The organism is Stutzerimonas sp. LR2 (assembly GCF_055755175.1).
On sequence record NZ_JBVTRR010000002.1, the window covers coordinates 273,491 to 329,598 of the forward strand.

General features: G+C 64.5%; 50 protein-coding genes, 1 tRNA gene and 1 pseudogene (2 of these 52 running past the window's edge). 31 read left to right on the forward strand and 21 right to left on the reverse strand.

Annotated features, from left to right (window positions below; all coding sequences use genetic code 11):
• On the reverse strand, positions 1–253 hold the 5' portion of the coding sequence (egtB, locus tag ACVRRC_RS07735; protein ID WP_014596233.1) for an ergothioneine biosynthesis protein EgtB. It extends 1,043 nt beyond the left edge of the window; 253 of the gene's 1,296 nt are visible here — the first part of the coding sequence; it begins with the start codon at positions 251–253; the stop codon falls past the left edge of the window.
• 140 nt (positions 254–393) lie between these two features.
• Between egtB and ACVRRC_RS07740 the strand changes: the two genes are divergently transcribed.
• Positions 394–1,209, forward strand: a complete 816-nt coding sequence (locus tag ACVRRC_RS07740; RefSeq protein ID WP_053527649.1) for an OBAP family protein — start codon at positions 394–396, stop codon at positions 1,207–1,209.
• 9 nt (positions 1,210–1,218) lie between these two features.
• On the opposite strand, the gene ACVRRC_RS07745 is transcribed toward ACVRRC_RS07740, so the two are convergent.
• Both ACVRRC_RS07745 and ACVRRC_RS07750 read right to left on the reverse strand, forming a co-directional pair.
• Positions 1,219–1,914 (reverse strand): SDR family oxidoreductase, encoded by a 696-nt coding sequence (locus tag ACVRRC_RS07745; protein ID WP_013982270.1) that lies wholly within the window; start codon positions 1,912–1,914, stop codon positions 1,219–1,221.
• Between the two features lie 9 nt (positions 1,915–1,923).
• Entirely contained in the window at positions 1,924–2,229 is a 306-nt protein-coding gene (locus ACVRRC_RS07750) for a hypothetical protein (RefSeq protein ID WP_017244633.1), read from the reverse strand.
• A gap of 117 nt (positions 2,230–2,346) precedes the next feature.
• Here ACVRRC_RS07750 and ACVRRC_RS07755 point away from each other — a divergent pair, with 117 nt between their 5' ends.
• Positions 2,347–6,663 (forward strand): DEAD/DEAH box helicase, encoded by a 4,317-nt coding sequence (locus ACVRRC_RS07755; protein ID WP_061373140.1) that lies wholly within the window; start codon positions 2,347–2,349, stop codon positions 6,661–6,663.
• A 10-nt stretch (positions 6,664–6,673) separates the two neighbouring features.
• On the opposite strand, the gene ACVRRC_RS07760 is transcribed toward ACVRRC_RS07755, so the two are convergent.
• Positions 6,674–7,537: a DUF6279 family lipoprotein gene (locus tag ACVRRC_RS07760; protein ID WP_011912621.1), complete on the reverse strand. Its 864-nt coding sequence runs from the start codon at positions 7,535–7,537 to the stop codon at positions 6,674–6,676.
• Positions 7,538–7,715: 178 nt separating this feature from the next.
• Here ACVRRC_RS07760 and ACVRRC_RS07765 point away from each other — a divergent pair, with 178 nt between their 5' ends.
• Positions 7,716–7,904, forward strand: coding sequence for a hypothetical protein (locus ACVRRC_RS07765; RefSeq protein ID WP_013982273.1), 189 nt, complete (start codon positions 7,716–7,718; stop codon positions 7,902–7,904).
• A 23-nt stretch (positions 7,905–7,927) separates the two neighbouring features.
• On the opposite strand, the gene ACVRRC_RS07770 is transcribed toward ACVRRC_RS07765, so the two are convergent.
• The 5 genes from ACVRRC_RS07770 to ACVRRC_RS07790 form a co-directional block, all read right to left on the reverse strand.
• A complete protein-coding gene (locus ACVRRC_RS07770) occupies positions 7,928–8,479 on the reverse strand; it encodes a hypothetical protein (RefSeq protein WP_011912622.1) in 552 nt (183 codons plus the stop codon).
• Between the two features lie 78 nt (positions 8,480–8,557).
• A complete protein-coding gene (locus ACVRRC_RS07775; protein WP_011912623.1) occupies positions 8,558–9,328 on the reverse strand; it encodes a hypothetical protein in 771 nt (256 codons plus the stop codon).
• A gap of 118 nt (positions 9,329–9,446) precedes the next feature.
• Entirely contained in the window at positions 9,447–10,172 is a 726-nt protein-coding gene (locus ACVRRC_RS07780; RefSeq protein WP_125872440.1) for an RNA pseudouridine synthase, read from the reverse strand.
• An 84-nt stretch (positions 10,173–10,256) separates the two neighbouring features.
• Positions 10,257–10,436 (reverse strand): hypothetical protein, encoded by a 180-nt coding sequence (locus ACVRRC_RS07785; RefSeq protein ID WP_013982276.1) that lies wholly within the window; start codon positions 10,434–10,436, stop codon positions 10,257–10,259.
• A 48-nt stretch (positions 10,437–10,484) separates the two neighbouring features.
• On the reverse strand, positions 10,485–10,625 hold the full coding sequence (locus tag ACVRRC_RS07790; RefSeq protein WP_155416511.1) for a hypothetical protein: 141 nt from the start codon (positions 10,623–10,625) through the stop codon (positions 10,485–10,487).
• On the opposite strand from ACVRRC_RS07790, the gene ACVRRC_RS07795 reads away from it, so the two are divergent.
• From ACVRRC_RS07795 to ACVRRC_RS07805, 3 genes are all read left to right on the forward strand, one after another.
• The gene (locus tag ACVRRC_RS07795) at positions 10,614–11,762 is read left to right on the forward strand and encodes a PQQ-dependent sugar dehydrogenase (protein ID WP_061373141.1); all 1,149 of its coding nucleotides are present in this window, start codon (positions 10,614–10,616) and stop codon (positions 11,760–11,762) included. The two genes, ACVRRC_RS07790 and ACVRRC_RS07795, sit on opposite strands and share 12 nt — an antisense overlap.
• A 155-nt stretch (positions 11,763–11,917) precedes the next feature.
• Positions 11,918–14,251, forward strand: coding sequence for a glucose/quinate/shikimate family membrane-bound PQQ-dependent dehydrogenase (locus tag ACVRRC_RS07800; RefSeq protein ID WP_472996830.1), 2,334 nt, complete (start codon positions 11,918–11,920; stop codon positions 14,249–14,251).
• Between the two features lie 31 nt (positions 14,252–14,282).
• Positions 14,283–15,119: a CvfB family protein gene (locus ACVRRC_RS07805; protein ID WP_061373142.1), complete on the forward strand. Its 837-nt coding sequence runs from the start codon at positions 14,283–14,285 to the stop codon at positions 15,117–15,119.
• Between the two features lie 13 nt (positions 15,120–15,132).
• On the opposite strand, the gene ACVRRC_RS07810 is transcribed toward ACVRRC_RS07805, so the two are convergent.
• Together ACVRRC_RS07810 and ACVRRC_RS07815 are read right to left on the reverse strand one after the other, a co-directional pair.
• The gene (locus tag ACVRRC_RS07810) at positions 15,133–15,711 is read right to left on the reverse strand and encodes a DUF488 domain-containing protein (protein WP_061373143.1); all 579 of its coding nucleotides are present in this window, start codon (positions 15,709–15,711) and stop codon (positions 15,133–15,135) included.
• A 4-nt stretch (positions 15,712–15,715) separates the two neighbouring features.
• Positions 15,716–15,928: a hypervirulence associated TUDOR domain-containing protein gene (locus ACVRRC_RS07815; protein ID WP_013982283.1), complete on the reverse strand. Its 213-nt coding sequence runs from the start codon at positions 15,926–15,928 to the stop codon at positions 15,716–15,718.
• Between the two features lie 533 nt (positions 15,929–16,461).
• On the opposite strand from ACVRRC_RS07815, the gene ACVRRC_RS07820 reads away from it, so the two are divergent.
• The 5 genes from ACVRRC_RS07820 (at position 16,462) to ACVRRC_RS07840 (ending at position 21,096) form a co-directional block, all read left to right on the forward strand.
• Positions 16,462–18,540: a glycoside hydrolase family 5 protein gene (locus ACVRRC_RS07820; protein WP_061373144.1), complete on the forward strand. Its 2,079-nt coding sequence runs from the start codon at positions 16,462–16,464 to the stop codon at positions 18,538–18,540.
• 446 nt (positions 18,541–18,986) lie between these two features.
• Complete coding sequence (locus ACVRRC_RS07825; RefSeq protein WP_472996994.1) at positions 18,987–19,757, forward strand: hypothetical protein; 771 nt, start codon at positions 18,987–18,989, stop codon at positions 19,755–19,757.
• Entirely contained in the window at positions 19,754–20,182 is a 429-nt protein-coding gene (locus ACVRRC_RS07830; protein WP_049324968.1) for a phage holin family protein, read from the forward strand. Before ACVRRC_RS07825 ends, ACVRRC_RS07830 begins: the two co-directional genes overlap by 4 nt.
• The gene (locus tag ACVRRC_RS07835) at positions 20,179–20,937 is read left to right on the forward strand and encodes a DUF3618 domain-containing protein (RefSeq protein WP_011912634.1); all 759 of its coding nucleotides are present in this window, start codon (positions 20,179–20,181) and stop codon (positions 20,935–20,937) included. Before ACVRRC_RS07830 ends, ACVRRC_RS07835 begins: the two co-directional genes overlap by 4 nt.
• 83 nt (positions 20,938–21,020) lie before the next feature.
• Positions 21,021–21,096, forward strand: a tRNA-Thr gene (locus ACVRRC_RS07840).
• A gap of 66 nt (positions 21,097–21,162) precedes the next feature.
• On the opposite strand, the gene ACVRRC_RS07845 is transcribed toward ACVRRC_RS07840, so the two are convergent.
• Positions 21,163–22,707, reverse strand: a complete 1,545-nt coding sequence (locus ACVRRC_RS07845) for an MFS transporter (protein ID WP_472996995.1) — start codon at positions 22,705–22,707, stop codon at positions 21,163–21,165.
• A 33-nt stretch (positions 22,708–22,740) separates the two neighbouring features.
• Here ACVRRC_RS07845 and ACVRRC_RS07850 point away from each other — a divergent pair, with 33 nt between their 5' ends.
• Positions 22,741–23,286 (forward strand): TetR/AcrR family transcriptional regulator, encoded by a 546-nt coding sequence (locus ACVRRC_RS07850; RefSeq protein ID WP_013982287.1) that lies wholly within the window; start codon positions 22,741–22,743, stop codon positions 23,284–23,286.
• A 3-nt stretch (positions 23,287–23,289) separates the two neighbouring features.
• Here the strand turns inward: ACVRRC_RS07850 and ACVRRC_RS07855 are convergent.
• Positions 23,290–24,167: pseudogene (locus ACVRRC_RS07855) on the reverse strand (helix-turn-helix domain-containing protein).
• Positions 24,168–24,329: 162 nt separating this feature from the next.
• On the opposite strand from ACVRRC_RS07855, the gene pobA reads away from it, so the two are divergent.
• Positions 24,330–25,514 carry a 4-hydroxybenzoate 3-monooxygenase gene (gene pobA / locus ACVRRC_RS07860; RefSeq protein ID WP_472996831.1) on the forward strand — a complete coding sequence of 395 codons (1,185 nt, stop codon included), beginning with the start codon at positions 24,330–24,332 and terminating at the stop codon, positions 25,512–25,514.
• A gap of 42 nt (positions 25,515–25,556) precedes the next feature.
• Here the strand turns inward: pobA and ACVRRC_RS07865 are convergent, their stop codons facing one another.
• From ACVRRC_RS07865 to ACVRRC_RS07890, 6 genes are all read right to left on the reverse strand, one after another.
• Positions 25,557–27,692 (reverse strand): TonB-dependent siderophore receptor, encoded by a 2,136-nt coding sequence (locus ACVRRC_RS07865; protein WP_407042793.1) that lies wholly within the window; start codon positions 27,690–27,692, stop codon positions 25,557–25,559.
• 189 nt (positions 27,693–27,881) lie between these two features.
• Positions 27,882–29,432, reverse strand: a complete 1,551-nt coding sequence (locus tag ACVRRC_RS07870) for a diguanylate cyclase domain-containing protein (protein WP_472996832.1) — start codon at positions 29,430–29,432, stop codon at positions 27,882–27,884.
• 377 nt (positions 29,433–29,809) lie between these two features.
• Positions 29,810–30,790 carry a lipid A deacylase LpxR family protein gene (locus tag ACVRRC_RS07875; protein ID WP_230484537.1) on the reverse strand — a complete coding sequence of 327 codons (981 nt, stop codon included), beginning with the start codon at positions 30,788–30,790 and terminating at the stop codon, positions 29,810–29,812.
• Positions 30,791–31,052: 262 nt separating this feature from the next.
• A complete protein-coding gene (locus tag ACVRRC_RS07880) occupies positions 31,053–31,286 on the reverse strand; it encodes a hypothetical protein (protein WP_013982293.1) in 234 nt (77 codons plus the stop codon).
• Between the two features lie 141 nt (positions 31,287–31,427).
• Positions 31,428–32,096 carry a response regulator gene (locus ACVRRC_RS07885; RefSeq protein ID WP_014596264.1) on the reverse strand — a complete coding sequence of 223 codons (669 nt, stop codon included), beginning with the start codon at positions 32,094–32,096 and terminating at the stop codon, positions 31,428–31,430.
• Positions 32,083–35,490 carry a hybrid sensor histidine kinase/response regulator gene (locus tag ACVRRC_RS07890; protein WP_221293123.1) on the reverse strand — a complete coding sequence of 1,136 codons (3,408 nt, stop codon included), beginning with the start codon at positions 35,488–35,490 and terminating at the stop codon, positions 32,083–32,085. The genes ACVRRC_RS07885 and ACVRRC_RS07890 overlap by 14 nt, the downstream gene beginning before the upstream one ends.
• 395 nt (positions 35,491–35,885) lie before the next feature.
• On the opposite strand from ACVRRC_RS07890, the gene urtA reads away from it, so the two are divergent.
• The 14 genes from urtA (at position 35,886) to ACVRRC_RS07960 (ending at position 49,245) form a co-directional block, all read left to right on the forward strand.
• Positions 35,886–37,055 (forward strand): urea ABC transporter substrate-binding protein, encoded by a 1,170-nt coding sequence (gene urtA, locus ACVRRC_RS07895; protein ID WP_014596266.1) that lies wholly within the window; start codon positions 35,886–35,888, stop codon positions 37,053–37,055.
• Between the two features lie 63 nt (positions 37,056–37,118).
• Entirely contained in the window at positions 37,119–38,036 is a 918-nt protein-coding gene (gene urtB, locus ACVRRC_RS07900; protein ID WP_014596267.1) for an urea ABC transporter permease subunit UrtB, read from the forward strand.
• Positions 38,037–38,047: 11 nt separating this feature from the next.
• Positions 38,048–39,238, forward strand: a complete 1,191-nt coding sequence (gene urtC / locus ACVRRC_RS07905) for an urea ABC transporter permease subunit UrtC (RefSeq protein WP_340064946.1) — start codon at positions 38,048–38,050, stop codon at positions 39,236–39,238.
• Positions 39,235–39,993 carry an urea ABC transporter ATP-binding protein UrtD gene (urtD, locus tag ACVRRC_RS07910; RefSeq protein ID WP_472996834.1) on the forward strand — a complete coding sequence of 253 codons (759 nt, stop codon included), beginning with the start codon at positions 39,235–39,237 and terminating at the stop codon, positions 39,991–39,993. Before urtC ends, urtD begins: the two co-directional genes overlap by 4 nt.
• Before the next feature lie 106 nt (positions 39,994–40,099).
• Positions 40,100–40,789: an urea ABC transporter ATP-binding subunit UrtE gene (gene urtE / locus ACVRRC_RS07915; protein ID WP_236450708.1), complete on the forward strand. Its 690-nt coding sequence runs from the start codon at positions 40,100–40,102 to the stop codon at positions 40,787–40,789.
• A 288-nt stretch (positions 40,790–41,077) separates the two neighbouring features.
• Complete coding sequence (gene fmdA, locus ACVRRC_RS07920) at positions 41,078–42,307, forward strand: formamidase (protein WP_017244611.1); 1,230 nt, start codon at positions 41,078–41,080, stop codon at positions 42,305–42,307.
• Between the two features lie 77 nt (positions 42,308–42,384).
• Complete coding sequence (locus ACVRRC_RS07925) at positions 42,385–42,732, forward strand: FmdB family zinc ribbon protein (RefSeq protein ID WP_279643177.1); 348 nt, start codon at positions 42,385–42,387, stop codon at positions 42,730–42,732.
• 118 nt (positions 42,733–42,850) lie between these two features.
• Positions 42,851–43,891 (forward strand): aliphatic amidase, encoded by a 1,041-nt coding sequence (locus ACVRRC_RS07930; RefSeq protein WP_472996835.1) that lies wholly within the window; start codon positions 42,851–42,853, stop codon positions 43,889–43,891.
• Between the two features lie 79 nt (positions 43,892–43,970).
• Complete coding sequence (locus tag ACVRRC_RS07935) at positions 43,971–45,005, forward strand: AAA family ATPase (RefSeq protein WP_472996836.1); 1,035 nt, start codon at positions 43,971–43,973, stop codon at positions 45,003–45,005.
• A 70-nt stretch (positions 45,006–45,075) separates the two neighbouring features.
• Positions 45,076–45,951: a YihY/virulence factor BrkB family protein gene (locus tag ACVRRC_RS07940; RefSeq protein WP_013982294.1), complete on the forward strand. Its 876-nt coding sequence runs from the start codon at positions 45,076–45,078 to the stop codon at positions 45,949–45,951.
• Between the two features lie 156 nt (positions 45,952–46,107).
• Entirely contained in the window at positions 46,108–47,223 is a 1,116-nt protein-coding gene (locus tag ACVRRC_RS07945) for a glycosyltransferase family 4 protein (RefSeq protein ID WP_013982295.1), read from the forward strand.
• Positions 47,216–47,977 carry a DUF2334 domain-containing protein gene (locus tag ACVRRC_RS07950; protein ID WP_019407209.1) on the forward strand — a complete coding sequence of 254 codons (762 nt, stop codon included), beginning with the start codon at positions 47,216–47,218 and terminating at the stop codon, positions 47,975–47,977. Before ACVRRC_RS07945 ends, ACVRRC_RS07950 begins: the two co-directional genes overlap by 8 nt.
• Entirely contained in the window at positions 47,974–48,966 is a 993-nt protein-coding gene (locus ACVRRC_RS07955) for a lysylphosphatidylglycerol synthase transmembrane domain-containing protein (RefSeq protein ID WP_011912666.1), read from the forward strand. The genes ACVRRC_RS07950 and ACVRRC_RS07955 overlap by 4 nt, the downstream gene beginning before the upstream one ends.
• Positions 48,967–49,053: 87 nt before the next feature.
• Positions 49,054–49,245 carry a CsbD family protein gene (locus tag ACVRRC_RS07960; RefSeq protein ID WP_013982298.1) on the forward strand — a complete coding sequence of 64 codons (192 nt, stop codon included), beginning with the start codon at positions 49,054–49,056 and terminating at the stop codon, positions 49,243–49,245.
• 65 nt (positions 49,246–49,310) lie between these two features.
• On the opposite strand, the gene fdxA is transcribed toward ACVRRC_RS07960, so the two are convergent.
• Together fdxA and mutS are read right to left on the reverse strand one after the other, a co-directional pair.
• Positions 49,311–49,634, reverse strand: coding sequence for a ferredoxin FdxA (gene fdxA / locus ACVRRC_RS07965; protein WP_003285709.1), 324 nt, complete (start codon positions 49,632–49,634; stop codon positions 49,311–49,313).
• Between the two features lie 121 nt (positions 49,635–49,755).
• Complete coding sequence (mutS, locus tag ACVRRC_RS07970; protein ID WP_014596278.1) at positions 49,756–52,335, reverse strand: DNA mismatch repair protein MutS; 2,580 nt, start codon at positions 52,333–52,335, stop codon at positions 49,756–49,758.
• Positions 52,336–52,803: 468 nt separating this feature from the next.
• Between mutS and ACVRRC_RS07975 the strand changes: the two genes are divergently transcribed.
• The 4 genes from ACVRRC_RS07975 to recX all read left to right on the forward strand — a co-directional run.
• Positions 52,804–53,916 carry an acyltransferase family protein gene (locus ACVRRC_RS07975; RefSeq protein WP_020699865.1) on the forward strand — a complete coding sequence of 371 codons (1,113 nt, stop codon included), beginning with the start codon at positions 52,804–52,806 and terminating at the stop codon, positions 53,914–53,916.
• A 107-nt stretch (positions 53,917–54,023) separates the two neighbouring features.
• Positions 54,024–54,521: a CinA family protein gene (locus ACVRRC_RS07980; RefSeq protein ID WP_049339820.1), complete on the forward strand. Its 498-nt coding sequence runs from the start codon at positions 54,024–54,026 to the stop codon at positions 54,519–54,521.
• 83 nt (positions 54,522–54,604) lie between these two features.
• Positions 54,605–55,651: a recombinase RecA gene (gene recA, locus ACVRRC_RS07985; RefSeq protein ID WP_014596281.1), complete on the forward strand. Its 1,047-nt coding sequence runs from the start codon at positions 54,605–54,607 to the stop codon at positions 55,649–55,651.
• A 5-nt stretch (positions 55,652–55,656) separates the two neighbouring features.
• Positions 55,657–56,108, forward strand: the 5' portion of a protein-coding gene (gene recX / locus ACVRRC_RS07990) for a recombination regulator RecX (protein ID WP_013982303.1). The gene runs 16 nt beyond the window's last position; the window shows 452 of its 468 coding nt (coding positions 1–452); the start codon lies at positions 55,657–55,659; its stop codon lies beyond the right edge, outside the window.

Sequence of the window (56,108 nt, forward strand, 5' to 3'; positions counted from 1 at the left end):
CGTAGGCCTCGTTCAGGCGCCGGTAGCCAGGCAGGTAGGGCAGCAGCACGAAGGTCTCGAAGAACCAGGTAACGTGTGCCAGATGCCATTTCGGCGGGCTCACCTCCGGTGTGCTCTGGATGACATAGTCCTCCACCTGCAGCGGCGTGCAGATCGCCTCGCTGGCGGCGCGCACCAGGCGGTAGCGCTGCAACAGCTGATCGAGTTCGGCGAGTGCCGGGTGCGGATGTGGCTGCTCTGCCAGGTTGCCCATGGCGTTCCCCCCTGCGGTGTCTGCACGACCGAAACGGCCTCCCATAGCGACCCGACGGGCCGGGCAAAAGTTTCTGCTCGGTCCTGAACTCGCCTGACGCCTGGCCACTCCCTGTAGGAAGCCAAGCAGGAGTTCGATCCATGCGACAGTTTCTGATGCTGTGCTCGGCGCTCGGGCTCGCCGCCTGCGCCCAGCACGACACCGCGTCCTACACCGAGGCCGCGGGCAAGCCGAAAAGCGTCGAGACCCATGCCCTGGAGGCGGGGGCAAGGTTGTTGCAGGGGCAGGCCCCGCTGAATGCGGTGAGCGCCTATCTCAACGGCTTTCATTTCTACAACGGCGACATGAACGGACAGATGGAGGCGCACCACTACGTCACCCGTCTCAACGAGGACGTGATGCAGGCGCTGATCTACGACGGCAACGGCCGCGACGCCAAGCTGATGGGGGTGGAGTACATCATCAGCGCGCGCCTGTTCGAGACCCTGCCGGAAGAGGAGAAGAAGCTCTGGCATAGCCACGACTACGAGGTGAAATCCGGCAGCCTGGTTGCGCCGGGTCTACCGCAGGCAGCGGAAAGGCGGCTGATGGAACAGGTGGTCAGCACCTACGGCAAGACCTGGCATACCTGGCATACCGATCGAGACAAGGAGCTGCCCTACGGCATTCCGGCGCTGATGATGGGCTTTACCGCCGACGGCCAGCTCGACCCGGCGCTGGAAAAGGCCCGTGACGAGCGCCTGGGTGTGGATACCCAGGCCAGGCGCCGTGACCGCGAATCGATCGTGCAACCTGAGGTCGACCCGGCTGCCAATGCCTGGGAGAAGGGCGAGGTCATCCAGTTGCAGCGGGTGCGTGGCGCGGGTGAACACCGGCATGGCGATACGGCCGGACCGGCGGAGATCAACGAGTCGGGCCGCCTGCGGCAACAGCAGCAGCGCAGCGACCCGCACTGAACGCCGCGCCTATTGCTTGTCCTGCAGCGGCGGTGTCGGGCGGATCAGGATTTCGTTGACATCCACATGGGCCGGTTGCGACAGCGCGTAGACCACCGCACGGCTGATGTCCTCCGGTTGCAGGGCATAGGCCGGCGGCTCGTCGAACAGCGGCGTATCGACCATGCCCGGCTCGATCAGCGTGACCCGTACACCGCTGCCGCGCAGCTCCTCGCGCACGCTCAGGCCCATGCCGGTCACCGCCCATTTGCTGGCGCTGTACATCGAACCGGGAATGACGAAGCGCCCTGCCGCCGAGCCGGTGAGCAGCAGATGGCCGCGGCTGGCCTTCAGCGCGGCGAGCGTGCAGCGCAGCGTCAGCCCGACGCCGTAGACGTTGGTCAGCAGCATCTCCTTCCATACCGCCGGGTCGGCCGCGCTGAAGCCGCCTTCGCTGCCCGGTATGCCGGCGTTGGCGTAGACCGCATCGAGCTGGCCGAAGCGCTCCAGCACCTGCTGCACCATTGCCTGCTGTTCGGCGTAGTCGGTGACGTCGCAGCGGATGGCAATGGCGCGCTGCGGGCCGATTTCATCAACCAGCCGCTGCAGCTTGTCCGCCGAACGCGCGGCCAGAGCCAGGCGATAGCCGGCCTTGGCGGCCTGTCGTGCGGTGGCCGCACCGATCCCGGACGAGGCGCCGGTGATCAACAGAACGGGATCGCTCATGCCGCCTCCTCAGTAGTTCGGAGTGGTTTCCGGAATGGCGCTGGCGTCGGTGATGAAGGGCATCGTCCAGGGCTCCAGGGTGCAGCCCTTGTCGATCAGCTCCTGGCGGGTCTGCTCGATGACCTGGGCCATGCGCAGCGGGTCGGCGTAGTCGCGCACCTGCGCCACCCGGACGAGTTCTTCGCCGCTGCCGTTCATCACGGTGAAACCGAAGCTGTCGTCTTCGGGGTTGGCGCTGGTCACGCAGCCACAGGGCAAAAAGGCTTCCGAGGCCAGTTGCATCGCGTTGTCCAGGCTCAGGGGCGTTGTGGTCATGATCGTCTCCGTTGCGTTGCCGTTGTCTGGAGTTGACCGCCATATGCCGGTGCCGTTTCCCCACAGCCGACCGGCTGTCGCTTGTGCAATGGCAGGCGCGGCACCATATTCATCCGCATGAGCATGCCTGCCCCCGATCCGCTGTGCCGCTTCCATCCCGCCGTGGCGGGCTGGTTTTCCCGCAGCTTTCCCGCCCCGACACCGGCTCAGGCAGCAGCCTGGCCGTTGGTACGCGCCGGTCGCTCGACCCTGGTCGCCGCGCCGACCGGTTCGGGCAAGACGCTGACCGCCTTTCTCGCTGCCATCGACGCGCTGGTGCAGCAGGGCCTGACCGAGGGCGGGCTGGTCGACGGCACCCAGGTGCTATACGTCTCGCCGCTCAAGGCGCTGTCCAACGATATCCATATCAACCTCGAGCAACCGCTGGCCGGCATCGGCGCCGAGCTGCAACGGCTCGGCCTGCCGCCGGTGGACATTCGCACCGCTGTGCGCACCGGCGACACGCCGCAGGCCGAGCGCAACGCGATGCGCAAGCGGGTGCCGCATATCCTGGTCACCACGCCGGAATCGCTCTACGTGCTGCTCGGCTCCGAGTCCGGGCGGCAGATGCTGCGCGATGTGCGCAGCGTGATCGTCGACGAGATCCACGCCATCGCCGGCAACAAGCGCGGCAGCCACCTGGCGTTGTCGCTGGAGCGGCTGGAGGCGCTCTGCGAACGACCGCTGGTGCGCGTCGGGTTGTCCGCCACACAGAAGCCCATAGACGCGGTTGCGCGCTTTCTGGTCGGAACCGAGCGCCCTTGCGAGATCGTCGATATCGGCCATGGCCGCGCCCGCGACCTGGCGCTGGAAGTCCCGCCGGTGCCGCTGGAAGCGGTAATGAGCAACGATGCCTGGGCGCTGGTCTACGACCGTCTGGCCGCGCTGGCCGGCGAGCATCGGACCACCCTGGTGTTCGTCAACACGCGCCGCATGGCCGAGCGCACCACCCGCCATCTGGCCGAACGGCTGGGCGGCGCGGTGGTGGCGGCGCACCACGGTAGCCTGGCGCGCGAGCAGCGGCTGACGGCCGAGCAGAAGCTCAAACGCGGCGAACTGCGGGTGCTGGTGGCCACCGCCTCGCTGGAACTGGGCATCGACATCGGCGACGTGGAACTGGTCTGCCAGCTCGGCTCGCCGCGCTCGATCGCCGCCTTCCTGCAACGAGTAGGGCGCGCCGGCCACCAAGTGGCGGGCGTATCCAAGGGGCGCCTGTTTCCCAGCTCGCGTGATGACCTGATCGAATGCGCCGCGCTGCTCGATGCCGTACGCCGCGGCGAACTGGACACGCTGAGAATTCCCCCGGCCCCGCTGGACGTGCTGGCCCAGCAGATCGTCGCCGAGGTATCCAGCCGTGAATGGCAGGAGGACGCACTGCTGGCGCTGCTGCGCCGGGCGATGCCCTATGCGGTGCTGGATGACGCCACTTATCAGGCGCTGCTGAGGATGCTCGCCGAAGGCTATACCACTCGCCATGGCGCGCGCGGCGCCTATCTGCATCGCGACCTGGCGACCCGCAGCCTGCGCGGCCGCCGCGGCGGGCGGCTGACCGCGCTGACCTCCGGCGGCACCATCGCCGACAACTCCGACTACGCCGTGCTGCTGGAGCCGCAGGGGCTGAACATCGGCACGGTGAACGAGGATTTCGCCGTGGAGAGCCTGGCCGGGGACGTGTTCCAGCTCGGCAACACCTCCTACCGCATCCTCAAGATCGAGGCGGGGCGGGTGCGCGTGGAGGACGCCCAGGGCATGCCGCCAAGCATCCCGTTCTGGCTCGGCGAAGCGCCAGGGCGCAGCGACGAGCTGTCCTTCGCGGTCGCCCGCCTGCGCGGGGAAATCGACCAGCGCCTGGCCAGCGCCGAGTCGCAAGCGGCCGAACGCCTGCAGCCGGTGATCGATTGGCTCGCCGATACCCCGGGCATCCCACGCGAAGCCGCGCAGCAGATCGTCGAATACCTGTCCCGAGCGCGTTCGGCGCTGGGCGCGTTGCCGACCCAGCGGCGGCTGATCATGGAGCGCTTCTTCGATGAGTCCGGCGGCACCCAGCTGGTGATCCACTCGCCCTATGGCAGCCGCATCAACCGTGCCTGGGGCCTGGCGCTGCGCAAGCGCTTCTGCCGCACCTTCAACTTCGAGCTGCAGGCGGCAGCCACCGAGGACGCGATCATCCTCTCGCTGTCGACCAGTCACAGCTTCGCGCTGGATGAGGTCTGGCGCTACCTGCATTCGGCCAGTGCCGAACAGGTGCTGATCCAGGCGCTGCTCGACGCGCCGCTGTTCGGCGTGCGCTGGCGCTGGATCGCCACTACCGCGCTGGCCCTGCCGCGCATGGCCGGCGGGCGCAAGGTGGCGCCGCAGCTGCAGCGGATGAAAAGCGAAGACCTGCTGGCCACGGTGTTCCCCGATCAGGTGGCCTGCCTGGAGAACATCGTGGGTGAACGGGAGATTCCCGACCACCCGCTGGTGCGCCAGACCCTCGACGACTGCCTGCACGAGGCCATGGACAGCGAGGGTTGGCTGGCGCTGCTGCGGCGCATGGAGAGCGGAGAAGTCGAGCTGCTGACACGTGACCTGCCGGCGCCGTCGCCACTGGCCATGGAAATCCTCGGCGCGCGCCCCTACGCCTTTCTCGACGACGCCCCGTTGGAAGAGCGACGCACCCAGGCGGTGCTCGCCCGTCGCTGGAGCGATCCGGAATCGGCCGACGACCTTGGCGCGCTGGACCCCGAGGCGATAGCGGCGGTGGGGGCGGAGGCCTGGCCGGAGGCGCGCAACAGCGACGAGCTGCACGAGGCGCTGACGGCGCTGGGCTGCATCGCCGAGGCCGAGGCGGCGGGGCAGCCGCACTGGCTGCAATGGCTCGCCGAGCTGGCCCGCGCGGGGCGGGCGACACGCCTGCAGGTGGCTCACGACCGCGCGCTCTGGACCCCGCTGGAGCGCCTGGCCTGGCTGCGTTCGATCTATCCGCAGGCGGCCTGCGAGCCGTGTCTGCCATTGCCGGCCGGCTATGACCAGCTGCTCGACGAAGAGGAGGCGCTGGTGGAACTGATCCGCGCCCGTCTGAGCGGTTTCGCGCCGCTGCCGGTACCGCTGATCGCTAGACCGCTGGCCCTGCCGGCCTCGGCGGTGGCGCTGGCGCTGACCCGTCTGGAGGCCCAGGGCTATGTGTTGCGCGGGCGCTTCAGCCCGGGAGCGAGCGAGGACGAGTGGTGCGAGCGGCACCTGTTGGCGCGTATCCATCGCTACACGGTCAAGCGCCTGCGCCGCGAGATCGAGCCGGTGGAGCTTGCCGACTGCATGCGCTTTCTCGCCGACTGGCAGCATCTGTCGGCGGGCACCCGCATGCAGGGGCGCGAGTCGCTGGGCAGACTGGTCGAGCAGCTGGAAGGCTTCCAGGCGGCCGCGACGGCCTGGGAAAGCGATTTGCTGCCGGCCCGTCTGAAGGATTACGGCAGCACCTGGCTGGATGAGCTGTGCCGCTCCGGTCGCATTGTCTGGACGCGGCTGTCCGGGCGCCTCAAGGCCAGCGGCGGGCCGGTACGTGGCACGCCTATCGTACTGTTGCCGCGGCGCCAGCTCGGTGCCTGGCATGCATTGGCCAGCGACGCACCCGCGCCGGAACTGTCATCACGGGCGCAGCGCGTGTTCGATTGCCTGCAGACCCATGGCGCGCTGTTCTTCGACGAACTGCAGCACGATGCCCATCTGCTGCGCAGCGAACTGGAGGACGCCCTGGGCGAACTGGTGGCGGTCGGGCTGGTGAACGCCGACAGCTTCGCCGGCCTGCGTGCGCTGCTGACGCCGGCCAGCAAGCGTTCGCGCACGGCGCGGCGAACCCGCGGAGGCGCCTTTATCGGCGGTATGGCCGACGCGGGGCGCTGGGCGCTGGTGCGCAAGCCGGTGGCAGGGGATGTCGCCGGGCACGCCGTTCTTCCGATCGAGGCGCTGGAGCATATTGCCCGCGTGCTGCTGCGCCGTTACGGCGTGGTGTTCTGGCGACTGCTGGCGCGCGAGGCGGACTGGCTGCCGCCCTGGCGCGAGCTGTTGCGGGTCTACCACCGGCTGGAAGCGCGTGGCGAGATCCGCGGCGGGCGTTTCGTCGCAGGCGTGGCGGGCGAGCAGTTCGCCCTGCCGGAAGCGCTGGCGCTGTTGCGCGAGGTGCGCAAGCGGCCATTGGCGGGCGAGCTGCTGGCGGTCTCGGCGGTCGATCCGCTGAATCAGTTGGGGACGCTGTTGCCGAGCAGCAAGGTGCCGGCGCTGCCGGGCAACCGCATCCTCTACCGCGATGGCGTGCCGCTGGCGGCGCTGGTGGCGGGCAAGCCGCAGTGGTTGCTCGACCTCGACGAGCCGGCGCAGCGTGAGGCCCTGCGCCGGCTGACCTCGACGGGGCGCTGAGGCCCGGTCGTCAGCCGGCCTGGGCCAGGCACTTCAGACTGCCGAAGTCGCTCTGCAGCTGCGTCAGCCGTCCGCTCAGATGGGCGCGCTGGCCGTCGTCGGCCAGACGATGGAGGTCGGCCACCAGTTCCAGACCGGCCTGTTCTGCGCGTTGCAGCGCCGCGCGGTCATCTTCGTTCAGCAGCGCTTCGCGATCCTGCAAGAGCCGGGCGATACGCTTATCGAAATCGGCGCCGTGGCGCTGCTCGACGGCGGCCAGCAGCATCGCCTGCCATTGCTCGCGGTTGCGCAGCCAGCGGCTGTTCTGCTCGCTCAGGGTGTGCGCCCAGCGCAGCACGCGCTGGCGCTGCTGCGCGTTCAGCGGGCCGAACCAGTACTGCAGGCGCTCCTGCATGCGCTCGGCGCGTTCGCGGATCTGCTGCTCCAGGGGCGGCTCAAGGTATTTCTCCCGATGTTCACGGCGGTTCTCGTCCAGCGCCTTGCGCAGTTCCTCGACTTGCGCGTCGTTCAATGCCCGCAGCAGATCGGTGGCGGTCGGGGTGACCTCCACCGCGATGCTGTGCATGGCGTCGCGTACGCCGCGGTAGTGTGGCTCCAGATCGCTCGGCTCGAGTTGGCCGTCGGCACTGCTTCGCTCCAGCCGGTCAAGCCTGGCAAGGAGTTCCGGCAACTGGGTGCTGCAGTGCCAGGCCAGGTGTTCACGCAGCCGTTGGCGCAGTTCGCGCTGCTGGGTGCGGTCCAGGTCCAGGTAATCGTTGAGTGTCCAGGGAATCAGCGTGTCGAGATTGCGGTAGACCAGGGTTGCGCGGCTGCAGCCGACCAGAAGGAAGGTGCAGAGCAACATCAGCAGAAACAGGCGGCTGGTGGAGCGCATCGTCTTTCCTCAGCGGGCGGCACCTGTGTGTGTAGAGCCCAGCTGCCGCCAAGGGTTCTGGCTCGGTCCGTTTCGTCGATCGGGACGAGCAAAGCGTGCCGGCTTGTGGTCTGCATTGCATGGGGCCGGCTCCGCGGCGCGGACGGCCGTCTTGTCTCAGTAGCAATGGAGAAACGCCATGACCTCGCAGATCAAGCACCTCAGCGGCGAAGACGTACCCAAAGCCTGGCGCCCGACCTGGGCCGTATGCTGGGTGGTGGAACTGAACGGCACCATCGTCGGCGGCCCTTACGCCACCGAAGCGGAAGCGCGCGCGGTCGCAGACGGCGAAGAGGAACCGCGGATTTCGCAGACCCCTGCGCCCTGATCGCTCCTCGCCAGCCCGCGATGCTAGCGTGACTGCTCCAGGCAGTGTTGCGGGCATGGTGCCTGGTACGGCACAGAGGGTGGCGGTGGCGCAACCAGCTGATCGACCAGTTCCAGCGATTTGTCGAACGATGGGTAGCCGCTGCGCGCGACGTCCAGTTCGCCGTAGGCCTGTCGATAGCCCTCGGCCCTGATCGGGTCCGCCTGCTCGATCAGATAGGGCTCCTGGTAGATCTTGTAGAGCAGCGCCACCGCGTGCGGATGGCCCTTGCGCTTGGCCTTTTCCAGCAATTGCAGCACTTCGGAGGGCTCCGGGCCCTGGCGGATCAGCAGCAGCGCCTGGTAGAACTCGGTCTCACCGCGCCGATCCAGCCGCGCGCTGCGATCGAGCAGGGCCTGGGCCAGTTCGTAGCTGTCTTCATCACCGACCGATATCAGAATCTTGGCCTGCATCAGATCGTTCTGGTACAGCAGACGCTCGGCGCGACAGCCGTCGTCGTCCCAGGCGCGATCGCAGGATTGGCTGGCGCAACCGCCGAGAGTCAACAGCAGGCCGAAGAGCAATGCCTTTTTCATGGCTGAATTGGTACTCCGTTCTCTTTTCGCCAGTATGGGGCGTGCCTGCTTCGATTCGCCAGTGCGGCTTACGTTCGCTTAGAAATTGGGGCAGGGCGCGTTCATCTGTTGCAGGCCATAGCGTCGCAGCAACGTCTGCCAGCGGGCACTGTGCGGCAGGTCGGCGACAAGCTGCTGGATGTACTGCGTGGTCGCGGCGGGCAGGCTGGCAGTCATGAGCACGTGGCGGTCGAACACGTACAGGGGGCTCGGTGAAACGTGCAGCTGCGCTTCCGGCACCTCGGTCAGGCTGTAGAACAGGCGTGACGAGCGCGGGATGAGGGCGACATCGATGCGCCCTGAGAGCAGCTTGTTCAGATTCTGCAGGTCCGTATGCACGTCTTCGCGGCGGATCAGCCCCTTGTCGATATCCGCCTGCAGCGTGCGATAGCGATGCCCGAGGATTCCGCCCAGGCGCAGGCCGTGCAGCGAGCGCGGGCCGTCATAGTCGACCGGAGCCGCCCGTCGCGAGACGAAATCCTGAATGTCGCAGAGCAGCGGTCGCGTCCAGCTGGCCCGAGCGGTTAACCGTTCGGGAAAGAACTCCGGTGTGGCCCATAAAAGAATGCCCGGTTCGTTGGCGGCGAGCCGGGCATCGAGTCGCTTTCGCGGCAGCTGCGTCAGGCGGAATTCGTAACGACCCTGGTTGGTCGGGTGCTCGTTGAGCAGCTGTACCAGGGTTTCGGACAGGCCGGGGCTCTGGCCGGAGGCGAACGGCGGAGAAGGTTGATAGGCCCAGACAGTGACAGGCTCGGCCGCCTGGGTATGCAGCGATAGAAGAATCAGCAACAAGAGCAGCAGTTTCTGCATCGCGGTCCTGTCTTGGAGGGTGGGCCGTCGTGGCGAATTGCCCCGGCCCAGCGCTCAAGACTGATTCAGCGCGGCGGGCAAGGCAAGCGCGCTCCGCCGACTGGTGCAGGCGGCAGCGTCAGAAACGCTCGTGTTCGCCGAGAAAGCGCCAGTGCCCCACCGGCAGCTTGGCCATCGACAGCCGGCCGATGCGTATACGCTTGCTGGCGACGACGCGCAGGCCGATGGCCTCGCAGAGCATGCGAACCTCGCCTGGTGCGGGTTCCTTGACCACCACGCGCAGGCGGTTTTCGCTCTGCCAGCTGACCTTGGCCTTGGGCAGGATCCTGCCACGATGCCCGATTCCCTTGGCCAGCAGCGCCAGGCCACCTTCTTCGGCTTCGCCACTAACCTCGACGACGTACTCCTGCTCGAGCTTGTTGCGCGTGTCGCCGAGCAGGCGGATCACTTCACGCTGCTGGCTGAGCACACTCAGGCCGCTGGCATCGGCATCCAGGGGCAGCAGCAAGGTATGGCGCAGCAGGTGACGCTGCAGTGGTTCGGTGCGGGACGGATCATCGGCCCAGTGCTCGCTGGCCTGCAGCGCACGGCGGGGGCCATCGTTATCGCTGTCGATCGGGAGTTCGGCTGGCTTGTGCAGCAGCAGCGTCACCGGGGCGATTTCCTTCGCCGTGGCGCCGGGCTGCAGTTCGATACGTTGCTGCGGACCTACCTTGAGGAAGGACGCTTCGACCAGCTCGCCGTCGACAGTGACCCAGCCGCCCTCGATGTACAGCTCGGCCTCGCGCCGGGAACAGCCGAATTGCTCGGCGACGCGTTTGGCAAGGCGCACGGGATCGGTCATGGGATGCTCGGAGAAATCAGGAAGGAGGTGGAACGCGGCGAGCCTGTACAGAGCGGCTCGCCGAAAGCGGTTCGTGTCAGCGCATCACTTCTTGCTGATGGTGATCTGCCGGGACGGGCCCTGGGTCTGGCCACTCACGCCGTTGGGGATGGTCTGGATCTCACCGCCGGCCTTGAGGAACGCGGCCATCTGCTCTGCCAGGGACTGGCTGGTTTCGGTCGCGGGTTCGGGTTTGCGCTTGGCGCTGGTGGTTTTGGTGGCCATGGATCGCTTTTCCTTCAATCAGTCGAACCGGGCATTATACAGATTTGATCAAATTTTGTTCAGCTTTTTACGGTCGGTCATTTCTTGAAGCGTTTTCGCAACCACCGAGCCGACGCTCTGGTCTTCAATGAAGCGGCGTATCTGGGAATCACAACGCCCCATCACCGGAGGACCTTCATGCTGCGTCAAGCCATTCGCACCACGCTCTGCGGTTTCCTCATTGCCGCTTCGTTCCAGGTTGCCGCTGAAACGCAACGCTTTCCCTGCGAGGCGGGGCAGGTAACCGTCAAGGAGATCGCCGCGGGGCTGGAGAACCCGTGGGGGCTGGCCTTTCTTCCGGATGGCGAGCACATGCTGGTGACCGAGCGGCCCGGTCGGCTGCGGCTGGTGGGGCTCGATGGCAGCCGATCGGAACCGCTGGCTGGCGTGCCGGACGTATTCGCCCGCGCGCAGGGTGGCCTGCTCGATGTCCGGCTGTCGCCGGCGTTCGAGCAGGACCGCCTGGTCTATCTGAGCTACGCCGAGGTTGGCGAGGACGGCAAGGCCGGGACGGCCGTCGGCCGCGGCCGGCTCAGTGATGATCGATCCCGGCTGGAAAACTTCGAGGTGATCTTCCGCCAGCTGCCCAAGCTGTCCAGCGGCATTCATTTCGGCTCGCGGCTGGTATTCGATGGCAACGGCCATCTGTTCGTGGCGCTGGGCGAGAACAACCAGCGCTCCACCTCGCAGGACCTCGACAAGCATCAGGGCAAGGTGGTGCGCATCGGCCTGGACGGCAGCGTGCCCGACGACAATCCCTTCGTGGGGCGCGACGGCGCGCGTCCGGAAATCTGGTCCTACGGCCACCGCAATCAGCAGGGGGCCGCGCTCAACCCCTGGAGCGGCGTGCTCTGGACGCACGAACATGGCCCGCGTGGTGGCGACGAGATCAACATCCCTCAGGCCGGCAAGAACTATGGCTGGCCGCTGGCGACCCATGGCATCAACTACAGCATGCTGCCGATCCCGGAGGCCCAGGGCAAAACCGTGAAGGGCACCGAGCCGCCTCATCACGTCTGGGACAAATCGCCGGGTATCAGCGGCATGGCGTTCTACGATGCCGAGCGTTTCCCGGCCTGGCAGCGCAGCCTGTTCATCGGTGCCCTGGTGGACCTGTCGCTGATCCGGCTGCAGCTGGATGGCGATCGGATCGTCGGCGAGGAGCGTCTGCTCAAGGACCTGAATGCGCGTATCCGTGACGTGCGTGTGGGGCCGGACGGCTTCCTTTACCTGCTCACCGATGCCGCTGACGGCAAGCTGCTGCAGGTAGGGCTGGACAGCAACTAAGCGCCGGGGCAGCGGCGGGCAGGCGGCCTGCTCCGCCGCACTGCCGTTTCCACGGAGCATTCCCGCTCATCGCCTGTCCCATTCCAGTGATGGCCGTCCGTGCCGGTCATCTGGAATGTGTGCAGGTCGAATAACAAGAGCGAGGAGTTGGCGCCGTGGCAGTAGTCATCAGCGGATTGTTCTGCATCATCGTCGGGCTGGCGCTTGGCGTCGGCGGTGCAAAGGTCATCAGCCTCGGCGGAACCTGGTACTTCGCCATCCTGGCGGCCGGCTTTCTGCTGACCGGTGTCCTGCTGCTGATGCGCCGCCGCACGGCGCTGTGGGTGTACGCCCTGCTCATGCTCGGTGCGCTCGGCTGGGCGTTGTACGAAGTCGGCCTGGACTGGTGGCAACTGGCGCCACGCGGCAGCATCATCGCGCCGCTCGGCCTGTGGCTGCTCACACCATGGATCGCGCGTCGCCTGGGGTGGCAGCATTTCGGCTTCCGTGCCTGGGGTGGTGCAGCGCTTCCGCTGATGCTGGCGGTGTTGCTCTGGGGTGTGGCGGCTATCTATGCGGTGGGGCGCGACAGTCATGACATCAAAGGCATGCTGCCGCCGCCATTGGCCGAGGCGCCTGCCGTCGACGACAGCGTGCCGGAGGGCGACTGGCATGCCTACGGGCGTACCCAGCATGGCCAGCGCTATTCGCCGTTGGCGCAGATCACTCCGCAGAACGTCGAGCGCCTGGAGCCGGTCTGGCACTACCAGACCGGCGATCTGCGCGGTCCGGACGACCCGGACGAGACCACCTACGAGGTCACTCCGCTGAAGGTCGACGACAGCCTCTACCTGTGCACGCCGCACAACCTGGTGATCGCCCTGGATGCCGAGACCGGCGAAGAGCGCTGGCGCTTCGATCCCAAGGTGCCGCATTCGGTCAACCGCCAGCACCTGACCTGTCGCGGGCTTTCCTATCATGCCGCTCCCGCCTCCAGCCAGGCGCAGAGCTGTCGCCAGCGGCTGTTCATGCCCACTGCCGACGCCCGGTTGATCGCGCTGGATGCCAGAACCGGCGAGATATGCCCCGGCTTCGGCGACAACGGCGAAGTGGACCTGCGGGCCAACATGCCCCACGTAAAAGAGGGTTTCTACTACTCGACCTCTCCGCCGGTGGTCGCGCGCGACCGGGTGATCATCGGCGGCGCGGTGAACGACAACGTGCGCGCCAACGAGCCGTCCGGGGTCATCCGCGCCTATGACGTCTATACCGGCAAGCTGCTGTGGAACTGGGACCCGGGCAACCCCGACGAGACCGCGCCCATCGCTGCCGGGCAGACATACAGCGCCAGCAGCCCGAACAGCTGGAGCATTTCCAGCGCGGACGAGACGCTGGGGCTGGTCTACATTCCGCTCGGCAACCAGGTGCCGGATCAGTGGGGCGGGCGGCGCAGCGAGAACAGCGAGCGTTTTTCCTCCTCCATCGTGGCGCTCGACCTGGATAGCGGCCAGCTGCGCTGGGTTTTCCAGACCGTGCGGCACGACCTCTGGGACATGGACGTGCCGGCACAGCCTAGCCTGATCGACATCCAGACGGAGGAGGGGCCGGTGCCGGCGCTGGTGGCGCCGACCAAGCAGGGCGACATCTATGTGCTGGACCGCCGCACCGGCGAGCCGATCCTGCCGGTGCGCGAGGTGCCCGCGCCACAAGGTGCGGCCGAAGGCGACTGGGTCGCCAGGACGCAACCTGCGTCGGCACTGTCCTACGAACCGCCGAAGCTGCAGGGCAAGGACCTCTGGGGTGCCACGCTGATCGACCAGATGATGTGCCATATCCAGTTCCATTCGCTGCGCTACGAGGGACGCTACACGCCACCCTCCACTCAGGGCACGCTGGTTCATCCGGGTAACTTCGGCGTCTTCAACTGGGGTGGGGTGGCGGTCGATCCGGTACGCCAGATGGTATTCAGCACACCGGCGTACCTGGCCTTCACTTCGCGGCTGATCCCGCGTGAGGACGACGAGACGACCTATGTCTCGGACAAGGAGCCGTTTCTCAACGAGAACTTCGGCTCGCCATTCGCGGTGGAACTGGAGGCCTTCGTATCGCCGATCGGCTTGCCGTGCACCGCGCCGCCGTGGGGCTATGTGGCGGGCGCCGACCTGCGCACCGGCAAGACCCACTGGCTGCGCAAGAACGGCACCGTGCGGGATCGCTCGCCGATTCCGCTGCCGTTCAAGATGGGGGTGCCGAGCCTGGGCGGGCCGATGGTCACCGCCGGTGGCGTGGCGTTTCTCAGCGGCACGCTGGACTACTATCTGCGTGCGTACGACGTCAGTACCGGTCGCGAGCTGTGGAAGGCGCGCCTGCCGGCTGGCGGCCAGGCGACGCCGATGACCTACCAGAGCCGTTCCGGGCGGCAGATGGTGGTGGTGGTCGCCGGCGGGCATGGCTCGCTGGGCACCAAGGCAGGGGATTCAGTCATCGCTTATGCCTTGCCGCGCCGCTAGAATCGCCGCCTTCATCACTGGGACACCCGCCATGGCCGCCATCGGACGTTACAACAGCCTGCAGATCGTCAAGCACACCGGTTTCGGCCTCTACCTCGACGGCGGGCCGGATGGCGAGATTCTGCTGCCCAACCGCTACATCCCCAAGGATGTGCCGACCGAGGTGGACGACTGGCTGAACGTGTTCGTCTACCTCGACAGCGAGGACAAGCTGATCGCGACCACGGAAAAGCCCAGGGTGCAGGTCGGCGAGTTTGCCAGTCTCAAGGTGGCGGAAATCAACCGCGTCGGGCTTTTCCTCGACTGGGGGCTGCCCAAGGATCTGCTACTGCCGCACTCGGAGGAGAAGCGGCCGCTGCAAGTCGGCGACTACTGTGTGGTCTACGTGTACATCGACCAGCGCACCCGTCGCATCACCGCCACCGCACGGCTGGATCGCCATCTGGACAAGACGCCGGCGCGCTACCGGGTGGGCGACGCGGTGGACCTGCTGATCGTCGAACCGACCGATCTCGGCTACAAGGCGATCATCAACGGCCAGCACTGGGGATTGATCCACAAGAACGAGGTGTTCAAGTTCCTGCGCGGCGGCATGCATGAGCGGGGTTACATCCGCGAGCTGCGCGCCGACGGCAAGATCAGCCTGAGCCTGCAGCCGATCGGCAGCGAGGCGACCGATGCGCTGCAGGCGCTGATCCTCCAGCAACTGGAGGAAAACCAGGGCGTACTGGCCGTGAGCGACAAGAGCCCGGCCGAAGAGATCGCGCGGCGGTTCGGTGTCAGCAAGGGCAACTTCAAGAAGGCCATCGGCGGGCTCTACAAGCAGGGTCGCATCGTCATCCACCCGGACCGCATCGAGCGCCCCTGATGCGCATCATGGGCTAAAGATCCAGGTCGATCTGTCTGCCAGCTTCCTTCCTCAGCGGCACGCCCTTGCCTGCGGCATAGCTCAGCTGGCCGTCGACCAGCCGTGCCGGGGCAGTGAAAGGGTGGGCGGCGGGCGGCTTCTCGTCCTGGATGTGCAGCACCTCGATACCTCGGGTCTTCAGCACATCCGATACCAGTGAGCGGTGGCAGCGCCACCAGAGCACCTCGGCGCACATCATCGCGGTGCGTTGCCGGCCCGCCCTTTCCAACAAACGGTTGAGCCCGCGGTTGAATTCGTCGCTCTGCAAATGATCGGCGTAGCCGCGAAAGGAGCTGTTGCGCCAGGCCAGGTTGGGCGAATCCGCAAGCGGCCGTCGGCGACCGCCAAGCTCCTCGAACCAGGCATAGCCGATACCCGCCTCACCCAATGCACCCCGCAGCGCCTCGCTGCCGAACTGTGGCAGCCGCCGCGAACCGGGGAAGCGGCGCACGTCGGCGATGGCTTCGATGCCGTGCAGCTGCAGCAGCTCGACAAAGGCCTCCAGCGAGCGGTTCGAATGGCCAATGGTCCAGACGGTCAGCGTGTCAGTCATGCAATCAGTCCAGCTTGGTCAGCGCCGACTCTTTATGCATCGCCACGTGATCGGTCTTGTCGCTCTTGATCTCGTACTGCGGTGCTTCGGGGCTGGCACGCCGGGTCCGGCCCATGAACTCGGTGTCGGCCGTGTGCACCCGAGTGATGCGACCGCGGACTCGTCCTGCTTCCGAGTTCCAGCTCACGTGATCGCCGACCTTGAACTTATGGCTCATCGCTAACCTCCGCCTGCGTCTGTTGATCCTCATGTTGGACCTCGAAAGCGCGCCGACGGTTGCCCGAGCGTCAGCGTTATATAGGGATTAATCCCTGCCGTTTCGCGCAATTATGCGGTGCCGTTCGTCGGGACAAAATCATAGGATTTAATGCCGTTTGAAAGTTGGCGAATTCAAAAAACCGTCGCAAGCGGAACGACAAATTCTTCTAGCAAGGGGGCTAAGCGTCATATCAAATCGATATCTGCACCCATTTATATAATGGCAACATAATATCGGTGACAGATATATGGCGGCTTATTGGCGATCTTTTTCCGCCACAAAGATTTCCATTATTTTTTCGAACCTATTATAAAGCCGCCACGCAAGACGATTTACCGGTTTGTTCAGGGGGTGGACGGCGGGAAATTTCTTGTAGAACGGTTCGTTTGTTGTGACACCGCGGTTCCTTCCAGTATCGCCCCACGACTTATCGACCTCCCGTCACTTTTCGAAGGCTGGGCCTTTGAAGTAGTAAGTTCCGGAGAGACTCAATGTCCACCAACCTGTTTACCGGTGCCCGTAAGGCACTCGTCGCTTCCATCGCCATGGCTGCCCTCATGGGTGGCGTAACCGTAGCAACTGTTCCTTACGCTGCTGCAGCTACCACTGTCGCTGCAGCCTCCGTTTCCACCAAGGTCAACGCCTTTACCAATACCGACTGGCTTAATGGTGTCTGGCGCACTGGCGCAGGCTTCTCCATTCCGGCCACGGCCGCCAACCAGGCGGCTTTCAAGGCGGGCGCCTCGGTTCGCCTGGCTGACGGCCAAGTGCGCACCATCAGCCGCGCGCAGGTCGTCGGCAGCAACATGAGCGTGTTCCTTGATGGCGCCAAGCTCGATGGCAACAAGGTGGGTGCACCGCAGTCGGTCGCAACCGTGGCTGCCGCAACTTCGGCTCCCGCTACCGCGGCGCCTGCAGTAACCGCGCCGTCGACGGCGACTGCTTACTCCACCAGCATTAATGCCTTTACCAACACCGATTGGCTCAATGGTGTCTGGCGCAAGTCGCCGGGCTTCTCCATTCCGGCCAACGATGGCAATAAGGCCAACTTCAAAGTCGGTGCTTCGGTAAAACTGGCCGATGGCCAGGTTCGCAAGATTACCCAGGCACAAGTCGTCGGTAGCAACATGAGCGTCTTCCTCGAAGGCGCCGCGGTTAACGGAAGTGTAGTGGGCGCGCCCAACAAGCTGACCCTCGCCGGTACTACCGCAACTGCTCCGGCACCGACCGCACCTTCGTCTTCGGTCGTTGCCACCAGCAACTTGAACAGCTTCACCAACAATGAGTGGCTGAACGGTGTGTTCCGTGCGTCCGCCGGGTTCTCCATCCAGGCAACCAGCGCCAACGTCGCCGCTTTCAAGACCGGCGCATCGGTAAAACTGGCTGACGGCCAGGTGCGCAAGGTTCTGCGTACCCAGGTGGTCGGCAGCAACATGAGCGTGTTCCTGGAAGGCGCGGCCATCAACGGCGCTGCCGTCGGTTATCCGAAGACGGTCTCCGTGGTCAGCACCTCCGCCACGCCTTCGGCTCCCTCGGTCACCACGCCGCCTGCTGCTGTAGCGCCGGCCCCGAGCCCAGCGCCGTCAGCGCCGAGCACCACCAATGGCAAACCGCTGCTGGTTGGCGTCAACCTGTCCGGTGCAGGCTTCGGCCCGTCGGTGGTTCCCGGTACGCACGGCACCAACTACACCTATCCGGCCGAGTCGTACTACAAGAAGTACGCCGACCTCGGCATGCCGCTGGTACGCCTGCCGTTCCTCTGGGAGCGTATCCAGCCCAAGCTGAACACGCCGCTGAATGCCACAGAACTTGCGCGCCTGAAGCAGTCGCTGGATTTCGCGCAGAAGCACAACGTCAAGGTGATCCTCGACCTGCACAACTACTACCGCTATTTCAACAAGCTGATCGGCTCGAACGAAGTACCCATCAGCTCATTCGCGGCGGTGTGGAAGCAGATTGCGCAGGAAGTGGTCAACCACCCGGCGGTGGAAGGTTACGGGCTGATGAACGAGCCATACTCCACCAATGGTCTCTGGCCGCAGGCCGCCCTGGCTGCTGCTCAGGCGATCCGCACCGTGGATTCCAAGCGCTGGATCTACGTGGCCGGTGACCGCTGGTCCAGTGCCTTCCACTGGCCGCACTACAACACTCAGCTGATCAGCAACCCGTGGATGCGCGATCCGAAGAACAACCTGGTGTACGAAGCACACATGTACATCGACAAGGATTTCTCCGGTAACTACTTCGACAAGAACGAGAAGTTCGACCCGATGATCGGTGTCAATCGCGTCAAGCCTTTCGTCGACTGGCTGAAGCAGAACAAGCTGCGTGGCTACATCGGTGAGCACGGTATTCCGGACTTCTCGCCGTCCGCCCTGGTGGCCACTGACAACCTGCTGTCTTACCTGCGTCAGAACTGCATCCCCAGCACTTACTGGGCAGCAGGTCCCTGGTGGGGCGAGTACGCACTGTCGCTGGACGTGACCAGTGGCAAGCACCGCCCGCAGCTGCCGATTCTGCAGAAGCACGCCAAGACCGCGCACAGCTGCACCAGCATCGGTCCGCTGTAAGGACTTCACCCCTCAAGCAAGAACGGGCCTTCGGGCCCGTTTTTGCGTTTCAGCGCCCAGCCTGTCTGCTACAGCTCGTCGGCTCGCTCGAGGCAGGCCGGCGCCAGCTACCTTCGACCATTCGGTCACAAACGTGCCGTCACGCGCCGTTTCGCTTGTTTTCGTACGCCGATCCGTAGCCCAGTCGCGATGCCGCCTGCAGGCCCATCGTGGGCAGAGCGCCAGCAAACCAGCGCTGTTCGGCTCGCTCGTCCACTACCGGCGCCGCCGCGATAGCCCGCCAGCGAACGCCGGAACCGTCTGGCCCGAGCCACGGAACTCGAAAAATGGGGTCCGGTCACCATTTATGTGCGCACTTACATTGCACGGCCGCGGCGATCCGCATCGCTGTGCTTCAACGGACCGTGGTCATCCGGCCAATCCATAACCCTATAAAGGTGGACAAAATGACGACACCCGATGAAGAAATCACAGGTTACGGCGGCCAAGCCGGCACCGGCACGCCGCAGACGGCCGCCTCCAGCGGACAGTCGAGCAATTCGTCGGCCGGCAATGGCGCGGCCCCGATGAGTGGTTCCGGGGCCAGTCAGGGTGCGACCAGCGAGGACATCAAGGCCAAGGCGGCCGAAGCCGGCGAACAGCTGAAAAATCAGGGCAAGGCACAGCTGGACAGCTATCGCGGCACCGCTGCCGACGAACTGGAAAAGGTCGCGCAAAGCGCCAAGGCCGCCGCCGCAGAGCTGGAAAATCAGGACAGCACCGGGTTGTCCCACTACGTGTCCGACATTGCTCAGAGCATGGTCGACCTGGCCGACAACCTGCGTGGCAAGAGCGTCGACGAGCTGGTCGGCGAGGTGAACCGCCTGGCGCGCAACAATCCGGGCCTGTTCATTGCCGGCAGCGTCGCCCTCGGCTTCGGCCTGACCCGCTTTGCGCGGGCTTCGAGTAATCGCACCCATACGACGGCACGCGAGCTCACCACCGATTACGGCCATTCCGATGCTGCTCGACCGCATCCCACTTCGCCGCTGGGCGTTCCGGCTGACGTAACAGCTGAAACCCTGCCGAGCCAGGCCGAACTCGATTCGCGCATTTCAAGCGGCGCATCGGGCGGTACGGTCGGCAGCGTCAGCAATGCGGGCATGACCTCGACGCCGGGCAGCACCAACGGCATCGGCGCCAACGGCAGAGGCACAAACGGAGGGCTGAATCGATGAACGAGCAACGTAACCTGAACACGCCTTACGAACCGGCGGCGAACCCCGAGCACGACACTTCCGTGGGTGGCCTGTTGCGGCAGCTGACGCGTGAAGTGCCGTCACTGTTCACCAAGGAGCTGGCTCTGGCCAAGGCCGAGTTGAGCGAATCCATCCGTGCCACCAAAGCCGGCGCCGCGAGCGTGGCCACCGGTGGTGCCGTGCTGCTGGCTGGCTTCATCGTGCTGCTGATGTCGGCCGTGTACTTCCTCGGAACGATGATGGAGCTGTGGCTCGCTGCGCTGGTCGTCGGCGTGGTCGTGGTGGTGGTAGGCCTGATCATGGTCTCGGCGGGCAAGAAGAAGTTCGAAGCGTCTTCGTTGAAGCCTGACCGCACCATCCATTCTCTGCAGAAGGACAAAGAAATCGTCAGGGGGCACGCATGAGTACGCACAATCAGATAGATCTGGAAGCGCAGAAAGACCCGAGCACGCTCGAACGCGAGATCGATCAGCAGCGTGCCGAGATCGGCAACATCGTCCACGCTCTGGAGAGCAAATTGTCGCCGGGGCAGATGATCGACACCGCACTGGGCTACGCCAAGGGTGGTGGCGGTGAGTTCCTGCACAATCTCAGCGATACGGTGAAGGCTAACCCCGTGCCCACCTTGCTTACCGGCATCGGATTGGTCTGGCTGATGGCCGGGCAGAATCGTCGCCCGGATTACAGTGCCCACGCTTCCAGCGGCCCGTCGATGACCGACAAGCTCGCGGCCAAGGCCTCTGGCCTGAAGCAGCAGGGCACCGGCATTAAGGACAAGGCGGCTCAGATGAGTCATGACGCCTCCAGTAGTCTGGGCAGCGCCCGCCATCGGGTCAGCGACTCCAGCCGTCAGGCGGCGGAAAGCCTGAAGCACACCGCCGATCGCGCTCGTGGTGGTTTCAGCCAGTTGCTCAACGAGCAGCCGCTCGCCCTTGGCGCCATGGGTATTGCCCTGGGAGCTCTGCTGGCTGCTACCGTTCCACCGACCCGTCGTGAAGACGAACTGATGGGTCAGAAGAGCGACGAGCTGACCGGCAAGCTCAAGCACAAGGCCCGTGAAGGCTACGAAATGGCCAGTGCCGAAGGTGAGCATCTGGCCAGCCAGGTAAAGCACGACTTGGAGCGCGATCACGGCCAACCGGCCTCACGGCCGCACTGACGGAGCGTCGGCGGGTTGCCGTTCGCGAGGCGCGCGGTGGGCTTGAGTCCGATCGCATAACCTCCGATAATCCGCCGCCTGGCGCCGGTGTAGCTCAGTAGGTAGAGCAGCGCATTCGTAATGCGAAGGTCGCAGGTTCGACTCCTGTCTCCGGCACCACAGAACTCAAAGCCCGCAGCGATGCGGGCTTTTTCGTTTATGAGCGCTGTTGGCGTGGCGGCTGGGCTACCGAGCCCTTCGGGCGGTCAGGGCGATGCCGAGTGCGGCCATTGTCAGCAGGGCGGCGACCAGGATCATGACCGTCACGAATGCGCTGTCGAACGCACTTTGTGCCACGCCGATGAGCTGAGCAGCGACGCTGTCGGGCAGGGACTCGGCGGCGATCAGCGCGCCGTCCAGGCTGTCACGGGCCAGTGCCGGGGCGTCCACACTGGCAGGGGCAGCGAAGGCGCGGGTGTAAACCGCCGACATCACGCTGCCCAGCACGGCGATGCCGAATGCGCCGCCGAGTTCGTACGAAACCTCCTCGATCGAAGCGGCCATGCCGGCGCGGTCTGGCGGAGCATGCAGCAGCATGGCGCTGGAGGCGGCCGTCATTGCCGCACCGACGCCGAAACCGAGCAGGGCGAACGAGACCAGCTGAATCCAGTACGCGGCGCTGTAGCCCAGCAGGTAGAGCAGGGCTCCGGCTGCGGCGAGGCCCAGTGATGCACTGAGAATGCGTTCGGCGCCCAGGCGCGGCAGTGCCAGCCCCGCCAGCGGGCCGGCAATGAAGGCGCCGAGGGGGATTGGCAGGATGGTCAGACCCGCCTGCAGGGGCGACAGGCCTACCACCAGTTGCAGACGCTGGCTGACCACCAGTTCCATACCCATCAGTGCAGCGGAAGCGATGAGCGCGGTGGCCACACCGGCAGAAAAACTGCGGTCGCGGAACAGGGTGAAGTCGATCATGGGAGTCGTCGCTCGCCGCTGACGTCGCAGGAACGCCAGGCTGCAGATCACTGCCGCGATTGCCGCCACACCGGCTTGCAGGAGCGAGAAGTCGGCCTTGCCGGCTTCCTTGATGGCCAGCGTCAGGCCGACCAGGACGCCCATGATCCACAGCGAGGCGAGCAGGTCGAACGGCCGCTCGGGATTGCCGGGCCTGGTTGGCACCCAGCGCAAGGCGAGAACCAAAGCGAACAGGACGATGGGCACATTGATGATGAACACCGAGCCCCACCAGAAGTGTTCGAGCAGCACACCGCCGACCACCGGCCCGAAGGCTGCACCACCGGAGGCGATCGCCGCCCAGATGCCGAACGCCAGGGCGCGCTCGCGATCATCGTCGAAAACATGGCGGATGATCGCCAGGGTCGCCGGCATCATCATTGCCGCCCCAACCGCGAGTGTAACGCGTGCCGCGATCAACAGCGCTGGGCTGGGCGAGAAGGCGGCGCCGAGGGAGGCCAGGCCGAACACCACCAGCCCGGCGACGAACATCCGCTTGTGGCCGAAACGGTCACCCAGCGCTCCCATGCCCGGCAGCAGGCCGGCAACGGTGAGAGCGTAGGCGTTTACGATCCACAGTTTTTCGTTGGCCGTGGCACGCAGCTCGTAGGTCAGACTGGGCAGGGCGAGGTAGATTACCGTCATGTCGATGACGATCAGCAGCAGCGCGCTGGACAGGATGCCCAGCACCAGCCAGCGAAGAGGCGATTTCACGAGTCGATCCTTCAGGTTGCGGGTGGCAGCGCGATTGGTTGGAGCATGGTTGTTCCGGCAGAATATAAATACATACGTATTGAATTAAAAGGGGCGTCGGTGGGCAGAAAGAAGACAATCGATCGCGAAGCGTTGCTGGATGTGGCCGAGGGCATCGTCAATCGGCAGGGCGCTGCCGCGCTGACCATTGACGCAGTCGCCAAGGCGGCGGGCATTACCAAGGGCGGCGTGCAGTACAGCTTCGGCAGCAAGGACGACCTGATCAATGCCATGTTCGAGCGTTGGGGCAAGGGCTATACGGAACAGTTTCAGCGCATCGCCGGAGACGATCCCGACCCGCTGACGGCGGTGCGCGCCCATGTCGAGGCGACCCGCGCCTCGGATTCGGACGCCGATGCCAAGGCTGCGAGCCTGATGGCGGCATTGCTGCAGACGCCCGAGCACCTGGCTTCGACCCGCGCCTGGTATCAGGCGCGCCTGGCCGGTCTCGATACGTCCAGCGAGGCGGGCCGGCGGGCGCGGCTGGCGTTTTTCGCCACGGAAGGAATCTTCACGCTGCGCTTCTTTCGCCTGATGGAGATCAGCGAAGAGGAGTGGCGCGACGTGCTTGGTGACATCGCCGCGCTGGTGCGCGCCGACAGCTGATGCTCAAGCGCCGCTGGGGTGCTGGCGGAAGTCATTCGGCGATCGCCCGGTCATTCGCTTGAAGAATCGGGAAAAGTACGCAGGCTCGGAAAATCCAAGTTGATCCGAGATCTGGCTGATGGTCATGGCCGTGTAGATCAGCTCCCGCTTGGCCTCCAGCAACAATCGCTGGTGCAGCAACCCCAGGGCGGTGTGACCGGCGAAGCGCCGGGCCAGCGTGTTGAGGTAGGCCGGGCTGATGTCGAGCTGCATGGCATAGGCTTCTACCGAGCGCTGCTGGCGGAAGTCTTGCTCCACCAGGCGTGTGAAACGTGCCAGCAGTCCTGTCCCCGACTTGGCCGTTGCTCCCGACGCACTAGCAACTGCCGGGCCACCCATACGGCGAGTACCCCCACCAGCGACTGCAGCAACAGCTCCCGGGCCGGTGCGGCGTTGCGGTATTCACTGTCGATCGCCTCGAACAGGGTGTTCAGATAGCGCCGATCGGCACCCGCCAGATGCAAGGCCGGGCTGCGCAACGCGTCCTGCTGGCCATCCAGCGCGGTCTCCAGCTGCCTTAGCAGCGGGCTGGCCAGTGTCAGCACATAGCCTTCTACACGCTCGGAAAAGCGAAAACCATGCACGCACAGCGGCGGCACCACCTGGATCGCCGCCTGCTCGATCCGCGTGCGCTCCCCCTCGATCTCCACTTCAGCCCAACCGCGACGGATATAAAGCAGCTGAGTCAGGTCTGCATGGCGATGCGCGCCGATCTCCCAATCGTGCAGGCGACTGCGCGCGGCGATGGACTCGCAGTGCAGCAGGTCGGGCGTCGGCCAGTCGGCGCCGTCTCCATAGAGCTTGAAGACGGGAATGGTCGTATGGGCGTCGCGGGGCTTCATCGCCAGTGTTCCTGCTGTGCGCTAATCGAACCGAGTTTATGAAAGTCCAATACCCGCACGGCTTCGTCCATTACCGCCGGGTTATCGCGGGTACACCATTGGAGCGTCTCGACAGGGTGCGGCAAGCGGTCGCGCTCGACAATAACAAGTGAGGACCGAGCCATGAAAACAGGTGTCGCCATCATCGGTGCCGGCCCGTCTGGCCTGCTGCTGGGGCAGTTGCTGCACAACGCTGGCATCCCCAACGTCATCATCGAAAGGCAGACGCCCGAGTACGTACTCGGGCGCATCCGCGCCGGGGTACTGGAGCAGGGCATGGTCAATCTGCTGCGTGAGGCGGGGGTGGCCGAGCGCATGGACCGTGAGGGGCAGATTCACGAAGGCGTCGAACTGGCTTTCGGCGAGCGGCGGGTTCGGGTCGATCTGAAAGCGCTGACCGGCGGTGACACCGTGATGGTCTACGGCCAGACCGAAGTCACCCGCGACCTGATGGATGCCCGCAAGGCCAGCGCCGCGCCGATTTTCTATGGCGTACCGGATGTGCAGCTGCACGACCTGAAAGGCGAGGCGCCCTGGGTCAGCTTCACGCTGAATGGCGAGACCGTGCGCCTTGACTGCGACCACATTGCCGGGTGTGACGGCTTCCACGGGGTGTCACGCAGGAGCATTCCGGCAGGTGTACTGACCGAGTTCGAGCGCATCTACCCGTTCGGCTGGCTGGGGCTGCTCAGCGACACACCCCCGGTGGCCGGAGAGCTGATCTACGCCAGCCATGAGCGGGGTTTCGCGCTGTGCAGCATGCGCTCGGCCACCCGCTCGCGCTATTACCTGCAGGTGGGGCTGGAGGAGAAAGTCGCGGACTGGAGCGACCAGCGCTTCTGGGACGAACTCAGGCGGCGCCTGCCGGAGGACGTCGCGGCACGCCTGATCACCGGCCCCTCGCTGGAAAAGAGTATCGCGCCGCTGCGCAGCTTCGTGGTGGAACCGATGCAGTACGGCCACCTGTTTCTGGTCGGCGACGCGGCCCATATCGTCCCGCCGACGGGCGCCAAGGGGCTCAATCTGGCTGCCAGCGATGTCAGCACGCTGTACCGCATCCTGCTCAAGGTGTATCGAGAGGGGCGTGTCGACCTGCTGGAGCGTTATTCGCCGATCTGTCTGCGGCGCATCTGGAAGGCCGAGCGCTTCTCCTGGTGGATGACCGGCTTGCTGCATCGCTTCCCGGATACCGATGCCTTCGCCCGGCGTATTCAGGCGAGCGAGCAGGATTACTTCACCAGCACGCCGGCGGCGCTGACGACCATTGCGGAAAACTATGTGGGGCTGCCCTATGAGGCGGTGCAATAGCGCGAGCGGGGAGCGCAGCCAGGGTGGCTGCGCCCGCGGAGATCAGAGGCTGATCGAGATGCCGGCCTGCAGGGTGCGGGGCTCGCCCGGATAAGCCCAGGCGTTCCAGGCGCGTTCCTCGTAGTGCTTGTCGAACACGTTGTTCAGGTTCAGGTTCAGCCGCACGTTTTCGGTAAGCGGGTAATAGGCCAGCAGATCGACCAGGCCGTAGCCGTCCATGTCGAAGGTGTTGTTGCTGGTCTGCCCCTGGCGATCGCTGACGTACTTGAGCCCGGCACCGAGGCCGAGGCCGGCCAGGGGGCCGCCGGCGAACTCGTAGGTATCCAGCAGGTTGAAGCTGTGGCGTGGCACGTTACCCAGGCGAGACCCGGACGGCATGCTGGCGCTGGTGCTTTCGGTGACTTCGGCGTCGACATAGGCATAGCCGCCGATCACACGCCACTGCGGGGTGATGTTGCCGGCCAGGTTGATATCGAAGCCGCGGCTGCGCACTTCGCCGGCGGCGACGCTGCGGGTGCTGTCCAGCGGATCGTTGGTCAGCACGTTCTCCTTGACGATATGAAACATCGCCGCGGTCAGGCTCAGGTCACGGTCGGCCATGTCGTACTTGATGCCGACCTCGTGAGCGACGCCTTTTTCCGGGTCGAAGGAATTACCCAGGCGGTCGGCGCCGCGGTTGGGCTTGAACGAGCGCGAGGTGTTGGCGAACACCGCCAGCTCATCGGTGAGGTCGTAGATCAGCCCGAAGCGCGGGGTGACGGCGTTATGCGCCTGGTCCCAGTTCCCGTTGGGGTTGAGCTTGTCGTTATAGCTCTGCTCGAAACGCTCGATGCGCGCACCCAGTTGCGCCTTGAGGCGTTCGGTCAGGGCGATCTGGTCCTGGAGGAAGAAGGCGTAGGACTCCAGGTTCTCGCTGTCGTGGGTGGTGGTGCGGGTCAGCGCCGGCAACGGCTGGCCGTGTACCGGGTTGTAGATATCTATGGGGTAGGCCCCAGCACCGGGCGAACGGATGATCAGCGAGTTGTAGTTGAACTTGTCGTACTCCACACCCACCAGCAGGGTATGGGCGAAGCCGGCGAGGTCGAAGTTGCCTTCGGCGTTGGCCTGGGCATTGACGTCGTTCCAGTTCAGCCAGCGTTCGTTGTAGTTGCGTCCGATGGTAGTGGAGCCTGCAGGCAAGCCGGTGTAGGCGTTGCTGTTGTTCTCCACGGCGCCGCCGTAGATCTCGCCATCGAGATACTGCACGCCGCCACGCAGCGTCCAGCTCTCATTGAGCAGATGCTCGATACGCAGCTGGGTGGTGGCGTTCTCGTTGGTCAGCTTGCCGGCAGCCTTTTCACCGAGGAAGCGGTCGCGCGGAAGCTTGCCCTGCTGGTTGGCGTAGCGGGTGACCCCGCGGTCGAGCGGGTGGCGATTGTGCAGGTAGTCGCCTTCGAGGGTGATGGCGGTGGCTTCGTTGAGCTGCCAGCGCAGCACGGGAGCGACGTTGTAGCGCTCGCTCTCGACGTCGTCGCGGAAGCTGTCGCCGCCCTCGGCCACCAGGTTCAGGCGGTAGGTGAAGTCGGCCTGTTCGTCCAGCGCACCGGTGGTGTCGAGGGTGCCGCGTCGCAGACCTTCGCTGTTGACCTGGCTGCCCAGCACGGTGCGGCGCTCGGCCTGCGGCTGCTTGCTGACGATGTTGAAGGTGCCGCCCGGGTCGCTGCGGCCGTAGAGCATGGCGGCCGGGCCGCGCAGCACTTCGATGCGTTCGATGGTGCTGGCGTCGGGCATGTTCGGGTAGCCACGGTTGACGGCGAAACCGTTGCGATAGAACTCCTGGCTGTTGAAGCCGCGAATCAGGAATTCGGTCAGGCCCTGACCACCGAAGTTGTTGCCGCGCTCCACGCCCCCGGCGTAGTCGAGCGCATCTTCCAGGCGCACCGCTCCGATGTCCTGTACCACCTGCGCCGGCACCACGCTGATCGATTGCGGCGTGTCATGAATGGCGGTGTCGGTCCGTGTCGCGCTGGCCGAGCGGGTGGCGCGATAGCCTTGTACTGGCCCGTCGGCGCGTTCGGCAGATGCGGTGACCTGCATTTCCTCGAGCGCCAGCGGCGTCGAGGGGGCGTCGTTGGCGTAGGCGGCGAGAGGGCTGGTGAGGGTCGGAACCGCAAGCATCGAGACGATAAGGCGCCGCATCGGAAGATCCTTGAAGGGGAGCGAGGGCGCGCATCCTAATATCAATAACAACTATTATCAAACAGGATATTTTCTCATCTTCATGTGACGAAACCGTTGCGAGACAACGGATGGCGTGCACCGCTCCGTGCACGCTCCGCATGCGAGGTGTCAGCGTTGCGTCAGGACCGTCGGGGGCTGCCTGAATCGCTACGCGGCGGCGACCACAGCGCGGTCACGGCCGGCTCGTTTCGCCTGGTAGAGCGCGGCGTCCGCGGCCTTGAAGGTGGCATCGGCGTTCGGGTAGTCGCCGCTAAAGGCAATGCCGACTGAGGCGGTAACCGGCGTTCCGGTCGGGCTTGTGGTTTGCCGCAGCCGTGTCAGCAGGCGTTCGGCGGCAACGCTGGCACCCGTGGCATCGGTCTCGGGTAGCAGCATCAGGAACTCCTCGCCACCCATACGGCAGAGCACATCGGTGGGGCGCGAACATTCACGCATCTCCGCCGCCAGGAAGCGCAGCACTTCGTCGCCGACATCATGGCCGTGCTGGTCGTTGACCTGCTTGAAATGATCGATGTCCAGCGCCAGCGCCGCATAGCCCTGATCGAGCAGTTCGAACTGCTTGAGGGCCAGCTCCAGGCCGCGACGGTTGCGCAGGCCGGTCAGCGGGTCGGTCATGGAGGCTGCCTCCAGTGCGCCCATCTTCTGTTGCAGCAGCGACACGCCGGTCAGCATCGCCACCTTCAGGCGGGCTACTTCGAAGTACCAAGAGTTGACGGTAGAGATGCGCTGCGCGGCCTCTGGTGCACCCCAGTGCTCGGCGGTATCGGCCAGCGCGCGGATTGGTGAGGAGATGAGTTTGGACAGCCACCAGAACACGGCGAGGGAAAGGATGGCGAACGGCACCGCGTTGAGCAGCGTCGCGCGTGCCAGCTGGGTGAGCTTGGCGGTAATGGCGGCCGTGGGACGCTGGGCGATGATGCCCCAGCCGGTGCTCTGGATGGGGGCGTAGCCCGCCAGCATGTCCACGCCACGGGTGTTGATCACCCGCTGGCTGCCTTCATGGCCTTGCAGCACCTGCTGTACGACAGGATTGCTCGATACATTCTGCCCGACTCGCTCGCCGTCTTCGTGGAATACCAGGTTGCCCTGGGTATCGACGACGTACAGGTACGAGCCGTCGCGGTAGTAATGGACGCCCAGCAGGCCATGCAGTGCGTTGCGTTCACGCAGGAACAGCGAGGCGCTGATGAAGCCTCGATAGCTGCCGTCGGCGCCAAAGATCGGATGGGATATCGCGATCAGGTAGATGCCGTCCGTGGCGGTGTACGGGTCGGTAATCAGCGGGGCGCGTTCGGTCAGCGCGCGGGTCGCACCGACGCTGTTGACCTTCATTCCCACTTTCAAGCTGCTTCCCGGCGAGGCGGAGAGAATCTCCCCGGCGGCGCTGACGATGATGGCTCGACTGAACTGGTCGCTCTTGAGCTTGAGCCGCTTCGTCTCACTATCGCGGGCCTCGGGATCGTCGAAGCGGGTCGACAGCGTTTCGGCTGCGAAGGCCAGTTCACGGCGGCTGTTCACGAAGAACTGATCGGTCGTGTCGGCCAGCTTGCGGGCATAGGCCCGGTTGGCCTCCAGTGTCTGATCGAACAGCTGGTCGCGCTGGGAACTGTAGCCAGCGAAGAAGCTGTTGGCGAAGGTCAGCAGGCCTGCCACCAGTGCCAGCAGCAGCGTGAGTTTCTGTAGATCCAGCCGGGACATGAAGCTTCCATTCCGGGTCGTGCTTGGCGTCGTCGCCAATGAAGGGTTTGGTAAGACTTCGTGCCAAGAGGAAGCCACTGGCCAGCAATGATACATGACTGTTGGGTCTGACACGGGGTCGGCCAGCCAGCTGGCGTTGCTGCATGCGCATGGGCTCGGTGCCAGCGGGCTAGATGTGCTGGAGCAGCTGCGCCATCGGGCGTCCTGCGTCAGCGCTGGTGACGAGCAGGTCGCATCGGCGGCTCAGCCCCGGCACCGACGGCTATCCGCTCAAGCCATTCAACCTGTGCGAACTGAGCGTTCGCATCGAGGCGGTGTTGCGGCGGGAGACTTGCGAATGCGCGACGCAAACGGCACCGACGCCCGTCGGTGAGTCATCAGAGCGCAGTGGACAGGGTGATCGAGCCGAACTGGTCATGCTCCTTCTGCCCCTGGAATTCGCGACTGCGCCAGACGCTGGCGAACGCCAGCTGCCAGCGACTCCAGGTCAGCGCCACGCCGAGCTTGGCGTCGCCGACCCATTCGCGGCGGTCCACCGAGTGGCTGTCCTCGAACGTGTTGCCGTCCAGCAGCATGTTGTGGGCCATATAGCGACCCTCGAGATCGGCAAAGCCGTACCAGGCGAAGTCGCCGCCCGGGCGGAAGAATTGGCTGCCGCTCTGGGCCGGCGTGACCGCCGGGATGCTGAAGCTGCGTTGCAGGTTCTGCCCCAGGCGCAAACCGAGCCCGGCCGAGCCATAGCGGTAGAGGTTGCCGAGGGCGAAGCCGAGGCTGGGGCCGTATTCCAGCTCAAGCCCGGCGAAGCGTTGCTGCAGCCACCAGCGATGCTGATAGCCCAGATTGACGAAGGCTTCGTTCTCCAACTGATTGTCCCAGCCGTTGGGCTCGTCACTGCTGGTGACCTTGTGTACGGCGCGTTGCAGCCGCTTGCCGCCGGCGGCAGGACCGACCATGCCGACATCCAGATGCAGCCCCTGGGCCGCGCGCCAGCCATCGTGCTGAGTATCGGAGAACATCGACATCCCGGCGAACAGCAGGCCGGCATAGGGGCGGTCGTTCTCGATCAGACTTTCGGTTTCGATCTCCTTCGGCGTGTAGATCTGATGACCGAAGCGGTAGGCGACGTTGTCGAGGTTGCTCCCCGACCAGCCCGGTAACAGGTCGGCGAAGCGTCGGGTCCAGTTCTGCTCATCCGGCGCGAAGCCCCAGATGACTTCCACGCCGTTGGTGTAATGACCATCGCTGCCAGTGGCAATGATGTCGTTTTCCACCTTGACGGAGAGGATGTCGGCGTGGCCAAGGGCGGGCACGAGCGATACGGCGAGCAGGCACAGGCACAGCAAAGAACGAGCATGCATGATCTGACTCCTGGCTTACGTTCTTGTTTGTATGTCTTGTCTCGGACCGTATTCCTTTCCGCCGGTTCGCTTGTGCGAATGGCTGGACTTGATGGGGCGGCGGAGGGGAGCGCAGGTCCGTACCGACGGATGGCGCGGCAGCTGCCGGCCGATCTGCTGGGTTCAGGTTAGTGCATGACTTCGCGTAGCGAAAACGCCGATTGGCCGACAGAAATCGGATTTCTGCCCGCCAATCGGTCTTTGCAGGTATGCCCTGGGGTGTTCAGCGAGCGCTGCTCAAACCTGCGCTGCCGGGCGGCTGCCGTACGATGCGTGGTCGCGAAGCCGAAGGTTCGCTCTTGCGCTGCAGGTGCCGGATCGTGCGTTTGAGACGCTGCACCTTGTCCTCCAGTTGGAAGACCTTGCGGTTGTTGTAGAACATGCCCAGCACGAACCCCACCGAAGTGAAGACCAGGCCATAGATGAGTGCGGCTTCATAGAGATAGCTGGAAAACATCCTGTCGTCCTCTGCGTGTAATGACGGCCTCGCTCGTCGAGCGACTCGGCCCAGAAGGTCTGATGCCAATCTGCCCTTATGTGACCGAGCGCACATTGAAAACGTTCCGCCGGTATGCGCAGAGAAGTTCTGGCTGCAGGCTCAGCGTGTCAGGGCGGACATGGCAATGGCCGCGGCAGCGGTCCGGGTTTCTACGCCGAGCTTCACATAGACGTGCTCCAGGTGTTTGTTCACCGTCCGCGGGCTCAGCCCGAGGATGTCGCCGATGTCACGATTGGTCTTGCCGCAGGACACCCAGTGCAGAACCTCCACCTCGCGCCCGGTCAGCTGGAAGCGCTGGCTCAGCATTGCCTGGATCTGTTTCTCGTCCACCGGCGGTGCCTGGGTGGCGTTCCGGCGGGCGTTCTGCAATGCCCGTGCGGTGCGCAGATGGGCCGCCACTCGGGCCAGTACCTGCTCTGTGTGGATGGGCTTGGTCACGTAGTCGATGCCTCCAGCCTCGAAACCCTCGAGTACGTGCTCGCTTTCGGTCAGCGCCGTCATGAACAGCACCGGAACGTCTTCCAGCATAGGCTGGGCCTTGATTCTCCGGCAGGTCTCGAACCCGTCGAGCCCGGGCATCATCGCATCGAGCAGGACGATGTCCGGTTTGAGTCGCTGCATGCGTTCCAGCGCGCTGCTGCCGTCGAGGGCCACCAGCACCATGTAGCCGGCCTGATCGAGGGCGCCGGAGAGCAGCGCGAGGTTGTCGGGTACGTCGTCGACGATCATCACGACGCCCTGGCTTTGCGGATGTTCAGCTTGCTGCATGGCCGTTCTCCATGGTCGTCCGAGTCTTCTGGCTGTGAATGGCCTCGTCCAGCTGCCGGCTCAGCTCGTTGAGCTGGAAGCGCGCGGCCAGCCCGCGCAGGGTCTCGACCTGTGCCGCAGCGGCGGGTGCTTCGTGCTGCAGCCGATCGAGCAGCTCCATTACTCCGCGCACATAGCCCAGCGAGGCTTGCTGTTGGAGCGCCTGAAGTGCCGGAACGGCCAGGCTGATGGCGGGAGGCTGGATGGGAGCCGGGGCGCGCCTGATCCAGTTCAATGACAGCTGCTGACTGATCTTGTCCAGCAGCACCGGGGCGTGTACGGGCTTGGGCAGGTAGTCGTTGCAGTCGGCGGAGACACTGCCGCCATCGACGAAGGCGTTGGCCGATATGATGAGGATCGGCGCCGAGGAGCCTAGCGATCGACGCATCAGTCGGGCGGTCTGCCAGCCGTCCAGCTGCGGCATGGACAGGTCCATGAGGATCAGGTCGGGGTTGTGCAGCGACGCCTGGCTGAGCGCTTCTTGGCCGTTGCTCGCCATGAGCACTTCGAAACCCAGCGGTTCGAGCATGCCGGCCAGGACCTTGCGGTGTTCGATATGGTCGTCTACCACCAGCACGCGCCGGCGCGGGCCGTGGTAGCCGACGATGTCGTGCTCGACATGCACCACCGCCTGCGGCACGCGGACCTCGGAGAGGAATAGCCGTAGCTGGAAAACCGTGCCCTGGCCCTCCTGGCTCTTCACCGACAGCTCGCCGCCCATCAGCGCCGTGAGCATGCGCGTGATGGTCAGGCCGAGGCCCAGGCCGTTGTCCTGACGCAGCGGGTTACCACGCTCGAACGGCTGGAACAGTCGCTCGATCTGCTCCGCGGGTATGCCGATGCCAGTATCGGCGATCTCGAAGGTAGCGGTTTCGCGCAGGTAGCTGGCGCGCAGGGTGATGCTGCCGGCATCGGTGTACCGCACCGCGTTGCCGAGCAGGTTGATGAGGATCTGCCGCACGCGCTTCTCGTCGCCCCGCACCACGGCCGGCATGCGGCCCTGGCTTTCGAAGTGGAAGCGCAGGCCCTTTTCTTCTGCCTGCGGCGCGATCATCTGGCGCAGCTGCTGGAGGAATTCGGGAAAGGCAATCTCGGACTGCTCCAGATTGAGCTTGCCGGCCTCGATCTTTGCTACATCGAGCAGGCCATCGATCAGCGATAGCAGGTGAGCGCCGCTGCGGTGGATGGTACCCAGCGCATCCTTGTGGCGGGGCGCCATGGCCTCGTCGCGCAGCAGGATTTGCGCGTATCCGAGGATGCTGTTGAGCGGAGTGCGCAGCTCGTGGGAGAGGCCGGTAACGTAACGACTCTTGGCGGCATTGGCAGCCTCGGAGGCTTCCTTGGCCTTCTGCAGCTGCTCGTCGGTCTTGCGGTGGGCTTCGATCTCCTGCATCAGCAGGTGCGTCTGTCGATCCGACTCCTGCTGGGCCACATGGCGGCTTTCGCGCGTCAGCACCACCCACCAGGCGAGGATGCCGGCGAACAACGAGAGCACCAGGAAGGCCTTGAGAAATGCCTGGTATAGGGTCTCGCCGGTTTCCTGGGGACTGGCCACCACGCTCAGCGAGACCTGGCTGTAGATCAGCCAGAGCGCCAGCGAAAGCAGGCCGATGATCAGCCCGAGCACGCCCAGGTAATGCGCCAGGCGAGTGTGCAGGCGGGGAATGGAAACTTGCGGGAAGGCCCAGCGAAGGAACGCATCCCATTGTGCCGAAAGCCGCCCATGGGGCTTGCAGAGATCGCCACAGCGCGCATCCAGCGAGCAGCACAGCGAACAGATCGGTGCGCCGTAGGCGGGGCAGAAGGCGGTGTCTGGTTCCTCGAAGGCATTGCTGCAGAGCACGCAGGCGATCTTGCCGCGCTCGGTATAGGGGTAGAGCAGCTCGGGTTGACGCTCGCGGGCGATGTAGAAGCGGCCGCCGGTGAGCCAGGCGATCAGCGGGGCGCAGAGCAGGGCCGTGCCCAGGGCGATGACTGGCGAGCCCGCCTGGGCCAGCTCACCGAGGAGCCCACTGTGGGCGAGGATCGCCAGCAGCGAGGCGATCAGCATCGAACCCACACCCACCGGGTTGATGTCGTAGAGATGCGCGCGTTTGAATTCGATCTGCCGCGGTGACAGGCCCAGCGGTTTATTGATGACCAGGTCCGCAACCAGCGCGCCGATCCAGGCGATGGCGACATTGGCGTACAGCCCGAGGACCTGCTCGATGGCCTCGAACACCCCCAGTTCCATCAGCATCAGCGCGATGGCCACATTGAACACCAGCCAGACCACCCGCCCAGGGTGGCTGTGGGTTACGCGGGCAAAGAAGTTCGACCACGCCAGCGAGCCGGCATAGGCATTGGTGACGTTGATCTTCACCTGCGAGACGATGACGAACAGCACCATCGCCGCCAGCGCCCATTCCGGCGAGGCGAACACGTAGCTGAAGGCTACAAAGTACATCTGCGTCGGCTCGGCAGCCTTGTCCACCGGGATCTCGTGCTGCAGCGCTAGAAACGCAAGAAAAGCGCCGGCGAGCATTTTCAGCGCCCCCGGGATGATCCAGCCGGGGCCGGCGGCCAGCATCGCCAACCACCAGCGCACGCGATTCTGTCGGGTCTTTTCCGGCAGGAAGCGCAGGTAGTCGACCTGCTCGCCGATCTGCGTGATCAGCGCCAGCGCCACAGTGCAGGCGGCACCGAAGGACAGCAGATTGAAGGCGCCGCCGTTGCCTTCGCGCCCGGCGAAGCTGGTCAGGTCGGCCAGCGCATCGGGATTCTTGGCGATGACAAAGACGTAGGGCAGCAGCAACAAGGTCAGCCAGAGCGGCTGCGTCCACAACTGCAGGCGGTTGATCAGGGTGATGCCATAGGTCACCAGCGGCACGATGATGACGGAGCAGACCACGTAGGCCAGCGCGAGCGGGATGCTGAAGTAGAGTTCCAGCGCCAGCGCCATGATCGCCGCTTCCAGCGCGAAGAAGAGGAAAGTGAAGCTGGCGTAGATCAACGAAGTGATGGTCGAGCCGATGTAGCCGAAGCCGGCGCCACGGGTCAGCAGATCCATATCCACGCCATAGCGTGCCGCGTAGTAGCTGATCGGCAGGCCGGTGAGAAAGATCACCAGCGCCACCGCAAGGATCGCCCAGAGCGTATTGGTGAAACCGTAGGACAGCGCCAGGGTGCCGCCTATGGCTTCCAGCGCGAGAAACGACACCGCCCCCAACGCCGTGTTGGCGATGCGGAACTCCGACCATTTGCGGAACGACTTCGGCGTGAAACGCAGGGCGTAGTCTTCCAGGGTCTCGTCGGCGACCCAGCTGTTGTAGTCGCGGCGAATCTTGACGATGCGCTGTATACCGGTGAGTTGCACGCGGGCGGCCCCGGCTGGTTATCGAACGATTGACGTGAGCAACATCCATGCCTCACGCAATGCTGCGCGGCGGCGGGTCTTCCTGCGCATGGCCTGCACCGTTTCGGCCTGCGGCGCCTGCCACGCTGCCAGCCGTGCTCCATTTGAACGCAAGGATGCATCAATGGCCGCGGCGCACGGATACGTCAGATGACGTACGCCGTTACGTCATCCTGCGTATACCCCGGTCAGACGGCCGAGCCCATTCTTGCTTCCGACCCGATGCCGGCGCGCAGCAGCACTGCGGCAGCCTTGCACGGCCCACCGAGACAGGAGCAATCAACATGGATTCAAAACTGACGGGTTCGTCACGCCGCCTTCCCCGCCGGCTCGCGCAGGGGGCTGCGGCACTCTCGATGCTGGCGATGAGCGTCTTCGCCTCGACCGCCAGCGCCGAGGTCAACACCACCGGGCTCGCAGTTACCGACACGGAAGTGACGGTCGGTCAGCTGCACTCGGCCACCGGTACCATGGCCATTTCCGAGACCGGATCGATCCAGGCCGAGCGACTGGCCATCGAGCAGATCAACGCCGCCGGCGGCATTCTTGGTCGGCAGATCAAGGTGATCCAGGAGGACGGCGCCTCCGACTGGCCGACCTTCGCCGAGAAGGCCAAGAAGTTGCTGGAGCGCGACAAGGTAGCGGCGGTGTTCGGCTGCTGGACCTCGGCTTCGCGCAAGGCGGTGCTGCCGATCTTCGAGCGGGAAAACGGGTTGCTCTACTACCCGACCTTCTATGAAGGCCTGGAGCAGTCGAAGAACGTCGTTTACACCGGCCAGGAGGCCACCCAGCAGATCCTCGCCGGGCTCGATTGGGTGGCCAAGGAGAAGGGCGCCAAGACCTTCTACCTGCTCGGCTCGGACTATATCTGGCCGCGCACCTCGATGAAGATCGCCCGCAAGCACATCGAGAACGTGCTCGGTGGCAAGGTGGTGGGCGAGGAGTACTACCCGCTGGGCAACACCCAGTTCGGCTCGCTGACCAACAAGATCAAGCTGAAGAAGCCCGACGTGATCTTCGCCGCAGTGGTCGGTGGCTCCAACGTCGCCTTCTACAAGCAGCTCAAGGCTGCCGGCATCACGGCTGACAAGCAGACCCTGCTGACCCTTTCGGTCACCGAGGACGAACTGCTGGGCATCGGTGGCGAGAACATGGCCGGCTTCTACGCCTCGATGAAGTATTTCCAGAGCCTGGACAACCCGAACAACGCCGAATTCGTCAAGGCATTCAAGGCCAAGTACGGCAACGACGCAGTGATTGGCGACGTCACCCAGGCTGCGTATCTCGGCCCCTGGCTGTGGAAGGCCGCAGTGGAAAAGGCCGGCAGCTTCGATGTCGACAAGGTGGTCGCCGCCTCCGCTGGGCTGGAGCTGAACACTGCACCGGAAGGCTACGTAAAGGTGCATGAGAACCAGCACCTGTGGAGCAAGACGCGCATCGGCCAGGTGCAGGCCGACGGCCAGTTCCAGGTGGTCTACGAGTCCGACCTGATCGAGCCGAACCCCTTCCCGAAAGGCTACCAGTAACTCTCCCGGCGCCACGGGCCGTGTGGTCCGTGGCGAACCCCTTCGCCATCAGGAGACATCATCATGGAATGGCTATCGGAGTTTGGTGCCATCGCGGCCATGCAGGGCTTCAACGGCTTGTCGGTGTTCTGCGTACTGCTGCTGATGGCTCTGGGCCTGGCGATCATCTTCGGCCAGATGGGCGTGATCAACATGGCCCACGGCGAATTCCTCACTGTAGGTGCCTACACCACCTTTCTCGTCTCGACGCTCACGCTCAAGTACGTGCCGGCGCTGCAGCCGTACTATTTTTTCGTCGCCATCGTGCTGTCCTTCCTTATCGCCGGTGCGCTCGGCTGGCTCGCCGAATGGGCATTGATCAGCAAGCTCTACCACCGCCCGCTGGACACGCTGTTGGCCACCTGGGGGCTGTCGCTGGTGATGCAGCAGGCGTTCCGCTCGATTTTCGGCGCCCGCGAGGTCAGCGCCAGCATGCCGGACTGGCTGATGGGCTCGTTCAACCCCACCGATGCCATCGATATCCCGCGTAACGGCCTGTTCGTGATGGCGGTGACGCTGCTGCTGACGCTGGCCATCTTCTTTCTGCTGTATCGCTCGCGTTGGGGGCTGCAGGTTCGTGCCACGGTGCAGAACCGGGTAATGGCGCGTTCGGTGGGCATCAACACGAAGAAGGTCGACCGCATGACCTTCGCCCTCGGCTGTGGCGTTGCCGGCGTGGCCGGTGCGGCGTTCACCACCATTGGTTCGACCGGGCCGACCTCAGGCTCGCTGTACATCGTCGATACCTTCCTGGTGGTGGTCTTCGGCGGTGCGGCGAGCCTGTTCGGCACCATTGCCTCGGCGTTCTCCATCGCCCAGACGCAGTCGATCGCCGAGTTCTTCATCAGCGGCTCGATGGCCAAGGTCCTCACCCTCTCGGCGGTGATCCTGATCCTCATGCTGCGTCCGCAGGGGCTGTTTTCCATCAAGGTCCGCAAGTAAGGAGCGCACCCATGACCGCTTTGTTCGACAAACTGGCCGGCGGCAAGCAGGGTGCCATCGGCTTCCTGATTCTCGCGGCGTTGCTGCTGGTGGTATTCCCGCTGGCGCTGGATGCCTTTCGCCTGAACATGATCGGCAAGTACCTGACCTACGCCTTCGTCGCCGTTGGACTGGTGCTGTGCTGGGGTTATGGCGGCATCCTCAGCCTCGGGCAGGGGATTTTCTTCGGCCTCGGCGGCTACTGCATGGCGATGTTTCTCAAGCTCGAGGCTTCCGACCCGCAGAGCACGAAAATCCAGTCCACACCCGGCATTCCGGACTTTATGGATTGGAACCAGCTGACCGAACTGCCGCTGTTCTGGGAGCCCTTCCACAGCATTGGCTTCACCCTCGTTGCGGTGGTGGCGGTGCCAATGCTGCTGGCGCTGATCGTGGGCCTGGCGATGTTCAAGCGGCGAGTGGGTGACGTGTATTTCTCCATCGTCACCCAGGCCATCGCGGCGATCCTGACCATCCTCATCATCGGCCAGCAGGGTCTGACGGGCGGGGTCAATGGCATCACCGACCTGCGCACACTGATGGGTTGGGACATCCGCAGCAACGAGGCGAAGACGCTGCTGTATTTCGTCTGCGCCTGCCTGTTGCTGGGCTGCATCCTCATCGGTCGTTTCATTCTCGCCTCCAAGCTAGGCCGGTTGCTGATGGCAATGCGCGACAAGGAGGAGCGGGTGCGCTTCTCCGGCTACGACGTGGCCAGCTTCAAGATCTTCGTCTTCTGTGTGGCGGCGGCTTTCGCCGGGATCGGTGGCGCGCTGTTCACGCTGCAGGTCGGCTTCATGTCGCCGAGCTTCGTCGGCATCGTGCCGTCGATCGAGATGGTGATATTCGCCGCGGTCGGTGGGCGCATGTCGCTGCTCGGCGCGGTATACGGCGCGCTGCTGGTCAACTACGGCAAGACATTGTTCTCCGAAAGCTTCCCCGAGCTGTGGCTTTACTTCATGGGCGGCCTGTTCATCGCCGTGGTGATGTACTTCCCCAACGGCCTGGCTGGACTGTGGCAGAGCCATGGGCGCAAGTGGCTGATGCGTCTGGCTCGGCGCCGGTCCCCGGCCAGAACGGTCGAACCGGCAACGCCGCGTCCGTTGCCGCCCAGCGCAGCCCAACCTACTTCCCCTGTCACCGCCCTGGAGACCACGCCATGAGCCCGACCGGCTTCCAATCCCCCAAGCCGGTGCTGGCCATTGAAGGCCTCACCGTCTCGTTCGACGGCTTCAAAGCGGTCGACGACCTCAACCTATACCTGGACCGCAACGAAGTGCGCGTGGTGATCGGCCCCAACGGCGCCGGCAAGACCACGCTGCTCGACCTCATCTGCGGCAAGACCCGCGCTACCGCTGGCAGCATCGAGTTCAACGGGCGCGAGCTGACCAGGATGAAGGAGTTCGACATCGTCAGGGCCGGCGTCGGGCGCAAGTTCCAGAACCCCTCGATCTACGAGAACCTCAGTGTGTTCGAGAACCTGGAGATGTCCTATCCGGCTGGGCGCAATGTGTTCGGTGCGCTGTTTTTCAAGCGCAGTGCCGACGTTATCGCGCGGGTCGAGGAGGTCGCCGCCGAGATCGGCCTGGCCGATCAGTTGCACGATGAGGCGGGGCTGCTCTCCCATGGCCAGAAGCAGTGGCTGGAAATCGGCATGCTGCTGATGCAGGAGCCGGAATTGCTCATGCTCGACGAGCCCGTCGCAGGTATGAGCGTCAGCGAGCGGGCACAGACCGCCGAACTGCTCAAGCGCATCAGCCAGGGGCGCTCGGTGCTGGTCATCGAGCACGACATGGAATTCGTCAAAAGCATCGCCCATCGGGTCACCGTGCTGCATCAGGGCCGGCTGCTCGCCGAGGGCAGCATGGAGGCCGTGCAGAAGAACCCCAAGGTCGTCGAGGTGTACCTCGGCCATTGAGTCGCTGGGGCTGTTGGCGCGCGTGGTCATGGCCGCGCGGGTCCACGTGAGCCGCCTCTGTTACATCGTTTCGGACGACGCCCAGCGGGGCACAAAGGAGTTTCGCATGTTCACAATCGCCAACCTTGCTTCCGGCTATGGTCAGAGCCAGATCCTGCACGACCTCGAGCTCGATGTGAGCCAACGTGAAATCGTGGCGGTCATGGGCCGCAACGGCATGGGCAAGACCACCCTGTTCAGGACACTGATGGGCATCGTCGGCCAGAGCGCCGGCAGTGTGAAGGTCGATGGTCACGAAATAGCCAACCTGGAGACCCACCAGCGTGTCGAGCGTGGCGTTGCCTATGTGCCCCAGGGACGGATGATCTTCCCCAGCATGACGGTGCTGGAGAACATCCAGACCGGCCTGCCGGCAGCCGCTGGCGGCAAGGTCCCCGACGATCTCTACGCCCTGTTTCCGGTGCTGCACGACATGCGCAAGCGCAAGGGCGGCAACCTTTCCGGCGGCCAGCAACAGCAGCTGGCGATAGCCCGGGCGCTGGCCACCAACCCCAAGGTGTTGTTGCTGGACGAGCCGACCGAGGGCATCCAGCCATCGATCATCAAGGACATCGCCCGAACGCTGAAGGAGATTCGCAACCTGCGTGATCTGACCATCATCGTCTCCGAACAGGTGCTGTCGTTCACCATGGAAATCGCCGACCGTTTCCTGGTGATCGAGAAGGGCCGTTTCGTACTGGAGGAAAGCGCGGCCAATGCCGACGAGGCGACCATCAGCCGGTATCTGTCGGTCTGAAAGCAGCCGCAACCCTCTAGCCTCAAGCGTCACGGGTTGCCGGGCGGCGGTCCGCTTTTAGCCCGCCAGCGTCTTCGGTGCCGTTTGATCGGTTGGCTGCAACCCGCCGCGCTGAAAGCAGCCACAAGCAACAGCCGGGGAACTGCGGACTCGCAGGGCCTCGGCTTTTGCCTTTCCCTGCCGCTGCCCTACGTCATCCAACGTATTTCGCAATTGGCGATGACAGAGAAGACTGGCTCCCGTGTTCAGCGCAACGCTGATTTCCATCCATGTCGCAGGAGCTTCGTCATGACCGACACCCTGATCAAGGTCGATTTGAACCAGCCGGCCACCGAGAACGAACAGATCCACAACCGCTGGCACCCGGACATCCCCATGGCGTGCTGGGTGAAGCCGGGCGATGACTTCATCCTCGAGACCTATGACTGGACCGGCGGCGCGATCAAGAACGATGACGACGCCAGCGATGTGCGCGACGTCGACCTGTCCACGGTGCACTACCTCTCCGGGCCCGTGGGGGTGAAGGGCGCCGAGCCGGGCGACCTGTTGGTGGTCGAGCTGCTCGACATCGGCGCCAAGCAGGACTCGCTGTGGGGCTTCAACGGCTTCTTCTCGAAGAATAACGGCGGCGGTTTTCTCACCGATTACTTCCCTGCCGCGCAGAAGTCCATCTGGGACTTCGAAGGCATGTTCACTCGGAGTCGGCACATCCCCGGGGTGCGCTTTGCCGGCCTGATCCACCCCGGTCTGATCGGCTGCCTGCCAGACCCCAAGCTGCTGTCGGCCTGGAACGAGCGCGAGCAGGCGTTGATCGACACCAACCCCACTCGCGTGCCACCGCTGGCGAACCCGCCGTTCGCGGCTACCGCCCATGCCGGGAGGGCCTCCGGCGCGCTGCGCGACAAGATCGCTGCCGAGGGCGCGCGTACCGTGCCGCCGCGTGAGCATGGCGGCAACTGCGACATCAAGGATCTGTCGCGCGGCTCGAAGATCTTCTTCCCGGTCTACGTCGATGGCGCCGGGCTGTCGGTGGGTGACCTGCACTTCAGCCAGGGCGATGGCGAGATCACCTTCTGTGGCGCTATCGAGATGGCCGGCTGGGTGCACATGAAGGTCGAGCTGATCAAGGGCGGCATGGCCAAGTACGGCATCAGGAACCCGATCTTCAAGCCCAGCCCGATCGTGCCCACCTACAACAATTACCTGATCTTCGAGGGTATTTCGGTGGATGACGACGGCAAGCAGGCGTACCTGGACGTCAATCTGGCGTACAAGCAGGCCTGTATGAATGCCATCGAGTATCTGAAGAAATTCGGCTATTCCGGTGCCCAGGGCTACTCGCTGCTCGGCTCGGCACCCGTGCAGGGGCATATCAGCGGCGTGGTCGACATTCCCAATGCTTGCGCCACGCTCTGGCTGCCGACCGACATCTTCGAGTTCGACATCAACCCCAGCGCCAGCGGCCCGACCCGATTCCTCGACGGTTCGATCGACATGCCGATCGCCTACGACAAGTGAGTTCGTCTATCCGGGCGGGGCAGGTGCTCTGGACGGCGGCCTGGACCGCCCGGATGGGGGAACAGGAGGATAACGCCATGCCCATCTATGAATACGACTGCGCCGGCTGCGGCGACTTCGCTCTGCTCAGGCCAATGGCCGAGCGTGACCAGCCATGCCAGTGCCCAGCCTGCGGCGGGCTTGCCGTACGAGTGATCCTCAGCGCCCCCGGTCTGGCCACCATGGCCGGCAGCCAGCGGCGCGCCAATGAGGTCAACGAGCGTAGCGCCCACGCACCGCAGTCGCTGGCCGAATACAAGGAGCGCCGCAAGCACGGCGCCGGTTGCAGCTGTTGCGGGCCGAGCAGGCCGACCACGTTGACCAAGGCCAACCCGCACGGGCTCAAGGCCAGCCCCTCGGCCCGGCCGTGGATGATCAGTCACTAGCTATCGCTGCATGGACGCCGCTGCGCGGGCTCCGCCTACGCTCCCAAGACCTCCACGTAGGTGGAAAACGGCGAGGTCTTGTTCACCATCAGGCATACCGACCAACCGGAGATCCACTATGCGTCACGGAGATATTTCCAGCAGTCCCGATACCGTCGGCGTTGCTGTCGTCAACTACAAGATGCCGCGCCTGCACACCCGCGCCGAGGTGCTCGACAACGCCCGCCGGATCGCCGAGATGATCAAGGGCATGAAGCTTGGTCTGCCGGGCATGGACCTGGTGGTATTTCCCGAATACAGCACCATGGGCATCATGTACGACCCCGGCGAGATGATGGACACCGCCACAACCGTTCCCGGCGAGGAAACCGCGATCTTCTCTGCCGCCTGCCGCGAAGCCGGAACCTGGGGCATCTTCTCGTTGACTGGCGAGCGCAACGAGGACCCGGTCAAGGCGCCCTACAACACCCTGGTTTTGATCGACGACCAGGGCGAAATCCGCCAGAAGTATCGCAAGTGCATCCCCTGGTGCCCGATCGAGGGCTGGTATCCGGGTGACCGGACCTACGTGACAGAAGGCCCGAAGGGCATGAAGATCAGCCTGATCATCTGCGACGACGGCAACTACCCGGAGATCTGGCGCGACTGCGCGATGAAGGGCGCCGAGCTGATCGTTCGCTGTCAGGGCTACATGTACCCGGCCAAGGAACAGCAGGTGCTGATGTCCAAGACCATGGCCTGGGCCAACAACTGCTACGTGGCAGTGGCCAACGCCGCCGGTTTCGATGGTGTGTACAGCTACTTCGGCCACTCGGCGATCATCGGCTTCGATGGCCGCACCCTGGGCGAGTGCGGCGAGGAGGAGATGGGCATCCAGTATGCGCAACTGTCCGTCTCGCTGATCCGTGACGCGCGCGCCAATGACCAGTCGCAGAACCACCTGTTCAAGCTGCTGCACCGTGGCTACACCGGCGTCTACAACTCCGGGGATGGCGACCGTGGCGTGGCCGACTGCCCGTTCGAGTTCTACCGTACCTGGGTTCTGGACGCCGAAAAGGCCCGTGAGGATGTCGAACGGCTCACTCGCCAGACCATCGGCGTCGTCGATTGCCCGGTATACGAGCTGCCCCACTCCGGGCAGGAACGAACCGCCGGATGAGGCCGGGCTCCATTCGCGGCGAGCCTTCGCGGCTTTGCACCGAATGGAGCCCCGCGCCGTCGCAATGACAGGACAGGCCATGCCATTCATCAACGAAGTCGTCGAACACAACAGGCGGCAGGCTGTACGAGGAGCGGAAGCGGTCCCGACCGCGGCGCGCCGCTCGCGTTTTCTCTTCGAACCCGAAGATGTGATGGCCCTGCTGCGCAGTCGCATCGTTGGCCAGGACGCTGTTCTCGCTCAGCTGGAGGGCGTGCTGCGGGTGGTCAAGGCCGGTATCGGCGACGCTGAACGGCCGCTCGCGGTCAATCTGTTTCTCGGCCCGACCGGCGTCGGCAAGACCGAGATTGTGCGGCTGCTGGCCTTGGCCATTCATGGCAAGCCGGACGCTTTCTGCCGTATCGACATGAACACCCTGGCCCAGGAGCACTATGCTGCGGCACTGACCGGTGCACCGCCCGGCTACGTCGGCAGCAAGGAAGGAATTACCCTATTCGATGCGGACGCCATCGCCGGCAGTTTCAGCCGGCCCGGTATCGTACTCTTCGATGAACTGGAGAAAGCCAGCCGGGAGGTGGTGCGCAGCCTGCTCAACGTACTCGACAGCGGTCGCCTGACGCTGGCCGCCGGCAATCGCACCTTGGATTTTCGCAACGCGCTGGTATTCATGACCAGCAACATTGGCGCCAAGGACGCTGCGCAACGCAGCGGACTGCACCGACTGTTTTCCCGTTCCGAAGCATCGCAACGGCGCATCGTCGAGCGGTCATTGCGCCGGCATTTCGATCCGGAGTTTCTCAATAGAATCGATCGCACCCTGCATTTCTCATTGATCAACGGCGACCGACTGCTGGGCGTACTCGATGTCGAGCTGAGCCGTTTGGCCCAGCGTCTGACACGCCAGGGGCTGCACCTGGTTGTGGACGATTCGGTGAAGCGCGATCTCTGCTCCAGACACGATCCGCGCTTCGGTGCACGTGATATCGCCCGTCAGCTGCGCGTTCGGCTGGAACCCGCAATGGCCGACGCGATCTTGCACGACCCTTCGATTCACCACTGGCGTGCCGTGCTGGAGGAGGGTGAGATACGGATGACAGCGCTGGCGCACGGCTAGCAGCGAACTCTCCGGCAGTGCGGTCGTCCCATTTTTAGACCGCAACACTTCACTGACCGGGGAATCTTCAATGGCCATGCTGGACACCCGCGGCGTCGGGGCTTTTACCTTGCTCAAGCGCACTCTCAAGGAATTCAGCAGCGACGACATGTCGACCTACGCCTCGGCGCTGGCCTATCGGGGGCTGTTCGCCATGTTCCCGTTCCTGGTCTTTCTCATCGCCTTGCTGGGCTTTCTCGACCTGCAGAATTTTTTCGACTGGCTGCGCATGCAAGCGGAGCTGGCGCTGCCGCCGGTGGCAATGGAGCAGATCAATCCGGTCATCGACCAGTTGCAGGAACAGCAGGCCGGCTTGCTGTCGTTCGGTATTCTGGTGGCGTTGTGGACGGCATCCATCGGCTTTCGCTCGCTGATGAATGCGCTTAACAAGGCTTACGACGTGGAAGAGGGCAGACCCACCTGGAAGCTGATCATTCTGGCGCTGGCCTACACGGCCGGTGTCGCTGTGCTGCTGCTGTTCACCGCGGGGCTGATGGTCATCGGCCCCCAGGCCATGGAATGGCTGGCCGGGCAGGTGGGCATGCGCGAGCTGGTGGTGGTGCTCTGGACCTGGCTGCGCTGGCCGGTGATCGTGCTGATGCTAATGCTGGTGGTCGCGCTGCTCTACTACGTGGCGCCGGACGTGGAGCAGGAGTTCCGTTTCATTACACCCGGCTCGGTGCTGGCCGTGCTGGTGTGGATCCTGGCTTCGGTCGCCTTTGGCGTCTATGTGCAGAACTTCGCCGACTACAACGCGACCTACGGCAGCATCGGCGCGATCATCGTGCTGCTGCTATACCTCTACATATCGGCCGCGGTTCTGCTGTTCGGCGCCGAGCTCAACGCAGTCATCGAGCACGCCTCGGTGGAGGGCAAGGATCCGGGCGACAAGCAGATGGATGGCTGAGCCGCCGTCCGGCGCTCCGCTGCGAACGACCCTTCTACGTGACGGTCATTTATTTCATTACAGAATTATTCCGCAGGGATTGCGGAGCGGGCCGTCGAAGCGTCGGCCTGTCCGGCGAAGACCGGGTTCTGCAACGGGACCGAACGGAGAAGTACCTTGCATATCGCGGACATGACCATGTTCTACGCACCTGCCAGCGGCGGCGTGCGCACCTACCTAGAGGCCAAGCATCGCCGGTTGCAGCTTTACTCGGGCGTGCGTCACAGCATCTTGGTACCGGGCGGTGATTACAGCCACAACGACGGGCTTTACCAGGTTCCAGCGCCCATCCTGCCGTTTGGCAAGGGCTACCGTTTTCCCATTCGGCGTGCGCCCTGGCGCAACCTGCTGCGCTCACTGCGCCCGGATCTGATCGAGGTGGGCGACCCCTACATGACGGCCTGGGCCGCGCTGGACGCCGGGCGCCGGCTTAATGTGCCGGTGATCGGCTTCTACCATTCCGACCTGCCGCTGCTGGTCAGCAATCGTATCGGCAGCTGGTTGGGCACCAATCTCAATGGCTACGTGTCGCGCCTGTACGGCAGTTTCGATCGTGTGCTGGCGCCCAGCGAGGTGATGGCGGACAAGCTGATCCATCTCGGGGTGAAGAATGTGTTCGTGCAGCCGTTGGGCGTCGACCTGGACACCTTCTGCCCCCAGCGTCGCGACCCGGAGGTGCGCCGGGAGCTAGGCCTGGCGGACGACACGCGGCTGATGATCTTCGCCGGGCGCGGCTCCCGGGAGAAGAACCTGCATATTCTGCTGGAGACTGCGCGCCAGCTGGGCAAACCGTATCACTTGCTGCTGGTCGGCTCGAGCATGCCGCAACGGGTGCCGGACAATGTCACGGTGATCGATCGCTTCTGCCCAGCCAGTGAGGTGGCGCGCTTCATGGCCAGCAGCGATGTGCTGCTGCACGCTGGCAATCAGGAAACCTTCGGCCTGGTGGCGCTGGAAGCCATGGCGTGCGGAATCCCGGTAGTCGCGGCGCGGGCGGGTGCATTGCCAGAACTGGTGCCGTTCTACAGCGGGCGCCTGTGTCGGCCGCTGGATGCCAGGGCGATGGCGCATACCGTACGCGAGCTGTTCGAAGATGATCCGCGCCTGCTCGGGCAACAGGCCCGCCAGCATGTCGAGGCGCACCATGCCTGGGATGCGGTGGTAGCCGGCCTGCTCGCGCATTACCACGCCGTACTGGGCACGGCAGAGCTGCCGGTGGCGGTACATGGCTGAGCGCGCCCTGACCCTGGTGTTGCACGACGTCGCGGCAGAAACCTGGCCCGACTACCGTCCCTTCGTCGAGGCGGTGGATGCCATCGGTGGGGTACCGATCACCTGGCTGGTGGTACCGGATTTCCATCGGCGCAACCCCCTCGACCAGCAGCCGGAGTTTCGCCGCGTGCTGGATGCGCGCGTGCAGCGCGGCGACGAACTGGTGTTGCACGGTTGCTACCATGCCGACCTCGAACCTGCGCCGAAAACGCCGCGGGACTGGTTCATGCGCCGGGTATACACCCATGAAGGCGAGTTCTACGGGCTGGACGAAAACGCCGCTGGCGAACGCCTGCGGCATGGGATGGCACTGTTCCAGCGCTATCAATGGCCATTGCATGGTTTCGTTGCTCCCGCCTGGTTGATGAGCGAGGGCACCCGACGCGTGCTGGCCGGCAGCGGCTTGGTCTATACCAGCGACCCCCGGCATTTCTATCTATTGCCCGCGTTCACGCCCATTGCCGCGCCCGGCCTGGTCTGGAGTGCCCGTAGCGCCTGGCGGCGCGGTGCGTCCTGGCTGGTCAGCGAGCGGCAGCTGCGGCGCAGCCAGGCGGCGCCATTGCTGCGCCTCGGCCTGCATCCCGTGGATATGCGTCACGAGTTTTCCCGTCGCTACTGGCTCGATGTGCTGATGCGGCTATTGCATCAGGGGCGCCGACCGATGACGAAGATCGCTTGGCTGGACCGCTACCGCTCCACGAGCACCGCCGCATGAATCGACGCTGGTGGCTGTTGGGTGGCGCGCTGCTCGCAGCGGCCATGGTGCCGCTGTTGCTCGGCGGTACCGGCCTGTTCGAGCGGCTGCGCCATTTCCCTGGCAGCCTGTTGGTCACAATGCTCGCCATGGTGCTGGTCGGCTGGAATCTCAATGCGCTGCGCCTGCGCCTGCTGCTGGGGCGGCGCAAGCTGGGCCAGCGGCGTGCCTTCGGAATCGTGGTGGCGACCGAGTTCGCCATCTGTGCGACGCCTGGCGGTGCCGGCGGCCCGCTGACCTTGATGGCGCTGCTGATGCGCCAGGGCGTCGCGCCGGCCAAAGGCACCGCGACCTACGCCGTCGAGCAGCTGAGCGATCTGCTGTTCTTCGCCTGTGCCCTGGTCGGCGTGCTGATCTATGCGCTGACTCATGCCCTGAGCACGCATATCGCCAGCCTGCTGGGCTTCAGTGTGGCCTTGCTGATCGGGGTGATGGCGCTGCTGGCGCTGCTTGGACGCTTCCACCGCCAGGTCTTTCTGCTCAACGGCTGGCTGGTGACGCGGCTCGGCATGAAGGAAACGCGCAAGCGGCGGTGGGCGCGCAAGGTGCTGGGCTTTCGCAACGCGCTGGTGGACTGCTTCCGTCTGCCACGGCGAATCCTGCTTGCGGTTTTCGGGCTGACCACGCTGCACTGGCTGCTGCGCTTCAGCGTGCTCTACCTGACCCTCCAGGGGTTGGGAAGCGAACTGGCTTGGGCCTGGACCTTCCTCGTGCAACTGCTCGCGCTCACCGCCGGCCAGGTCAGCCTGCTGCCCGGGGGGGCCGGCAGTGCCGAGCTGGCCTCGGCGGCGCTGCTGACGCCCATGGTGGGCAAGTCGACCACGGCTGCGGCGATCCTGATCTGGCGGTTCGTGACCTATTACTTCTACCTGATCGTCGGCGCACCGGTATTCCTGCAGCTGGCAGGGCGGCCGCTGTTGCGCCGGCTGATGCCGTCGCGGCATGCCTGAGCGGCTCTAGCCCGATGGCCGGGAGAAACTAACGCTTCGCTCGGGCGGTCCACCCTATGTCATCAATGAAGAAGCGAGGATCACGCCATGAGCAGTACCGAAGACAAGGTCAAGGGCAACACCAACGAAGCCGTAGGCAAGATCAAGCAGGGTGTGGGCGAAGCGACCGACAACCAGCGTCTGAAAGGCGAGGGCCAGCGTCAGGAAGTCAAGGGCGAGGCTCAGCAGGTCAAGGGTGATGTCAAAGACACCCTGAAAAAGGGCATCGACAAGGCCTGAACGGCTTGCCCCACAAATGAAAATGCCCGCATCGAGCGGGCATTTTTTTGAGCGGTGGTGCGCGATCAGCGCTCCAGGTACTGCAGCTTGTCCTTCACGCCGTCCCACTCTTCGGCATCGGCCAGTGCATCCTTCTTCTCGGTGATGTTCGGCCAGACTTCCGCCAGATCCGCGTTCAGCTCGATGAACTCCTGCTGGTCTTCCGGTACCTCGTCCTCGGAGAAGATCGCCTGAGCCGGGCACTCGGGCTCACAGAGGGCGCAGTCGATGCACTCGTCCGGGTGAATCACCAGAAAGTTCGGGCCTTCGTAGAAGCAGTCCACCGGGCAGACTTCCACGCAATCGGTGTATTTGCACTTGATGCAGTTGTCGGTGACGACGAAGGTCATGTCTAGCTATCTCCTCAGGCGTGTCAGGTAGGCGTTACGGTGACGCCCCTGCGAGTAGGCGGCACAGGCAAATGCCGCTTATCAAAAAAATGCGCGCGATTCTAGCAGCTTTCGCGGCGTATCAAATGCGTGATTTCAAGCTGTATAGCAGCTCCAGCGCCTGGCGCGGCGTTACATCATCGGGATTGATCCGCCCCAATTCCTCGAGCACCGGATGCGGCAGGCTGGCGAACAGGTCGCTCTGCATGGGCGGCGCTGGCTGGCCGGGTGCCATTCTCGGCGCTTCGTGGGGCAGGCTGGTGGTTTCCAGGCGCGACAGATGGTCGCGTGCACGCTGGATGACTTCGCCCGGCACGCCTGCCAGTTGCGCCACCGCCAGGCCGTAACTCTGGCTCGCCGGACCGGGTAGCACGTGGTGCAGGAAGACGATGCGCTCGTTGTGCTCGGTGGCAGAGAGGTGCACGTTGGCCACCACCGGCTCGCTTTCCGGCAGCACGGTCAGTTCGAAGTAGTGGGTGGCAAACAGCGTGAAGGCGCGCAACCGGGCCAGCTGTTCGGCGGCGGCCCAGGCCAGCGACAGGCCATCGAAGGTGCTGGTACCGCGGCCCACTTCGTCCATCAGAACCAGGCTGCGGTCGCTGGCGTTGTGCAGGATGTTGGCGGTTTCGCTCATTTCCACCATGAAGGTGGAGCGCCCGCCGGCGAGGTCGTCCGACGAGCCGATGCGGGTGAAGATGCGGTCCACCAGCGAGAGCTCGCAGGCAGCCGCCGGGACGAAGCTGCCGATCTGCGCCAGCAGCACGATCAGCGCGGTCTGGCGCATGTAGGTGGACTTACCGCCCATGTTCGGCCCGGTGATGACCAGCATGCGGGTGGCGTCGTCGAGGGCGAGATCGTTGGCGACGAAAGGCGTCTCCAATACCTGCTCCACCACCGGGTGACGGCCCTGCTCGATGCGCAGGCAGGGTTGCTCGACGAAGCGCGGGCGGTTCAGATCGAGATTCAGCGCCCGCTCGGCGAGGTTGCTCAGCACGTCCAGTTCGGCCAGTGCGGCGGCACTCTCCTGCAGCGGTGCCAGGTGGCCGATGAGCATTTCCAGCAGCTCGTCATAGAGCAGCTTTTCACGGGCGAGGGCGCGGCTCTTGGCCGATAGCGCCTTGTCCTCGAACTCTTTGAGTTCCGGGGTGATGAAACGCTCGGCGCCCTTGAGCGTCTGCCGGCGGATGTAGTCGGCCGGCGCCGATTCGGCCTGCTTGCTCGGCAGCTCGATGAAGTAACCGTGCACGCGGTTGTAGCCGACCTTGAGGTTGGCCAGCCCGGTGCGCGCTTTCTCGCGGGTCTCCAGATCCATCAGGTACTGGCCGGCGTTCTCGGAGAGCGACTGCAGTTCGTCCAGCTCGGCGTCGTAGCCGGTCTTGAGCACACCGCCGTCGCGAATCACCGCAGGCGGATTGTCGATGATGGCGCGCGCCAGCAGGTCGGCCAGTTCCGGGTAGGTGCCGATGCTTTTCGCCAGTCCGAGCAGATGCGGTGCCACCAGATCCTGCATGCCGGCCTGCAGCTGCGGTAACGCAGCGAGCGCGTCGCGCAGGCGCGCCAGGTCGCGCGGACGGGCGTTGCGCAGGCCGATACGGGCGAGGATACGTTCCAGGTCACCGATGTCCTTGAGCTGCGGCTGCAGCTGTTCGAAGCGGTAGTGCTCGAGCAGGCAGGTGATTGAGTCCTGGCGTGCTTCGAGGATTTCGCGGTTGCGCAGCGGGCGATTCAGCCAGCGGGTCAGCAGGCGCGAGCCCATGGCGGTCTGGCAGCGGTCCATGACCGATTGCAGTGTGTTCTCGCGGCCGCCGGCCAGGTTGACGTCCAGCTCCAGGTTGCGCCGGCTGGCACCGTCGAGGATCACCGTGTCGTCGAGGCGCTCGTGACGCAGGCTGCGCAGGTGGGGCAGGGCGGTGCGCTGGGTTTCCTTGGCGTAGGCGAGCAGGCAACCGGCGGCGCCGATGGCCAGGGTCAGGTTCTCGCAGCCGAAGCCCTTGAGGTCCTGAGTGGAGAATTGCTGGCAGAGGCTCTTGAAGGCCGAGTCGCGATCGAAATCCCAGGGCGCGCGACGGCGCACACCGCGGCGTTTCTCCAGCGGCAGGCCCTGCGGCCAATCGTCGGGGATCAGCAGCTCGGCCGGGCTCAAACGCTCCAGTTCGGCGAGCAGGGTCTCCCAGCCCTTGAGTTCCTGCACGCTGAAACGGCCGCTGGCGATATCCAGCACGGACAGGCCGAACAGCTTCTCGTCGCCGACTACCGCCGCCAGCAGGTTGTCGCGGCGCTCGTCGAGCAGCGCTTCGTCGCTCACCGTGCCCGGCGTGATGATGCGTACCACCTGGCGTTCCACCGGCCCCTTGCTGGTGGCCGGGTCGCCGATCTGCTCGCAGATCACTACCGATTCGCCAAGCTTGACCAGTCGCGCCAGGTAGCCCTCGGCGGAGTGGAACGGAATGCCGGCCATGGGTATCGCCGTGCCCGCCGACTGACCGCGCGCAGTCAGGGTGATGTCGAGCAGCGCGGCGGCTTTCTTGGCGTCGTCGTAGAACAGCTCATAGAAGTCGCCCATGCGGTAGAACATCAGCTGGTCCGGATGCTCACGCTTGAGCTTCCAGTACTGTTGCATCATGGGCGTATGGGCGGAGAGATCGGCGTTGGACTTGGTCATCGGCGTGGGTGTGGTTCGTTGAGGGCGCAGGCATTGGCAGCGGGTCAGCTGCCGAACGGAAACGAGGGCGCCGCTGAAAACCGGCAAGGTTAACACGCAGCCGTGGCAGTCAGCAGGTCGCTCGCCTGTCTATCGCGCCTCGCGGGCGCCGGCATGTCATCTGTCGGGCGGCCGCCGGAATGCGTTGACAAGCGAACCGGCACTGTCTGATAACTCAGCCCCGTCGGATGGCTGCAGTGCGCTGTTGCGCAGCCTGCGTTCTGCCGTTTCGATTCCTCCCGATCTCGCATCTACCCAGGCGCCCAGTGCCTGTCGCGGTAGCCTGCTTGATCGCCGCTCCCGTCTCGCCATAGTCCCGGCTGCCGTCGATCCGCTGCGGCGGCGAGCGCTTGCGTGTGCACTCTCGCGTCAGTTTCTGCAGTAACTCTGGCGTCATTTTTCCCTCTCCGGCCAAAGTGAGCAGCAGACATGTCCCGACTAATCGGTCTCGATGCCCTGCGCGGCGTAGCGGCATTGTGCGTCGCCTATTCCCATCTGATTGCAAAAATGAAGCGTGACGGCCAGCTCGACGAGATGGGCGCCCAGTTGTTTCTTGTCAGCAAGGCTGTACTGGATGTTGGCAAGGTCAGCGTACTGGTGCTGTTCGCGCTGAGCGGCTATTTCGTCATGGCCGCGTTGTACAAGAGCCGCGGCCGATACGAGCGGCCAATCACGGCGTTCGCCTATCAGCGCTTCTTCCGGCTCTTTCCGCTGTACTGGCTGTCGCTGGTCCTCGGGGTGATGTTTCCCTGGGATGATCCGGCAAAGGCGTTCAGCCTTGCGGTCATCGCCATCAACGCGACGATGCTGCAGGGGTTCGTCTTCGTCGAGAACGTCATCGGCCTGTATTGGACGTTGCAGATCGAGATCACCTTCTACGTGCTCTGCATCCTGCTGTTCGCGCTGCGCCTGGGGGGCTCGGTACGGCGAGATCTGTTCTTTCTGCTGGCGCAATACGTTTTCACGCTGCTGCTCGCCGCCATGCGCTACAAGCTTCAGTTGAAGCTGCCCGTGGCCTTGCCGCTGATGCTGAGCGTGTGTTTCCTCGGTGCGCTATGGCGGGCGTCCGATAACGGCCGATGTCCCGAAACCCGGCGTTACGCACGTATCGCGGTGGTGGCGTTTTACCTGTTCCTGCTACCGATCTGCGTGCTCGCCTATTCGCGCGATACCGGATTCGGCGAGACCTGGTATCGCTACTTCATCAGTTACAGCGTGGCCCTCGCCGTGTTCCTTGGTGCGAGTCGCATTGCCGGTATCCGGCTGCGCTGGCTCGCGCCGCTTGGTGGGATAGGCTACATCGTCTTCCTGGCCCATCCGTCGGTGTTCGCCCTCGCCGAGCGGCTGGGCTTCGGCGCGGGCGATCTGGCGCTGCCGGGACCGTTGTACATCGTGCTGATGCTGGCGGTGCTGACCTGCTTTGCATTCTTCGTCAAGCGCACGCTGGCCGATCCGATTCAGCGCTATGGCGACGCCGTGGTGAGGCGTCGCGGCCGACGTCTGCGTGAAGACGCTGCCATCGGGCTTCGCCAGGACGCCTGAGCCGTTCGGCCGTTCACGCCATTCGCCCGATGGCAGGGGGCGCGGGCTGAACTCGACAGCGGGCTGGTGTAGGGTAACTGCCACTTTTGCATGTTGTCGGGGTGTCGATGAATCTCACTGAATTGGCCGCACGATTGGGCGAGGCGCTGCATCGGTTGGGCGCGCAGGTCACTACCGCGGAATCCTGCACCGGCGGCGGCATCGCCGAGGCCATCACCCGCATAGCCGGCAGCTCGGCCTGGTTCGAGGCGGGCTACGTCACCTATTCCAACGCGCAGAAAACCCGCCAGCTAGGCGTGCCGGCGGCGCTGTTCGATCAGGTCGGCGCCGTAAGCCGCGAAGTGGTGCAGGCGATGGCACGAGGCGCTCAGCAGAACAGCGAGGCGCGCTTCGCCGTGGCCGTCAGCGGCGTCGCCGGGCCGGGCGGCGGGTCGCCGGAAAAGCCGGTGGGGACGGTCTGGATCGCCTGGGCCGATGGGTCCGATCTGCATACCGAGCGCTACCTGTTCAGCGGCGATCGCCAGGCCGTGCGCGAGCAGACCGTCGCTGCCGCCCTGTGCGGCTTACTCGCGCTGACCGTCGGAGAAAAACCGGTTCGGGGCTAGGCGAGCTAAACTGCCTATGTTCTAATACTGTCTACTTATACAGTTGTTGTGGCCTCCGGCCCTCTTGATCAAGTGAGGATTCGATGGACGAGAACAAGAAGCGCGCCTTGGCTGCAGCCCTGGGCCAGATTGAAAAGCAGTTCGGCAAGGGTGCAGTGATGCGCATGGGCGATCACGATCGCCAGGCGATTCCGGCCATCTCCACCGGCTCGCTGGGTCTGGACATCGCGCTGGGCATCGGCGGCCTGCCGAAGGGCCGGATCGTCGAGATCTACGGTCCGGAATCGTCCGGTAAGACCACTCTGACGCTGTCGGTGATTGCCGAAGCGCAGAAGATGGGCGCCACCTGTGCCTTCGTCGACGCCGAGCACGCGCTCGACCCGGACTACGCCGGCAAGCTGGGCGTGAATGTCGACGATCTGCTGGTTTCGCAGCCGGATACCGGCGAACAGGCTCTGGAAATCACCGACATGCTGGTGCGCTCCAACGCAGTCGACGTGATCATCGTCGACTCCGTGGCCGCGCTGGTGCCCAAGGCCGAGATCGAAGGCGAGATGGGTGATGCCCACGTCGGCCTGCAGGCCCGTCTGATGTCCCAGGCTCTGCGCAAGATCACCGGCAACATCAAGAACGCCAACTGCCTGGTCATCTTCATCAACCAGATCCGCATGAAGATCGGCGTGATGTTTGGCAGCCCGGAAACCACCACCGGTGGTAACGCGCTGAAGTTCTACGCCTCGGTTCGTCTGGATATCCGTCGTACCGGCGCGGTGAAGGAAGGCGACGAGGTGGTCGGCAGCGAAACCCGTGTCAAGGTGGTGAAGAACAAGGTGGCCCCGCCGTTCCGTCAGGCCGAGTTCCAGATCCTCTACGGCAAGGGCATCTACCGCAACGGCGAGATCATCGACCTCGGCGTGCAGCAGGGGCTGGTGGAGAAGTCCGGCGCCTGGTACGCCTACAAAGGCAACAAGATCGGCCAGGGCAAGGCCAACGCCGCCAAGTTCCTGGAAGACAACCCGGAAATCGGTCGCGAAATCGAACAGCAGATCCGCGACAAGCTGCTGGTGGTTTCCGGCGGTAGCAGCAAGGCGAACGTGGTCAGCGAAGATCTGGTCGACGCCGATCTCTGATCCCCATGGCCGCCGTGCTCGATAACCCCGTCGCGGTGCGGCGGGCAGCCATGGACCTGCTGGCTCGCCGCGAACATGGTCGTGTCGAGCTGGCCCGCAAGTTGCGCCAGCGTGGCGCCCCGCCTGATCTGATCGAACAGGCTCTGGATCGCCTCTGCGAACAGGGCCTGCTGTCGGAATCCCGTTACCTCGAAAGTTTCGTCAGAAGCCGAGCCAACGCCGGCTATGGGCCGTTGCGCATCCGTGAAGAGCTTGCGCAGCGCGGATTGCCGCGCGCGGATATCGAGCAGGCGTTGCGCGACAGTGGCTTCGACTGGAGCGAGCAGCTGCGAGAGCTGTGGCAACGCAAGTTCGCCGGAAGCCTGCCGGCGGATGCGCGGGAGCGCGCCAAGCAGGGGCGCTTTCTCAGCTATCGCGGCTATCCGCTGGAGTTGATCAGCCGCCTGTTGCGAGGCAA

What these genes read in the sequence shown, in the direction of transcription:
- ACVRRC_RS07740 (WP_053527649.1), top strand. Translation starts at nt 394, where the DNA reads ATGCGACAGTTTCTGATGCTGTGCTCGGCGCTCGGGCTCGCCGCCTGC.
- ACVRRC_RS07745 (WP_013982270.1), bottom strand. Translation starts at nt 1,914, where the DNA reads ATGAGCGATCCCGTTCTGTTGATCACCGGCGCCTCGTCCGGGATCGGT.
- ACVRRC_RS07750 (WP_017244633.1), bottom strand. Translation starts at nt 2,229, where the DNA reads ATGACCACAACGCCCCTGAGCCTGGACAACGCGATGCAACTGGCCTCG.
- ACVRRC_RS07755 (WP_061373140.1), top strand. Translation starts at nt 2,347, where the DNA reads ATGAGCATGCCTGCCCCCGATCCGCTGTGCCGCTTCCATCCCGCCGTG.
- ACVRRC_RS07760 (WP_011912621.1), bottom strand. Translation starts at nt 7,537, where the DNA reads ATGCGCTCCACCAGCCGCCTGTTTCTGCTGATGTTGCTCTGCACCTTC.
- ACVRRC_RS07765 (WP_013982273.1), top strand. Translation starts at nt 7,716, where the DNA reads ATGACCTCGCAGATCAAGCACCTCAGCGGCGAAGACGTACCCAAAGCC.
- ACVRRC_RS07770 (WP_011912622.1), bottom strand. Translation starts at nt 8,479, where the DNA reads ATGAAAAAGGCATTGCTCTTCGGCCTGCTGTTGACTCTCGGCGGTTGC.
- ACVRRC_RS07775 (WP_011912623.1), bottom strand. Translation starts at nt 9,328, where the DNA reads ATGCAGAAACTGCTGCTCTTGTTGCTGATTCTTCTATCGCTGCATACC.
- ACVRRC_RS07780 (WP_125872440.1), bottom strand. Translation starts at nt 10,172, where the DNA reads ATGACCGATCCCGTGCGCCTTGCCAAACGCGTCGCCGAGCAATTCGGC.
- ACVRRC_RS07785 (WP_013982276.1), bottom strand. Translation starts at nt 10,436, where the DNA reads ATGGCCACCAAAACCACCAGCGCCAAGCGCAAACCCGAACCCGCGACC.
- ACVRRC_RS07795 (WP_061373141.1), top strand. Translation starts at nt 10,614, where the DNA reads ATGCTGCGTCAAGCCATTCGCACCACGCTCTGCGGTTTCCTCATTGCC.
- ACVRRC_RS07805 (WP_061373142.1), top strand. Translation starts at nt 14,283, where the DNA reads ATGGCCGCCATCGGACGTTACAACAGCCTGCAGATCGTCAAGCACACC.
- ACVRRC_RS07810 (WP_061373143.1), bottom strand. Translation starts at nt 15,711, where the DNA reads ATGACTGACACGCTGACCGTCTGGACCATTGGCCATTCGAACCGCTCG.
- ACVRRC_RS07815 (WP_013982283.1), bottom strand. Translation starts at nt 15,928, where the DNA reads ATGAGCCATAAGTTCAAGGTCGGCGATCACGTGAGCTGGAACTCGGAA.
- ACVRRC_RS07820 (WP_061373144.1), top strand. Translation starts at nt 16,462, where the DNA reads ATGTCCACCAACCTGTTTACCGGTGCCCGTAAGGCACTCGTCGCTTCC.
- ACVRRC_RS07825 (WP_472996994.1), top strand. Translation starts at nt 18,987, where the DNA reads ATGACGACACCCGATGAAGAAATCACAGGTTACGGCGGCCAAGCCGGC.
- ACVRRC_RS07830 (WP_049324968.1), top strand. Translation starts at nt 19,754, where the DNA reads ATGAACGAGCAACGTAACCTGAACACGCCTTACGAACCGGCGGCGAAC.
- ACVRRC_RS07835 (WP_011912634.1), top strand. Translation starts at nt 20,179, where the DNA reads ATGAGTACGCACAATCAGATAGATCTGGAAGCGCAGAAAGACCCGAGC.
- pobA (WP_472996831.1), top strand. Translation starts at nt 24,330, where the DNA reads ATGAAAACAGGTGTCGCCATCATCGGTGCCGGCCCGTCTGGCCTGCTG.
- ACVRRC_RS07865 (WP_407042793.1), bottom strand. Translation starts at nt 27,692, where the DNA reads ATGCGGCGCCTTATCGTCTCGATGCTTGCGGTTCCGACCCTCACCAGC.
- ACVRRC_RS07870 (WP_472996832.1), bottom strand. Translation starts at nt 29,432, where the DNA reads ATGTCCCGGCTGGATCTACAGAAACTCACGCTGCTGCTGGCACTGGTG.
- ACVRRC_RS07875 (WP_230484537.1), bottom strand. Translation starts at nt 30,790, where the DNA reads ATGCATGCTCGTTCTTTGCTGTGCCTGTGCCTGCTCGCCGTATCGCTC.
- ACVRRC_RS07880 (WP_013982293.1), bottom strand. Translation starts at nt 31,286, where the DNA reads ATGTTTTCCAGCTATCTCTATGAAGCCGCACTCATCTATGGCCTGGTC.
- ACVRRC_RS07885 (WP_014596264.1), bottom strand. Translation starts at nt 32,096, where the DNA reads ATGCAGCAAGCTGAACATCCGCAAAGCCAGGGCGTCGTGATGATCGTC.
- urtA (WP_014596266.1), top strand. Translation starts at nt 35,886, where the DNA reads ATGCTGGCGATGAGCGTCTTCGCCTCGACCGCCAGCGCCGAGGTCAAC.
- urtB (WP_014596267.1), top strand. Translation starts at nt 37,119, where the DNA reads ATGGAATGGCTATCGGAGTTTGGTGCCATCGCGGCCATGCAGGGCTTC.
- urtC (WP_340064946.1), top strand. Translation starts at nt 38,048, where the DNA reads ATGACCGCTTTGTTCGACAAACTGGCCGGCGGCAAGCAGGGTGCCATC.
- urtD (WP_472996834.1), top strand. Translation starts at nt 39,235, where the DNA reads ATGAGCCCGACCGGCTTCCAATCCCCCAAGCCGGTGCTGGCCATTGAA.
- urtE (WP_236450708.1), top strand. Translation starts at nt 40,100, where the DNA reads ATGTTCACAATCGCCAACCTTGCTTCCGGCTATGGTCAGAGCCAGATC.
- fmdA (WP_017244611.1), top strand. Translation starts at nt 41,078, where the DNA reads ATGACCGACACCCTGATCAAGGTCGATTTGAACCAGCCGGCCACCGAG.
- ACVRRC_RS07925 (WP_279643177.1), top strand. Translation starts at nt 42,385, where the DNA reads ATGCCCATCTATGAATACGACTGCGCCGGCTGCGGCGACTTCGCTCTG.
- ACVRRC_RS07930 (WP_472996835.1), top strand. Translation starts at nt 42,851, where the DNA reads ATGCGTCACGGAGATATTTCCAGCAGTCCCGATACCGTCGGCGTTGCT.
- ACVRRC_RS07935 (WP_472996836.1), top strand. Translation starts at nt 43,971, where the DNA reads ATGCCATTCATCAACGAAGTCGTCGAACACAACAGGCGGCAGGCTGTA.
- ACVRRC_RS07940 (WP_013982294.1), top strand. Translation starts at nt 45,076, where the DNA reads ATGGCCATGCTGGACACCCGCGGCGTCGGGGCTTTTACCTTGCTCAAG.
- ACVRRC_RS07950 (WP_019407209.1), top strand. Translation starts at nt 47,216, where the DNA reads ATGGCTGAGCGCGCCCTGACCCTGGTGTTGCACGACGTCGCGGCAGAA.
- ACVRRC_RS07955 (WP_011912666.1), top strand. Translation starts at nt 47,974, where the DNA reads ATGAATCGACGCTGGTGGCTGTTGGGTGGCGCGCTGCTCGCAGCGGCC.
- ACVRRC_RS07960 (WP_013982298.1), top strand. Translation starts at nt 49,054, where the DNA reads ATGAGCAGTACCGAAGACAAGGTCAAGGGCAACACCAACGAAGCCGTA.
- fdxA (WP_003285709.1), bottom strand. Translation starts at nt 49,634, where the DNA reads ATGACCTTCGTCGTCACCGACAACTGCATCAAGTGCAAATACACCGAT.
- mutS (WP_014596278.1), bottom strand. Translation starts at nt 52,335, where the DNA reads ATGACCAAGTCCAACGCCGATCTCTCCGCCCATACGCCCATGATGCAA.
- ACVRRC_RS07975 (WP_020699865.1), top strand. Translation starts at nt 52,804, where the DNA reads ATGTCCCGACTAATCGGTCTCGATGCCCTGCGCGGCGTAGCGGCATTG.
- ACVRRC_RS07980 (WP_049339820.1), top strand. Translation starts at nt 54,024, where the DNA reads ATGAATCTCACTGAATTGGCCGCACGATTGGGCGAGGCGCTGCATCGG.
- recA (WP_014596281.1), top strand. Translation starts at nt 54,605, where the DNA reads ATGGACGAGAACAAGAAGCGCGCCTTGGCTGCAGCCCTGGGCCAGATT.